The organism is Arthrobacter sp. HLT1-20, assembly GCF_054510895.1.
The window spans coordinates 1-53,701 of sequence record NZ_JBTNDR010000019.1; the positions used below are offsets into that span (position 1 = coordinate 1).

Annotated in this window: 68 protein-coding genes, 1 tRNA gene and 1 pseudogene (1 of these 70 cut by a window edge); 14 read left to right on the forward strand and 56 right to left on the reverse strand. The window is 61.6% G+C overall.

Features of this window, described 5'->3' with window-relative positions; genetic code table 11:
- The 10 genes and pseudogenes from ACX80Q_RS11330 to ACX80Q_RS11375 form a co-directional block, all read right to left on the reverse strand.
- A partial coding sequence (locus ACX80Q_RS11330; protein WP_459330637.1) for a M55 family metallopeptidase occupies window positions 1-606 on the reverse strand: 606 nt, incomplete at its 3' end.
- Between the two features lie 303 nt (window positions 607-909).
- Window positions 910-1,206, reverse strand: a complete 297-nt coding sequence (locus ACX80Q_RS11335; RefSeq protein WP_459330638.1) for a hypothetical protein — start codon at window positions 1,204-1,206, stop codon at window positions 910-912.
- Window positions 1,207-1,297: 91 nt separating this feature from the next.
- Window positions 1,298-1,860: pseudogene (locus ACX80Q_RS11340) on the reverse strand (2-isopropylmalate synthase); the annotation flags it as partial.
- Between the two features lie 123 nt (window positions 1,861-1,983).
- Window positions 1,984-3,195 carry a M20 metallopeptidase family protein gene (locus ACX80Q_RS11345; RefSeq protein WP_459330639.1) on the reverse strand — a complete coding sequence of 404 codons (1,212 nt, stop codon included), beginning with the start codon at window positions 3,193-3,195 and terminating at the stop codon, window positions 1,984-1,986.
- Window positions 3,195-4,352 carry an amidohydrolase family protein gene (locus ACX80Q_RS11350; protein ID WP_459330640.1) on the reverse strand — a complete coding sequence of 386 codons (1,158 nt, stop codon included), beginning with the start codon at window positions 4,350-4,352 and terminating at the stop codon, window positions 3,195-3,197. Before ACX80Q_RS11350 ends, ACX80Q_RS11345 begins: the two co-directional genes overlap by 1 nt.
- Window positions 4,342-5,640 (reverse strand): type I glutamate--ammonia ligase, encoded by a 1,299-nt coding sequence (locus ACX80Q_RS11355; protein ID WP_459330641.1) that lies wholly within the window; start codon window positions 5,638-5,640, stop codon window positions 4,342-4,344. Before ACX80Q_RS11355 ends, ACX80Q_RS11350 begins: the two co-directional genes overlap by 11 nt.
- Window positions 5,641-5,855: 215 nt before the next feature.
- Window positions 5,856-6,242 (reverse strand): hypothetical protein, encoded by a 387-nt coding sequence (locus tag ACX80Q_RS11360; RefSeq protein ID WP_459330642.1) that lies wholly within the window; start codon window positions 6,240-6,242, stop codon window positions 5,856-5,858.
- A 139-nt stretch (window positions 6,243-6,381) separates the two neighbouring features.
- Window positions 6,382-7,221, reverse strand: a complete 840-nt coding sequence (locus ACX80Q_RS11365; protein ID WP_459330643.1) for a MurR/RpiR family transcriptional regulator — start codon at window positions 7,219-7,221, stop codon at window positions 6,382-6,384.
- A 1,019-nt stretch (window positions 7,222-8,240) separates the two neighbouring features.
- Entirely contained in the window at window positions 8,241-8,621 is a 381-nt protein-coding gene (locus ACX80Q_RS11370) for an ArsR/SmtB family transcription factor (RefSeq protein ID WP_459330644.1), read from the reverse strand.
- 189 nt (window positions 8,622-8,810) lie between these two features.
- Window positions 8,811-9,245: a tyrosine-type recombinase/integrase gene (locus tag ACX80Q_RS11375; RefSeq protein ID WP_459330645.1), complete on the reverse strand. Its 435-nt coding sequence runs from the start codon at window positions 9,243-9,245 to the stop codon at window positions 8,811-8,813.
- Window positions 9,246-9,258: 13 nt separating this feature from the next.
- Here ACX80Q_RS11375 and ACX80Q_RS11380 point away from each other — a divergent pair, with 13 nt between their 5' ends.
- The gene (locus ACX80Q_RS11380; protein WP_459330646.1) at window positions 9,259-9,423 is read left to right on the forward strand and encodes a hypothetical protein; all 165 of its coding nucleotides are present in this window, start codon (window positions 9,259-9,261) and stop codon (window positions 9,421-9,423) included.
- A 448-nt stretch (window positions 9,424-9,871) separates the two neighbouring features.
- Here ACX80Q_RS11380 and ACX80Q_RS11385 read toward each other — a convergent pair whose 3' ends face one another.
- Window positions 9,872-10,114: a helix-turn-helix domain-containing protein gene (locus tag ACX80Q_RS11385; protein WP_459330715.1), complete on the reverse strand. Its 243-nt coding sequence runs from the start codon at window positions 10,112-10,114 to the stop codon at window positions 9,872-9,874.
- 48 nt (window positions 10,115-10,162) lie between these two features.
- Complete coding sequence (locus tag ACX80Q_RS11390) at window positions 10,163-10,588, reverse strand: hypothetical protein (RefSeq protein WP_459330647.1); 426 nt, start codon at window positions 10,586-10,588, stop codon at window positions 10,163-10,165.
- Between the two features lie 753 nt (window positions 10,589-11,341).
- Here ACX80Q_RS11390 and ACX80Q_RS11395 point away from each other — a divergent pair.
- The 3 genes from ACX80Q_RS11395 (at window position 11,342) to ACX80Q_RS11405 (ending at window position 13,500) form a co-directional block, all read left to right on the forward strand.
- Window positions 11,342-11,659 carry a hypothetical protein gene (locus tag ACX80Q_RS11395; RefSeq protein WP_459330648.1) on the forward strand — a complete coding sequence of 106 codons (318 nt, stop codon included), beginning with the start codon at window positions 11,342-11,344 and terminating at the stop codon, window positions 11,657-11,659.
- A complete protein-coding gene (locus ACX80Q_RS11400) occupies window positions 11,656-11,916 on the forward strand; it encodes a hypothetical protein (protein ID WP_459330649.1) in 261 nt (86 codons plus the stop codon). The genes ACX80Q_RS11395 and ACX80Q_RS11400 overlap by 4 nt, the downstream gene beginning before the upstream one ends.
- A 714-nt stretch (window positions 11,917-12,630) precedes the next feature.
- The gene (locus ACX80Q_RS11405; protein ID WP_459330650.1) at window positions 12,631-13,500 is read left to right on the forward strand and encodes a tyrosine-type recombinase/integrase; all 870 of its coding nucleotides are present in this window, start codon (window positions 12,631-12,633) and stop codon (window positions 13,498-13,500) included.
- A 57-nt stretch (window positions 13,501-13,557) separates the two neighbouring features.
- Here ACX80Q_RS11405 and ACX80Q_RS11410 read toward each other — a convergent pair.
- A tRNA-Arg gene (locus tag ACX80Q_RS11410) sits at window positions 13,558-13,630 on the reverse strand.
- 191 nt (window positions 13,631-13,821) lie between these two features.
- Between ACX80Q_RS11410 and ACX80Q_RS11415 the strand changes: the two genes are divergently transcribed.
- Window positions 13,822-14,073, forward strand: a complete 252-nt coding sequence (locus ACX80Q_RS11415) for a hypothetical protein (RefSeq protein WP_459330651.1) — start codon at window positions 13,822-13,824, stop codon at window positions 14,071-14,073.
- Between the two features lie 47 nt (window positions 14,074-14,120).
- Here the strand turns inward: ACX80Q_RS11415 and ACX80Q_RS11420 are convergent, their stop codons facing one another.
- The 36 genes from ACX80Q_RS11420 to ACX80Q_RS11595 all read right to left on the reverse strand — a co-directional run bounded on the left by ACX80Q_RS11420 (window position 14,121) and on the right by ACX80Q_RS11595 (window position 40,610).
- Entirely contained in the window at window positions 14,121-14,429 is a 309-nt protein-coding gene (locus ACX80Q_RS11420; protein WP_459330652.1) for a hypothetical protein, read from the reverse strand.
- On the reverse strand, window positions 14,429-15,244 hold the full coding sequence (locus ACX80Q_RS11425) for a hypothetical protein (protein WP_459330653.1): 816 nt from the start codon (window positions 15,242-15,244) through the stop codon (window positions 14,429-14,431). The genes ACX80Q_RS11420 and ACX80Q_RS11425 overlap by 1 nt, the downstream gene beginning before the upstream one ends.
- A 17-nt stretch (window positions 15,245-15,261) precedes the next feature.
- Window positions 15,262-15,597 carry a hypothetical protein gene (locus ACX80Q_RS11430; protein ID WP_459330654.1) on the reverse strand — a complete coding sequence of 112 codons (336 nt, stop codon included), beginning with the start codon at window positions 15,595-15,597 and terminating at the stop codon, window positions 15,262-15,264.
- A 4-nt stretch (window positions 15,598-15,601) separates the two neighbouring features.
- Window positions 15,602-16,021, reverse strand: coding sequence for a hypothetical protein (locus ACX80Q_RS11435; RefSeq protein WP_459330655.1), 420 nt, complete (start codon window positions 16,019-16,021; stop codon window positions 15,602-15,604).
- A 31-nt stretch (window positions 16,022-16,052) separates the two neighbouring features.
- On the reverse strand, window positions 16,053-17,153 hold the full coding sequence (locus tag ACX80Q_RS11440) for a hypothetical protein (protein ID WP_459330656.1): 1,101 nt from the start codon (window positions 17,151-17,153) through the stop codon (window positions 16,053-16,055).
- On the reverse strand, window positions 17,150-18,142 hold the full coding sequence (locus ACX80Q_RS11445) for a tail fiber domain-containing protein (RefSeq protein ID WP_459330657.1): 993 nt from the start codon (window positions 18,140-18,142) through the stop codon (window positions 17,150-17,152). Before ACX80Q_RS11445 ends, ACX80Q_RS11440 begins: the two co-directional genes overlap by 4 nt.
- A complete protein-coding gene (locus tag ACX80Q_RS11450; RefSeq protein WP_459330658.1) occupies window positions 18,143-19,291 on the reverse strand; it encodes a hypothetical protein in 1,149 nt (382 codons plus the stop codon).
- Window positions 19,282-20,154, reverse strand: a complete 873-nt coding sequence (locus tag ACX80Q_RS11455; protein WP_459330659.1) for a phage distal tail protein — start codon at window positions 20,152-20,154, stop codon at window positions 19,282-19,284. Before ACX80Q_RS11455 ends, ACX80Q_RS11450 begins: the two co-directional genes overlap by 10 nt.
- A complete protein-coding gene (locus tag ACX80Q_RS11460; RefSeq protein WP_459330660.1) occupies window positions 20,154-22,310 on the reverse strand; it encodes a phage tail tape measure protein in 2,157 nt (718 codons plus the stop codon). Before ACX80Q_RS11460 ends, ACX80Q_RS11455 begins: the two co-directional genes overlap by 1 nt.
- A 179-nt stretch (window positions 22,311-22,489) precedes the next feature.
- Entirely contained in the window at window positions 22,490-22,894 is a 405-nt protein-coding gene (locus tag ACX80Q_RS11465; protein WP_459330661.1) for a hypothetical protein, read from the reverse strand.
- Window positions 22,891-23,481, reverse strand: a complete 591-nt coding sequence (locus tag ACX80Q_RS11470) for a hypothetical protein (protein WP_459330662.1) — start codon at window positions 23,479-23,481, stop codon at window positions 22,891-22,893. The genes ACX80Q_RS11465 and ACX80Q_RS11470 overlap by 4 nt, the downstream gene beginning before the upstream one ends.
- Entirely contained in the window at window positions 23,481-24,509 is a 1,029-nt protein-coding gene (locus tag ACX80Q_RS11475) for a phage tail tube protein (protein ID WP_459330663.1), read from the reverse strand. The genes ACX80Q_RS11470 and ACX80Q_RS11475 overlap by 1 nt, the downstream gene beginning before the upstream one ends.
- On the reverse strand, window positions 24,493-24,696 hold the full coding sequence (locus tag ACX80Q_RS11480) for a hypothetical protein (protein ID WP_459330664.1): 204 nt from the start codon (window positions 24,694-24,696) through the stop codon (window positions 24,493-24,495). The genes ACX80Q_RS11475 and ACX80Q_RS11480 overlap by 17 nt, the downstream gene beginning before the upstream one ends.
- Before the next feature lie 9 nt (window positions 24,697-24,705).
- Window positions 24,706-25,182, reverse strand: a complete 477-nt coding sequence (locus ACX80Q_RS11485; RefSeq protein WP_459330665.1) for a hypothetical protein — start codon at window positions 25,180-25,182, stop codon at window positions 24,706-24,708.
- The gene (locus ACX80Q_RS11490; RefSeq protein WP_459330666.1) at window positions 25,182-25,970 is read right to left on the reverse strand and encodes a hypothetical protein; all 789 of its coding nucleotides are present in this window, start codon (window positions 25,968-25,970) and stop codon (window positions 25,182-25,184) included. The genes ACX80Q_RS11485 and ACX80Q_RS11490 overlap by 1 nt, the downstream gene beginning before the upstream one ends.
- Complete coding sequence (locus ACX80Q_RS11495; protein WP_459330667.1) at window positions 25,970-26,323, reverse strand: hypothetical protein; 354 nt, start codon at window positions 26,321-26,323, stop codon at window positions 25,970-25,972. Before ACX80Q_RS11495 ends, ACX80Q_RS11490 begins: the two co-directional genes overlap by 1 nt.
- Window positions 26,324-26,414: 91 nt before the next feature.
- Complete coding sequence (locus tag ACX80Q_RS11500; protein WP_459330668.1) at window positions 26,415-27,638, reverse strand: phage major capsid protein; 1,224 nt, start codon at window positions 27,636-27,638, stop codon at window positions 26,415-26,417.
- Between the two features lie 100 nt (window positions 27,639-27,738).
- Complete coding sequence (locus ACX80Q_RS11505; RefSeq protein WP_459330669.1) at window positions 27,739-28,425, reverse strand: HK97 family phage prohead protease; 687 nt, start codon at window positions 28,423-28,425, stop codon at window positions 27,739-27,741.
- Entirely contained in the window at window positions 28,418-29,761 is a 1,344-nt protein-coding gene (locus tag ACX80Q_RS11510; RefSeq protein WP_459330670.1) for a phage portal protein, read from the reverse strand. Before ACX80Q_RS11510 ends, ACX80Q_RS11505 begins: the two co-directional genes overlap by 8 nt.
- The gene (locus ACX80Q_RS11515; RefSeq protein WP_459330671.1) at window positions 29,758-29,898 is read right to left on the reverse strand and encodes a hypothetical protein; all 141 of its coding nucleotides are present in this window, start codon (window positions 29,896-29,898) and stop codon (window positions 29,758-29,760) included. The genes ACX80Q_RS11510 and ACX80Q_RS11515 overlap by 4 nt, the downstream gene beginning before the upstream one ends.
- Before the next feature lie 14 nt (window positions 29,899-29,912).
- Complete coding sequence (locus tag ACX80Q_RS11520; protein ID WP_459330672.1) at window positions 29,913-31,364, reverse strand: hypothetical protein; 1,452 nt, start codon at window positions 31,362-31,364, stop codon at window positions 29,913-29,915.
- Window positions 31,357-31,851 (reverse strand): hypothetical protein, encoded by a 495-nt coding sequence (locus ACX80Q_RS11525; protein ID WP_459330673.1) that lies wholly within the window; start codon window positions 31,849-31,851, stop codon window positions 31,357-31,359. Before ACX80Q_RS11525 ends, ACX80Q_RS11520 begins: the two co-directional genes overlap by 8 nt.
- Window positions 31,852-31,999: 148 nt before the next feature.
- Window positions 32,000-32,185 carry an HNH endonuclease gene (locus tag ACX80Q_RS11530; RefSeq protein WP_459330716.1) on the reverse strand — a complete coding sequence of 62 codons (186 nt, stop codon included), beginning with the start codon at window positions 32,183-32,185 and terminating at the stop codon, window positions 32,000-32,002.
- A gap of 259 nt (window positions 32,186-32,444) precedes the next feature.
- Window positions 32,445-33,257 (reverse strand): hypothetical protein, encoded by an 813-nt coding sequence (locus tag ACX80Q_RS11535; protein WP_459330674.1) that lies wholly within the window; start codon window positions 33,255-33,257, stop codon window positions 32,445-32,447.
- On the reverse strand, window positions 33,257-33,478 hold the full coding sequence (locus tag ACX80Q_RS11540) for a hypothetical protein (RefSeq protein ID WP_459330675.1): 222 nt from the start codon (window positions 33,476-33,478) through the stop codon (window positions 33,257-33,259). The genes ACX80Q_RS11535 and ACX80Q_RS11540 overlap by 1 nt, the downstream gene beginning before the upstream one ends.
- Window positions 33,471-34,664, reverse strand: coding sequence for an HNH endonuclease (locus ACX80Q_RS11545; protein WP_459330676.1), 1,194 nt, complete (start codon window positions 34,662-34,664; stop codon window positions 33,471-33,473). Before ACX80Q_RS11545 ends, ACX80Q_RS11540 begins: the two co-directional genes overlap by 8 nt.
- 22 nt (window positions 34,665-34,686) lie before the next feature.
- On the reverse strand, window positions 34,687-34,860 hold the full coding sequence (locus ACX80Q_RS11550; RefSeq protein ID WP_459330677.1) for a hypothetical protein: 174 nt from the start codon (window positions 34,858-34,860) through the stop codon (window positions 34,687-34,689).
- Window positions 34,861-35,018: 158 nt separating this feature from the next.
- Window positions 35,019-35,177, reverse strand: coding sequence for a hypothetical protein (locus ACX80Q_RS11555; protein WP_459330678.1), 159 nt, complete (start codon window positions 35,175-35,177; stop codon window positions 35,019-35,021).
- On the reverse strand, window positions 35,174-35,737 hold the full coding sequence (locus ACX80Q_RS11560) for an ASCH domain-containing protein (RefSeq protein WP_459330679.1): 564 nt from the start codon (window positions 35,735-35,737) through the stop codon (window positions 35,174-35,176). Before ACX80Q_RS11560 ends, ACX80Q_RS11555 begins: the two co-directional genes overlap by 4 nt.
- On the reverse strand, window positions 35,734-36,081 hold the full coding sequence (locus tag ACX80Q_RS11565) for a hypothetical protein (RefSeq protein WP_459330680.1): 348 nt from the start codon (window positions 36,079-36,081) through the stop codon (window positions 35,734-35,736). The genes ACX80Q_RS11560 and ACX80Q_RS11565 overlap by 4 nt, the downstream gene beginning before the upstream one ends.
- Entirely contained in the window at window positions 36,071-36,403 is a 333-nt protein-coding gene (locus ACX80Q_RS11570; protein WP_459330681.1) for a hypothetical protein, read from the reverse strand. Before ACX80Q_RS11570 ends, ACX80Q_RS11565 begins: the two co-directional genes overlap by 11 nt.
- A complete protein-coding gene (locus ACX80Q_RS11575; protein ID WP_459330682.1) occupies window positions 36,390-37,184 on the reverse strand; it encodes a hypothetical protein in 795 nt (264 codons plus the stop codon). Before ACX80Q_RS11575 ends, ACX80Q_RS11570 begins: the two co-directional genes overlap by 14 nt.
- Before the next feature lie 8 nt (window positions 37,185-37,192).
- Window positions 37,193-37,693, reverse strand: a complete 501-nt coding sequence (locus ACX80Q_RS11580) for a hypothetical protein (protein WP_459330683.1) — start codon at window positions 37,691-37,693, stop codon at window positions 37,193-37,195.
- Window positions 37,694-38,168: 475 nt separating this feature from the next.
- Complete coding sequence (locus ACX80Q_RS11585; protein ID WP_459330684.1) at window positions 38,169-39,578, reverse strand: ParB/RepB/Spo0J family partition protein; 1,410 nt, start codon at window positions 39,576-39,578, stop codon at window positions 38,169-38,171.
- Window positions 39,578-39,781, reverse strand: a complete 204-nt coding sequence (locus tag ACX80Q_RS11590) for a hypothetical protein (protein WP_459330685.1) — start codon at window positions 39,779-39,781, stop codon at window positions 39,578-39,580. Before ACX80Q_RS11590 ends, ACX80Q_RS11585 begins: the two co-directional genes overlap by 1 nt.
- A gap of 256 nt (window positions 39,782-40,037) precedes the next feature.
- On the reverse strand, window positions 40,038-40,610 hold the full coding sequence (locus ACX80Q_RS11595) for a hypothetical protein (RefSeq protein WP_459330686.1): 573 nt from the start codon (window positions 40,608-40,610) through the stop codon (window positions 40,038-40,040).
- A gap of 352 nt (window positions 40,611-40,962) precedes the next feature.
- Here ACX80Q_RS11595 and ACX80Q_RS11600 point away from each other — a divergent pair, with 352 nt between their 5' ends.
- On the forward strand, window positions 40,963-41,307 hold the full coding sequence (locus ACX80Q_RS11600) for a hypothetical protein (RefSeq protein WP_459330687.1): 345 nt from the start codon (window positions 40,963-40,965) through the stop codon (window positions 41,305-41,307).
- A 32-nt stretch (window positions 41,308-41,339) separates the two neighbouring features.
- Here ACX80Q_RS11600 and ACX80Q_RS11605 read toward each other — a convergent pair whose 3' ends face one another.
- Complete coding sequence (locus tag ACX80Q_RS11605; RefSeq protein WP_459330688.1) at window positions 41,340-41,573, reverse strand: helix-turn-helix domain-containing protein; 234 nt, start codon at window positions 41,571-41,573, stop codon at window positions 41,340-41,342.
- A gap of 131 nt (window positions 41,574-41,704) precedes the next feature.
- Here ACX80Q_RS11605 and ACX80Q_RS11610 point away from each other — a divergent pair, with 131 nt between their 5' ends.
- The 4 genes from ACX80Q_RS11610 to ettA all read left to right on the forward strand — a co-directional run bounded on the left by ACX80Q_RS11610 (window position 41,705) and on the right by ettA (window position 45,185).
- Entirely contained in the window at window positions 41,705-41,983 is a 279-nt protein-coding gene (locus ACX80Q_RS11610) for a helix-turn-helix domain-containing protein (protein WP_459330689.1), read from the forward strand.
- Window positions 41,984-42,201: 218 nt separating this feature from the next.
- Window positions 42,202-42,837 (forward strand): single-stranded DNA-binding protein, encoded by a 636-nt coding sequence (locus ACX80Q_RS11615; RefSeq protein ID WP_459330690.1) that lies wholly within the window; start codon window positions 42,202-42,204, stop codon window positions 42,835-42,837.
- A 43-nt stretch (window positions 42,838-42,880) separates the two neighbouring features.
- Window positions 42,881-43,408: a DUF6993 domain-containing protein gene (locus ACX80Q_RS11620; RefSeq protein ID WP_459330691.1), complete on the forward strand. Its 528-nt coding sequence runs from the start codon at window positions 42,881-42,883 to the stop codon at window positions 43,406-43,408.
- Between the two features lie 94 nt (window positions 43,409-43,502).
- The gene (gene ettA / locus ACX80Q_RS11625; RefSeq protein ID WP_459330692.1) at window positions 43,503-45,185 is read left to right on the forward strand and encodes an energy-dependent translational throttle protein EttA; all 1,683 of its coding nucleotides are present in this window, start codon (window positions 43,503-43,505) and stop codon (window positions 45,183-45,185) included.
- A gap of 247 nt (window positions 45,186-45,432) precedes the next feature.
- Here the strand turns inward: ettA and ACX80Q_RS11630 are convergent, their stop codons facing one another.
- Window positions 45,433-46,338, reverse strand: coding sequence for an acyl-CoA thioesterase (locus ACX80Q_RS11630; RefSeq protein ID WP_459330693.1), 906 nt, complete (start codon window positions 46,336-46,338; stop codon window positions 45,433-45,435).
- Window positions 46,339-46,474: 136 nt separating this feature from the next.
- Here ACX80Q_RS11630 and ACX80Q_RS11635 point away from each other — a divergent pair, with 136 nt between their 5' ends.
- The 4 genes from ACX80Q_RS11635 to ACX80Q_RS11650 all read left to right on the forward strand — a co-directional run bounded on the left by ACX80Q_RS11635 (window position 46,475) and on the right by ACX80Q_RS11650 (window position 49,725).
- Window positions 46,475-46,960, forward strand: coding sequence for an acyl-CoA thioesterase (locus ACX80Q_RS11635; protein WP_459330694.1), 486 nt, complete (start codon window positions 46,475-46,477; stop codon window positions 46,958-46,960).
- On the forward strand, window positions 46,960-47,628 hold the full coding sequence (locus ACX80Q_RS11640) for a hypothetical protein (protein ID WP_459330695.1): 669 nt from the start codon (window positions 46,960-46,962) through the stop codon (window positions 47,626-47,628). Before ACX80Q_RS11635 ends, ACX80Q_RS11640 begins: the two co-directional genes overlap by 1 nt.
- A 250-nt stretch (window positions 47,629-47,878) precedes the next feature.
- Window positions 47,879-48,799 (forward strand): hypothetical protein, encoded by a 921-nt coding sequence (locus ACX80Q_RS11645; protein ID WP_459330696.1) that lies wholly within the window; start codon window positions 47,879-47,881, stop codon window positions 48,797-48,799.
- 77 nt (window positions 48,800-48,876) lie between these two features.
- The gene (locus ACX80Q_RS11650) at window positions 48,877-49,725 is read left to right on the forward strand and encodes a hypothetical protein (protein WP_459330697.1); all 849 of its coding nucleotides are present in this window, start codon (window positions 48,877-48,879) and stop codon (window positions 49,723-49,725) included.
- A gap of 120 nt (window positions 49,726-49,845) precedes the next feature.
- On the opposite strand, the gene ACX80Q_RS11655 is transcribed toward ACX80Q_RS11650, so the two are convergent.
- The 5 genes from ACX80Q_RS11655 to pepN all read right to left on the reverse strand — a co-directional run.
- Window positions 49,846-50,271 (reverse strand): globin, encoded by a 426-nt coding sequence (locus tag ACX80Q_RS11655; RefSeq protein ID WP_459330717.1) that lies wholly within the window; start codon window positions 50,269-50,271, stop codon window positions 49,846-49,848.
- A gap of 40 nt (window positions 50,272-50,311) precedes the next feature.
- The gene (locus ACX80Q_RS11660) at window positions 50,312-51,046 is read right to left on the reverse strand and encodes a mechanosensitive ion channel family protein (RefSeq protein ID WP_459330698.1); all 735 of its coding nucleotides are present in this window, start codon (window positions 51,044-51,046) and stop codon (window positions 50,312-50,314) included.
- 68 nt (window positions 51,047-51,114) lie between these two features.
- Window positions 51,115-51,597, reverse strand: a complete 483-nt coding sequence (locus ACX80Q_RS11665) for an OsmC family protein (RefSeq protein ID WP_459330699.1) — start codon at window positions 51,595-51,597, stop codon at window positions 51,115-51,117.
- A 17-nt stretch (window positions 51,598-51,614) separates the two neighbouring features.
- The gene (locus ACX80Q_RS11670) at window positions 51,615-52,430 is read right to left on the reverse strand and encodes an SGNH/GDSL hydrolase family protein (protein WP_459330700.1); all 816 of its coding nucleotides are present in this window, start codon (window positions 52,428-52,430) and stop codon (window positions 51,615-51,617) included.
- A 156-nt stretch (window positions 52,431-52,586) separates the two neighbouring features.
- A protein-coding gene (gene pepN, locus ACX80Q_RS11675; protein ID WP_459330701.1) for an aminopeptidase N crosses the window boundary here: on the reverse strand, window positions 52,587-53,701 show its 3' end. 1,435 nt of this gene lie beyond the right edge of the window; the window shows 1,115 of its 2,550 coding nt (coding positions 1,436-2,550); its start codon lies off the right edge, out of view; the stop codon is at window positions 52,587-52,589.

A 53,701-nucleotide genomic window follows, 5' to 3' on the forward strand; every position in this document is an offset into this window, starting at 1 on the left:
GACAGTTTCAGCCGCGGCAGCATGGATCAGCTCCCGAGAGACGCTTGGTGCGATTGAATTGGTCGCGGACCAACCATGGGCGACCTTCACCTGAACTGTCCTGGTGCCGGGCATAACAGATTCCACGAGCTCGCAGATAATGTCATCACCGGTGACAAGTCCTACGGGAACGCCTAGCGAGGCGGCATACAACGCATTGACCTCTGCTTCCGAGACCGGACGCCCGCCGAGACGAACCTCCGTGAAGTGGCTCGAAAAAGTGTGGGCCAGAACGCCAGGGGCGCCGGCCGGCGCGTGGTAGCCCACGAAGAGTGCAACGTCGCAATCTGCTGTGAGCCCTTCAGCCATGCATTGGGCTTTGGGTGAGCCGAAGACCAAACGTGCGCGCGCGTCCAACTGCTCATGAATGAGGTTGTCCATGGTGCCGTGTGAGTCGTTGACGACGACGGTCGTGGCGCCGCCGTCAAACGCTCCCTCAATAGCGGCATTGGCCTCTGCGGTCATGAGTTCCTGGGCGCGCGGATAGCCGAAGCCGCCACGCACCACCTGATCCAACGTGGCGATCCCGGCGATGCCTTCCATGTCAACGGAGATATAGACTTTCATTTCTCATCAAACCTCTCTGATTGGCTCTCACGAAGGTAGTCGACCGCAACTCTGGCAACGACCCCAATATCAGGTGAGTTGGTCCTCGACCTGTGTGTTTCGGGCATTGAGTCAGGACTCTAGTCGTCCCACACTTGCGGATCACAATCCAACCGCGCTTTTCGTGGAATAGGCGGTAGGGAATCACTGACCTGGCCTCGATCGATCGTTTGAGGGACTACCAATCTTCGCTACGAACTTTCGAACTTCCAGTCTTTCAGCCCGTAGCAGGTGCCCCACCTCAGCCCACAACCAAATTTCTTGCTATGGAGACGTCAACTTGGCGCCGTTGGCGATTCCGACAATCATCAGGATCAAAGCGAGGACGCCGGCAATAAGGCCAAGAATAGCTAGGACTATGCCGATGAGGGCAAAAATGGTCCCCTTTGGCTCCTTCTGCTGGCCCTTCAAGCTTAAGACGAGTCCGGCAATGGAGAACACAAGTCCGAGCACGGGGACGAGTCCGGTCAGGAAGCCGAGTGCTCCACCGACGAGACCTAGGATGCTGAGGATCGGGCTCCTGGTAGGAACTTCGGGTTTGGTTGAAGCGGGGATAGTCAATTTGACAGGTCTCCTAGATAGTTTTGGGACGAATGATAGTTGCAGGGGGCAACCTACTGGGATCCGGGAAAGCGATGAGGACTAGGCCTTAGGGGGACCGCTCCGCGACGTGCAGCTGGTTGCAGTAATCCAAGGTGCGATGGACCTCGTCAACACCGGAGAGTTCGATCATGTGGTCGACGCTCTGGACGTAGTTGTTCAGCCCTAGGCTCAACAGGTCCACATTGCCTGTTCGTTCGCCGTTGCCGAACAGGAAGCCGTGGATCCTGCCCGTGCCGGCTAGGTAGCCCAGTTCCGCGGCCACATCACCAGTACTGCGGGCATAGTGCGGGTGGGGCGATAAGGTGGTGCTTTCCCGCGGGTGCAGGTGGGGTTGGTGGTCGTGAACACATCGGCGACGGAGTTTCAGACCCGGCCGGCGCCGTCCAGCTCCGTCTCGGTGAAGAATTCCCTGGAATACTCGTAGGTGATATGAGTGTCGATAAGGGTCTCCTCGTTCTTCTTGCACAGCCACACGCCCTGCAGGGTGATGTCGAAGGTGCCGTCCTCGTTCAAGTTGAAGACTGCCCGGCGGTGCAGTGCCGACGTCGAGTTGTACAGTTGGACGATCGCCTGCAGGGAGTCGACTGGGGACTCGTAGGTCCGCTCGATCACGAGTCGACAGGGGAAACCTGCAGGAGAATCCTATTCTTCTATACGGATATGGTTGGAGAGCCGAAAAACGGATGACATGACTCAGGCAGCCTGAAATGCGGAGCCGGAAGACAGCTGGATGATTCATCGGCTTTCCGAGATGCTTTCTTTATCTTTCAACAAAGCAAATTCGTCTCTATTGTGCAGTTCCGCGGCAGCCATGTATCCGCTCAAGAGAGCATAAGCAACATCCCGAACGTGCGTATTATCGGGCGCAAATGTTGTGGAATGCAACTGCTCAGATTCTCCTTTTGTTCCAACAAACATCATCAGCGATGGAACTTTTTCGCAGTAATAGGAAAAATCGTCTGATCCTGCCGAACGGAGTGTGGTGTTCGCTGTCAAGCCCAACGACTGCAAATGAGGAATGGTCGAGTTCGCTATACGACTATCGTTTTCCAAAACGGGTTCACCCTGCACCACAACAATCTGTCCGTTACAGCCGTGAGCCGCAGCGACCATTTCCACAACATGCACTAGGCTGCAAAGGACATTCTGGCGCACCGTTGTCGCCATGGCTCTCACGGTCCCACGAGCTGTTGCTGATCCCGGGATGACGTTGGGGGCCGAGCCGGCACTGATGGCTGCAATGCTTATCACTGCGGATTCCATCGGGTCTACAGTCCTGCTGATGATGCTTTGGACCGCAATTACTACGTGTGCCAATGCGACTACCGGGTCAACTGTCAGGTGGGGATAGGCTGCATGTCCCCCTCGTCCGTCAATCGTGATCGTAAACTCGTCAGATGAAGCGTTGACGGAACCAGACGTGCAAGCCACGGTTCCCTTTGGTAGAAGCGGTTGAATATGGGCTCCAATGGTAGCCGTGACTGCTTCTATGGCCATCCGATCTCCCCCGCAAATGTCTTTTCCGCCGGAGGGGTATGTTTCCTCCCTGGGCTGAAGCACCAGCAACAGCGGGAACGCACCAGGCGTGGCGTGCACGGCTCTCGAGAGTGCGACTGCTGCTGCCAAATGGATGTCATGTCCGCATGCGTGCATTACCCCCGGGTTTTGCGACGTCCACTCCAGTCCAGTCGCTTCTGTCGCAGGCAAGGCGTCCAGTTCAGCGCGTACGGCTACAGCCGACCCAGGACCACCAAGCCGGACCAGTGCTCCTGTTTCAGCGACTGGCACCACCGCCGTGGGGTCGGGCAATGCGTCGAGAACCATTTGAAGGGTCGGGCCCTCGAATCCTGACAGATCCGGAAAGCTGTGGAGTCTCCTGCGGAGGTTGTAGGCGCCTGGCAATTCCTGATCCAAACGCTTCTTGAGCTCGTCCAAATGTGTTTGCATCAGCGTGGCCCATGGAGTTTATAGACTCTGTTTGCGTTGTCGCTGGCAATCATGTGAACTACACGCACGGCGTCACTCTCCGACCAGTCCCCGGAGTCCACCCATCGCTGCAACACGCTAGTCATGCCCTGCCGCCATAGCGCAGCGCCGAGGAAATGAAGCTCTGCAGGCCCCCAGGCGTCCGATGAAAACAAGATCTTGGAGAAAGGCGCCAGCTCCAGTGATTCGGCAATAAGGGCCGTTGACTGCACGCCGGTGTAGTTTATTCCAAGACCGATATCGAAGTACACATGCGGAAAAACCTGGGCCAAATAGCCGGCTTGCCGGTGAAAGGGGTAACAATGCAGCAACATCACGTCAACATCATAGGGTTCAACTAGCTTAATCCAGGGGGTAAGTAGCAGCGGATCGCATCGGTCCAACCGAAGATCCGGATCCCCGTATCCGGTGTGAAGCTGGATCGGCAGGCCACGATCTACTCCTGCCCAGAGAACAAATCGCAGTAGGACCGGATCATTGACCTTCGGTGCGGCTCCATCAGCCACACTGTGCAGCCATGACTCTGTCGCCGCTACGACTTCGGCCGGGGAAGGACGGCTCGGGTCGAAATTGAATCCATGCCTGTAGGCGATGATGCTCTTCACACCTACAGCGTGCGCCGTCACGCGCGACAGCTCCTCGACGTAGGCGTCAGGAAATTCATGCGCGCTCACTCCGGAAGCAACCAGCGATTCAGCCACAGTTTCTAGACGGACCACTTCATTCACAGGTCGTGCGGAGGCCAAGCTCATTTTTTGTGGATCTAGGATCTCATCTCCGCGGTATCCGGTCTCGACTAAGAAATGCCCTATTCCTGAGCTAGTTAGAAGGCGTCGATTAACTTCCGCAGCACCCAACTCCAACCGAGCGCGCATGTAGTCCGCGGCGCTGGTATGTTCAGCAAGGCCCAAGATGGGCGCGCACCATCGTCGAATTGCGAAGCCCACCTGCGTATCAAACTGCGACATCCACACAGGGATGGGACGATCAGACTCAGTAATAAGCGTCTCGAACTCCGCTTGGGAGACGTCTGCTTCGAAGGCGCCGTGGACGTGATGATCTACCAACAAGGCTTCCCTGATGGCGCGCCCAAGCCTCGTTTCGGGCTTAGTAGACACTGGCAACTTTTTGCACCCTTTCGGCGTCTGTGAGCGAGGAGAGAAGCTCCATTTCGTGCCGTTTCACGGCGAGGTGAGTGGTCAATAGGTCCGGATCGAACCAGGACGAGACGACTTGGTCGGCCTCCATAGCTACAAGTGCGTCCTCCAAGGAACTCGGGAGCTCAGGAACGTCTCGTAGTTCGGCTTCTGTGCAGTCTTCGCTGAATACTTGCGGCAGGGGATAACCATCGCCTCCACTAATTCCTGCGAGGCCGGCGCGAACCAGCACAGCCAGAGTTAGCCATGGATTTGCTGTTGCGTCCGCGGCGCGATACTCGAGATTGAATTGATGCTCTGGTGAGGAACCGCCCATCGAACTGGTTGGACATATGCGAAGGAGTGCTTCCCTGTTGCGTTCGGCGAGAAAAATACCTCCGACGCTCCAGTTGTGGGGAGCCAGTCGAAGAAATGACGTGGGGCTCGGCGCGGTCCACGCCGTGAGAGCGCGTGCGTGGCGCAGAATCCCACTGCTGAACCGTGCGCCGATTTCGGCGAGTCTCCCAGGTTTGGATTCGTCGAAGAGCACTGGTCGTCCCTGCTCGTCGATGAGACTGATGTGAACATGGACACCCGTTCCGGTTCCGTCCGGCTCTTGCAGAGGGGCAAAGGAAGCCTCAAGCCCCCGACGAAGTGCTAGGTCACGTACTAGTTCACGAAGTAGAACCGCACGATCTGCAGCCACGAGAGCGTCGCTCGGCTCGACCGTGATTTCGAATTGATCCCGCCCGTATTCAGGAAGCCAGTTCTCAGGTGCTAGTCCGCAACTATTTAGGAGACGGATTAGGTCAGTGCCGAAGGGCTCAGCATCGCGGTGGCGGCGCATTGAGAACGATGCGGAATCGGGGAGTCCTCTGAGCACGAATTCGTGCTCAAAACTAGCCACAACACGTAGTCCCGTTGCTTCAGTGAAGTCAACCAGCGCCTTGCGCAGAAAGGTACGTGGACAACATACCCAGTCACTTCCGTCAGGGTTAGTCTGATCAGCAAGAAAGAGCGTCATGCCGGGCGTGTTGCCGTCAGGAAGAACGGTAACTTCGGTGAACTTGTCTGGTTTCAACCGCAGATCTCCGGTTGAACCGAAGGCGCTCTTCGGAGCGATTTCATTGAAAGCCGTCAGACCAAGGTTCGCGGGAACCCAACCTAAGCCGGATCTCAGGACAGTCTCATAGGATTCGGAGGGGGCACCCCTACCTCGCACCTGTCCCGACAGGTCACAGGTTGCAACAAATATCTCTGGGTGTGTCATGACAGCCTTCCGTCGTTGGAACTCAAGATTTCGACAGTTGATGAGTCAGGCATGATGCTCCAAGCCAGAACGGATACAACTAGTTCAAGTAAATTTCATTACAACCAATTAGTCAATGAGGAAATTGTAATATTTAATCCCAAGTTTCGTCTATGCGGGCATAGGGTTGCCAGTCGGACGACCGTCAAGTTGGCACGTTCTTACGAGAAACGCCTTCATCGCAACGGATTGAGAGAAACCCGGCTCTGACATTTCGCTTTTCTGCCCCGTCCGTGGCCATCCGCTTGCTCCTGTCCGGATTGTCCCCATTCCGAAATGCTCAAAAGCCGACCGAACGTTGGGCTGCACACCTCTCTGTTGTCAAAATAGTTTGGTGCGGCGTTGCTGCCGCCGATGAAGACGCCGATCCTGACCTTGCCTAGACCGAGGGAGGTCGTTGCGATCCAGTCCGGGCGCCATTGGCGGTTGCGGTCTTCATGGCGGTGAAGCGCGTGGGGACGGGTTGGCAATTCGTGCAGCAGTGCCTGCAGTTCCTCGGCCCCGCCGTCGACCTTCTCCTCGTTCATGCCAGAAAACTTGATCTTGGCACGGATCTGGCGCATGTACGTGGTGGTGTTGGATACGTCCAGGATAAGAATCAGTGCCGCCCGCTGGGGTCCGTGCTCAGGATGTTCTCGCTCCAGGTGTCGCGATGCAGTCAACGGCCCCAGAGGTAGAAGTTGGCAGCAGGCGCATTCGAAGCTACTCCGCGTTGTCTCCCGACTGCAGCGCTTCGATTTCGATGAGACGACTGCGTGCGCTAGATCCTATTTGGTCGGCCACAGCTGCGATTAACATTTCAACCACTGCCATTGCCGGTACGAACGAGTCGAAGGGGCTTGGTGCTTCAACTCTCGCAGGGATGACCACCTCGGCGACGTCGGCCGCCGGCGACATCCATGGGTCCGTGACCAGGACTACGTGCGATCCCTTTGCGTTTGCCCTATTTGCGAATTCAATGACTGAGCGATCGTAGCGTCGAAAGTCAAAGATCACCAGAACGTCTCGACGGCCGAGATCCAGAAGGGCAGACATTCTCTCGTGACCGCCATGAGGAACCAACTGGACATCCGGCCGCATTAACACTAAATGCGTACCCAAGTAGGAGGCCAGTACACGACTGAACCGCCCTCCCATGAGGTGGACGCGTAGCCGCTTGTCTGCGAGAAGACCCACTGCCCGCTCTAGTTCAGCTTCAGGAAGTGCGTCAAATGTATTGGCCAGTCCATCCAAGAATACAGATGCCGACTCCGACCGGGTGCGTCCGCCATCCGCCGTTGAATCGTTGTCACTAAGGCGCCGCAGGGGGGATCCCATTTCCTCATGAACCTCCCTAATCAAAGCTTTCTGGAAGGCCGCATAGCCCGCGAAGCCCAGGGCAGACGCGAAACGCAACACCGTCGGCGCACTGACGCCTGCTCGCAGGGCGAGCTCGGCCACCGTCTCCAGTCCGGCAGCGGGGTACGCGGCAAGGAGAGCCCTGGCGACCTTGGTTTCGCTCGGGCTGAATTTACCCAATTGGGAGCGAGTGCGCTCGGCCACGGTTGCGCTCAATGGACCCGATGTGGGCGCTGTGTAGACAGCATCCTCGCGGCTTGGTATCTTGTGCGTCAACTGATCCTCCACTCGTAGCCTGCATTGCCAATTCCCGTCGCACGGCGGCACTGGGCAGGTTGGCGTACACGGGATGTAATAGATTTTACATCTGGCTTTGATCTGACGAGGCAGTTCTTCGATATTGCAGGAGCGATCCTTAACCGAGTCGATGACGCAACGGCGCTCCAACGCGGCCTCAGCTCAACTCAATATCCGCTATCGGTAGTTTACTATCAGATATCTAGCCGCAGTCCATCAATCAGGGAAGCCAATGCCGGCCCCAGCCCAGAGGAAGCCAAGAACAAGGAACAGTAGTTGGAAACAAACAGCTGTGGGCGACCACTCCATGCGGACGCGGCCACTTGCGCATTACGTCAACACGGACCAAGTTATTTCGTGGTGTGGTGGTCAGATGACTAGCGGTGGCACCACTTTTTTGGGCTGGATGCATCCCGCTCCGAGGTGCAGGTAACCTTGTCCATCCGGAGTGATAGTGAGACAAGTGCCGCAGGGGAATGTTACATAGGGCTTATCCAGATGCTCCCTGCGCAGTGTAAAAGGCGTCTCAGCCCACTGCAGCCTGGCTCTGACTCGATGGCCTTGCGAAGGGTTGGCGATCGTACCGCTTTACAGTCTGCGACGGTCGCCGGGGGCCGGGAGCAAGGCGGCACTTCGTTGGCAAATAGCAAAATGAATCCGCAACTTCAGAAAACTTCAGATGCCGAAACCCACTCGCAGCCGGAGGCCAGCGTCTCTAACAGAAAAGTAGGCCAACCGCGATTCAAGTCGAAGAACCCTTATGAGCGATTTGGCCGGACACGTAAACATCGATCCCGCATATCTGCTGTTGCGGAGGACCACGACACCCCGAACTGTAGTTGGCAGCTCGAGGTTGTGAAGGTGTCGCGAGCGGCAAGGTGAAGCCATATACGGCACAACTGCGGGGAGGCTTTTAGCCCGAGACCCTATGAGTCATCAGCGGGGTCCTCGATCGCGATGGTGCGTTGAATCCGTGGAGGCGGCTCCCGAACGAGGAGATAGTCCCTAAGTGCCGCCATCAGTTCCGTGACGCGGTCAAAATCCACCGAATAGCGTGGTGCTCGGCCGTGCCGGCGGCCAGGTGGGACATCCACCACGATGACACCGGACTTTTCGAGCAAGATGAGATGCTGCGCAACGGTCGCCTCGCTGGGACTAACTGCTTCAACAATGTCCCCACGCCGCACGGGGCCATTTTCATATAGGTACCGAATGATTTCATTCCGTCCCCGATTGCCGATAATCCCCATTGCGGCTTCCAAATCGGCCGTCCAAGCCGGGCCTTCTGGGTGCACGATCTTTGGCATGGCTCTATTCTCCTTCCATTTTCCGAAAACCTACATAGGCTGGCTTTTCAGTAGAAATCGAGTGTTGGCTCGAATCGCCTATTTGGTTTGGGATCGCCCAAACGCCTGAAGCACCTCAGTATGGTCCGGTGCCTCGTGAGTCTTCTGGACGTAATGCTTGCTGGTGATCTTCTCGCTTGAATGGCCGAGCTATGCGGTTGTAGCGGCCATACCCTGGGTGTTGGCCAGGATTGTTCCGACGGACTTGCGGAACATATGCGGCGTCACCCATTCAAAACCGATCGCTGTCCGAGCCTCGCGCCATTGCTTCCGGAAGCCGTTGGGATCACGAATCGTGCCCACACTCGAAGCGAAGACAAGTCCCAGATCATTCGTTCGGGCCGTGTCGGTCCGCCGTCGGCGCAGCATCTCCACAGCAAAGACTGGCAGGAAGTACCGCTGTCTGGAATTGGCGCTCTTGGGGTGGTCTTGAATGATCGGCCCGTTCTTCCCGCGGAGATTGATGATGGTGCCGTTGATGGTCACCGTTGGCTTGGCGGCATCGAGGTCGACGTCTAACCAACGGATCGCCAGTGCTTCGCCTATGCGGACACCAGTTGGCCAGCATGATGTCCACAACGTCAAGGACGTCCTTTTCGTGGAGTCCGTTGGGGCGCCCGGTGGGCTGCTGCCAAGCGTAGACGTCTTTGCGGAGTTGGACGGCTTCATCCAGGGTCAGGGCTCGAACCTCCTTGGTGGCGACGGGGATCCGGGCCACTTCCCTGAGTGGATTCGCACTGAGGGCACCGTGGCGGGTGGCTAGGCTCAACATGCCGGACAGGATGGTCTTGCACATCTTGGCTGTCGAATTGCCGTTTTTGGTGCGAACGGTCTTGAGGAATCTGTCCAGCGAATTGACAGTGGCCTCCCTGATGGTGAGGTCACCCACGCCCGGCAGGATGTAGGTGTTGATGATTTCGCGGTACCTTCTGCTGGCATTGGCGGCGCGGTCTAGGCCTTCAAATTCCATCTACCAAATCTTGGAAAGCTCTCTCAATTGCATGTCAGGGCTGATTTCCTCCTCATTCACGGGCACGAGAAGGGTGAGCTTGTGGATGAGCGCGGCTTCTGCTTTCGGGCCGGAGACGCCTTGGGCTTCGTAGAGGCGCATTTTGCCGTCAAAGGAGCGGAACCTGGCACGTGCACGCCAGATTCTAGGTTGCAGCTGGGTCCGAGATATTTGTCCCCAGGTCCCCAACTGTGTCCGTTTTCTAGGCAAAGTGGCCCTCCGTGGAGGCGATCCAGTCATTGAAGTCTGTGCGGCTGATGCGCAGGTGCCTGCCGATCCGGTGGGCCTTCGGGCCGAGGTGCTTGACGCGCCACTGGTAGAATGTCTGTTCCGGAATCTGCAGTTCCCTGCAGAGTGGCTCCGCCGCAAGCTTTTGATGCTGGGTGTGCAGCCAGACTCCCAGAGTACGCTCGAATGCGGTCTCGTAGTTTCCGTATCGCGGCAGCTGGCCGGTGCTTGCAAAGTACTCTTGGAGCTGGCCGAACCGTGTGTACTAATGCCGATCGACGTTCACTTGAAGGGTAGTCGAATTCCAGTCAGTGAGGCCGCTGCGGAGGACTATTTTGGGTGTTGACATGTCTCCTCGGTTGAAGGCGAGTCGTTGCCCACTCATCCAGCTGTGGAGGGATTTCTCGGCCGGGTCTCCGTCGGGGGTTGGGAATCGGCAGTAAGCGGTGAAAAAATCTTCGGCTTCCTTGAGCCGCCTGCGCCATTCGCTGGTGGGATGATCGGGGTCCCTGGCGACAAGGGCTGCTTCATGATTGGCGCGCAGCCCAGGTTGGTGGTGTTCGCGGACCTGGAGGTGCCGGTGAACCGGGTTGCGTTTCCGCTGACACCGATCGGCTATTTCACGCACAGCCAGACCGGACTCGTACATCATGCCCGATTCAGGATGCCACGACACTTTCCAACCCGCCATGCCGGAAATACTAGCTGATCGACTACATGAAGCAACAGACATACCGAAAGCCTGTGGATAACGCGGTCGGACTAGTTGCCGCGCCAGTCCTGCGGCCCGACCAGCTCGATCTGAGCTGCAGGAACTACTCAACCAAGGCCCCTTGCGGCTCGTACCATTCAACGAGTGTGAACAAGCGCGTGTATCCGGCCGCACGGCGGTAAAGGTTGCCAAGCTTGAATAGTGGTGCCCTCCTAGCGGGCGAAGCTGCAAGGTCTGCCATTGCTGCAATCAGGACGACGGTCCTCGGCAGCGATGATCTCCTGCCGGCCAGGGACTTGCGATCTCGAAGCGGAGATGTAGTGGTTGTTCCGCTGACATGGCTACCCATGATTTAGTCGCTCGGCTCATACCAACCGCTGGGGCAGCGATCCGTTGCACCCGACAATTGCCGTGATTCAGGCCAGAACAGGGTCTAGGGCAGCCATAAGATGACCATGCCGCACTGAAAAAGATGACCGGAAACTCAAGAAAATTTTGCTGAAAAAGATGAGTAAAAGATGACTTGTGCATTTTTTGGCCATAATTGGCTCTGACCTGCGGAACATAACCGCAGGTCAGAGCCACTTTTTGGTGCCCCGGGCGGGAATTGAACCCACGACCAAGAGATTACATGGACGCAGATTCAGAGGGTGCGGGCAAAGTTGTCCCCCTCTGGGGCAAGCGCACGGATGAGCCGGCGTTTGAGGACCATGAATGGGCGGCGACAGCAGCATGAGCGAGATGCACGCGCTACGCATCACCGAGGCGAACCACATTGACGATGCCTTCTGGCACCTTGGCATCCGGGAACACCCGCGAATGCTCCGCATCCTTTTTGAGTTCAACTCAATCAAGAGCGTGACGCCAGCCGTGGACAGCGAGTGTGACTACATCCTCGACCGGCTCGAAGGTGACGAATGGGTTGACGAAAAGTTCATCAGCAAAGAAACCGCCGCTGAACTCCTCGTCCTAACCATCGACGAAGCTCGCGCCGAAGCCAAAGCAGAGAACGCGGCAATGATTGCCCGACTCACCAAAGGAGCAGTATGAGCCCCGCCTTCTCGATGACCTTGCCTGTCAATGAATTTTTGGGCTGGCGAACCGCCGTCAAGGAAGCGCCGGAGACAGCGCCTGCCCGGCGAGCGCGGCTCGTCAAACGGCGGGTGCAGCACATCAGCCACGTTCGTACCGATTATGTGGGGCCTACAGGTGTGATCAAATCCGTGAGTGCTGCGGGGTTCCGTGTGCGCTGGGATCATTCTGGGGCTACTGAGTTGTGCCATCCGGAAGATGTGGTGTTTATCTGACCCACCTGTTTTAACTCATAAACCCGGCCAGTGCTCTAACACTGTCCGGGTGAGGCAATCAGCCATGCGAAGCGCCTGATTGCGTGTCCAGTCTATCTGGCGACGCCATTCTTTGCCATACCCATGTCTGCTTGCCTCCTCGACATATGCTTCGAGGCGGTACGGCTACCCCGCCTGGTCCCTGTGACCACTCAACACGCTAAGCCTGCACTTGGGGCTGCTTACTGGGTCAGAGCCAGCTCTTCATCGAGCGTACGGGCAGGGGTGATAAAGCGTGCAGTAAAGACGTGAATGCGAAGAAGTGCCAAGTCCGACCGTCAACGCCTTTCTAAGGGGCTGAGACCAGATCCGTACGCATGCCGCCACTGCCGGAGAGTAATGACCCTGGTGCTGATACGACACGACCGATGACCGACGCGACCGACGCGGTGGACACCAGTTGTGACTTCAGTTCTGCTCCGCCCCGCTCCACAACACACCTGTGTTCTGGAGCGGGGCGGAGCAGGCTGAAGTCTCTCCTCCCAACTCCCTCTACTCCCTCTGCGGTGGCAGCAAAACAAGAACAAAAAAGAGCTTGAAAAACAGTGACCATCACGGACACTGAGCCCTCACCAAGAGAGGGCAAAAACTTTCAGATCATCATTAAACAAAGAGCTTGGTTTTTGGCTATTAATTTACCAACTAACCAGAGAAACACTAAGCATGGGGGCAACGATGGACACAGAACAGGTGCTGGCCTACTGGGCGGCATGCATGAAGGTAGAAGATCTTACAGAGCGCAGCATCCAGGAGCGCATGATCTTCTTCCGCCGGCTGGCCCGTGAGCTGGGAGACTTCAAGACCATCACCAGGGCCGAGCTCATCCACTGGATTGCAGGCAAGGACTGGGCCAACGCTACCCGTGTCAACTACAGGTCCACGCTGCACATCTTCTTCACCTGGTACCAAGACGAAAACTTCCGTCTGGACAACCCCGCAGCCCGGCTCCCCAAGGTCAAGCACCGCAAAGCCGATCCGAACCCCTTCACCGTGGACGAGATCAATGACCTACTAGCCTCAGGGATCTACGCCAAGACCCGGGCCATGGTCGCCCTGCACTACTACCTCGGCCTCCGCGTCGCAGAGATCTCCCGCGTCCACGGCCACGACATCGACTGGAAATACCGGACACTGACAACCATCGGCAAAGGAGTCAAGAAAGTCGTCATGCCAGTCCCCGAGGCAGCCTGGCCCATCTTCGACACCATGCCTAGGGCTGGCTACTGGTTTCCTAACCGAGCCACCAACAGGCTCTTCGAAGCGGGGGAGGGGCACGTCCTCAGCGGGTCCGTGTCCACGCTGCTCTGCGACGCCATCAAGAGGGCCGGCCTCAAGCACCGGGCCCACGACCTCCGGGCAGCAACGGCCACCGAACTCAACCGGGCCAACGTCTCCGCCTTCGCCATCCAAAAAGGAATGCGCCACACGCAAATGGACACCACCAATCGCTACCTCGTCGTTGACCTTGACCAGGTCAGGACAGGACTCAACCAGTTGCCGGCAGTGAGGATGCCAGAACGCAGCGGCCGCAAACGCGCCGCCTGACCAGGACACGCAAAAGGGCGGGGCCAGCGATATGCTGGCCCCGCCCTTTTTGTGTAGTGCCCCAGGAGGGATTCGAACCCCCGACTGTCGGATTAGAAGGCCGCTACTCTATCCCCTGAGTTACTGGGGCAAGCACCGCGAACAAGCTTAGCAGGACGCGAGCAGGTCCCAAGGTCCTGACCTGCCCATCCTGCTCCGATAGATAGACTTGCCATTCATTCAAGACACTGGAGAACGATGAAGAAAATACTTACCGGCGTTGCTCTGGCGCTTGTCCTAACCAGCTGTTCAGCGGGGAGCCCGAGCTCAGAGTCTGTCGGCATGGACGCTTGCGATGCATTTGCCCACTACGTGGCCAAGGCAGGTAGCGTGGAAACAATGGACCGCAAGACCACCGTCCAGCAAGTCAACCTTGAACTGGCCCAGCACGAAGGGGTGGCGGCGGACGATCTTCTGACGGAAGGTGCCAGCATTCTCGCAAGGTCCGTGGATGCTCCCGCATCTCAGTGGGTCCTAGCAGCAGATACCTTCGCTTCCCGGTGCACAGATGCAGGCTGGGCCGCCAAGAAATAAAGGACATCAACCCGTAAAGCCCCCACCCATGAGGGTGGGGGCTTTCTTTATGCTCGGTGGTCAGGGCCTTCGTCGTCCGGCTGTCCGCGCTGCTCCAGGATGGTTGCCCACCACCGCATGATCGTGGTGTAGGCGAGCTGTTGGGCGCCGTAGACCATCAGGATGGTGGTGATGACATCCGCGCCCCGGGTAATGCTGCCCGTTGCGAAGAGGTAGAGCAGGGCGAGGATGACGGAGACCAGGATCGGCGCCCCGACCTTGGCGATCTTCGACCACGTGTCGCTCTTTGCCCAGGCGATCGCGACCGGGGACACCACTGTCAGCAGTGCCAGGATGATCGTGTCGAGCTGCTCCACTATGCGCCACCGCCAAGCAGCTTGACCAGCTCGTCCCGCACCTCGGCAGCGATGCCGGCCGCGTCGATCTGGGCGGCGAGGTCAGCAGGCGCAGCGGACTTCAGTAGGATCTTCGCCTCGGCAGTGTTCCAGTAGGTCTTCCGCAGATTGCCCACCACCTCGTCGAGCTTTTCGTTCATGCCCTTGTCAAAGCCTGCCTCGACAGTCGCCAAAGCAACCAGCTTGCGTACATTTTCAAGGACTTCAACCTGGTCCTGATCGGGTAGTGCCATGAGGAAACCTTCTTCCGTGATTGGTGTGATGTCCGAGCCTTGCCCGGACACGATGGTGGCGATGCCCCAGGGGGCGGTGGAGTAGACGTCCGAGCTGGTCTCCCAGATCGGGTCTCCCCAGAAGTAGTCGTAGCTGAAGCTAATGTGGATGTGGTCGTAGTGCGGGCTGGCCCCGGTGTACTTGACCCACTGCCATCCGGTGTGGTCGCCCGCGATCTGGCCACGGTGAATGATGTACGCGAGGCGGCCGGCCCGGCCAGACTTCCACTCCTTGTAGCCGAGCTGGCGCAGATGCTCAGAAAGATCAATCCCAGCCTGGATCGGGATGCCGGTCCCGTCACCCTCAATATCCACACCAATGTCCAGCGCGTGGGCGTAGCCGTCAGCATCAGCGTTGTGGCTGGAAATGTTCCAAGTGGTCGGGCCACTGCCCGCCACGAAACCTTTGTTCTCGGCACAGTCTGGCCACGCCGCCTGCACCTCGCGCCACATTGTGGCCGCCGCCGGCACCGGGTTACGGTACGGCACAGCAAGATTGACCATGGTTCTCCTTAAAGTACTCAGCCACCCGGCGGGGTGGCTGATGGTTCGGTTTCAAGCTGTGGCCAGCCGGCAATATCGGCGGGCTCAACGCCACGCTCGATCAGATCGCGGCGGCGCCCGGATGCGTAGTCGGCCAACCGGTTTCGGTTACGCGCTTCACGATCGGCACGGTTCCTTTCCCGCTCGGCATCAGCCCATGCCTCGTTGCGCTGCGTGCGCATGTCCGCGTTACGGGCCCGCTCCCTGCCAGCCGTGCCCGTCCAATATTTGATGAGACCATTTACCAATGATGTGAGGATCGCGCCACCAGTGCCTGCCCCCAGGACGGTGATGATTATCTGTGCCGTGTCCACGCGGTCACCTTTCCGGATCGTAGGCGTAGCGCCTGATGCGGAGCCATCGGGTGATGAAATGCAAAGAGACAATGACGATCATGAAGAGCTGAACCAGGCGATTGCCCGGATCGCTCAGATGGAGCGCCAGAGTGTTGACCCCATAGATCAGTGAGGCGCCAAGACAGGCAAGCACGGCGGAGCGTTCCAGCCACCAGATACCTGGCAGCACCGCCACCGCACCAAGCACACCGCCCAGTAGCAACAGCCATGCCCAGTAGATTGTGAGCCCGGTTCCGGCCGTGGCTTCAATGGAATGTGGCGGGGACACCACCGCTGACAAGCCTCCAGCAGCTGCAGCCAAATACACGCCGAACTGAATGACAGTGATAATGCGTGGCTCTTGAATCCGGAGCCACACAGCAAGAGTCCAATGCAGCTTCATGGTCTGCACCCTCCCGGCCAGATGTCGCCCATCAGCCGACCTGCACTACGGAAAGGTTGGCCGTGGACCACGCGTTGCTGGCGAAGACCTGGGGGAACCCACTCTTCTGTAGCATCACGAGCTCGATAATGTCATTGGTGGCAAGGTCGATACTGAGCGCTACCTTCGCCCCATACTCCGAGGGCGTCCCGGAGTTGTTGACGATCGGGACTGATTGGCCACCGTACGGGATGTCAGTCCCATTCTTACGAGCCCAAGCGACGAGTCGACCGGTAGCCGAGCCCGTAGAGAAGGCCCCTCCTCCGGTAACGGCATATTTGCCCGGCGCGGTGACCTTGATCTGAGTAGCCTGAGCACCCAAATCGACCATACCGCCCGAGTCCATCTGAACCGATGCGAAGCGTACGACCGTGGTGGCATTGTCGGGGAAAGCCTGATTGGCATTGGCTGTCACGACGGCGCCCAAGCCGCCGGTCCAGGTATTGCCTGCCCGTCGCTGGATTGGGTTGCCTGGAAGGTCAAGACGAATCACTGGCTGGCCCTGGGGTGGGCTCGTGATCTCCGCGAGCTCTACCGTTGTCCGGACAGGGATGGGCGCGCCGCGGGCTGCCGTGATTCGGAAGAGCTGCGTGACCGTATTGGGTGCGGCGGTGGTTGATGTGGTGCCGGCAAAGATCTGCGCCTCAGCCAAGACAAGGGCGCCAGCAGGGACGCTAGCTGTGGGGCGCGTCGGGGACGCGGCCGCTGTACCAGAAGTCACACCAAGAATCGCGGCGTTGTCTGCGTCGCCCTTCTCCTGGTCGTTCTGCTTGATCCAGATCAGATCCCAGCGTGACCCTGTAGCCGGGGAGTTCCCTGTCGGCACGGTGCTGGTCCCCGTGGTCGTAGGTGTGTACACGCCCTCATCGACGGTCCGCCCGATCACAGCGGCCACCGGGGCCACTGAGTAGGTCATCGGTACGGTGGCCGCCGTCGGCGTGACCACGTTGGTGGCACCCTGTGTGAGTAACCCGGAGCGGGGTACACCAGGTGCGTTTTCGGCGTACTGGCCAGCTAGTGCCAGCCGGTGTTCCTTCGGGGTCGTGCCGACAAGGCCGATTTGCCGGACGCCCGGACCTCTGTTGACAGTCATAGTGTGCCTCCCAGTGCACGGACAGCGGACTCAAGAGCCGCCGTCCTGTCTTCGATGCGAGTGATTTGTTGTTGCTGGTCCTTGACTACATCCAGAAGGGCGAGCGCCAGGAGGTCGTAGCGGACGCCATCAATCTGCGGACCTTGGCCGTCGCCGGAGTCGTACATGAGTACAATCTCCGGTAGGTGTTCATGGACTTCCTCAGCGATCAGCCCGTATTCGTTGCGCGCCCCGGGTAGATGTTGCTCGGGCCCGATGGCGGGTTCGCCCTCTGCGGTTACGGCGGGTAAAACGGCCGGCTTCCGGTCGAAGATCACCGGACGCAGCTTCAGCACAGCGGCTGGGTCCACGCTGTACCCCCTGACGTTCCGCTTGTATTTGCGGGAGGACGTGTTCTTACCGAGCAGGTTGTTTGCGTCGTTGCCGACCCATACAGCGAAGAACGTAGTCCCGGCCACGGCATTGTTGAATGCCCGCGAAGACCCGTTGGCCATGGCCGCCGTCCCTGCATTGGTCGCGTTAACGGCGTTGGCGACGGCGGAGGTGATGTCGCCACCGCCGTGGGTGTGGGTGGATGGCGGGAAGGTTGCTGGCTTGCCGCTGATGCCTCCCCAAGCGACGCCGCCGCTAACGAGCAGCTGCACCCACACCGAATTGGTTGCATCCCAAATCTCGCCACCGTAGTTACCAGGGGCGGAGATGAGAGGGCCAAACCGCGCTACCGGCACACTGTCGGGGTCCAAGGTCACGAAGGCGCCGTCGCTGGTCTGGATGTAGGTGACCGTGTTACCCGAGGTCCCAACGGCTTGGATGCCGGTGCTGTCTACCCGGATGCCCTCACCATCGGGACCACTGATCGACATGGACCTTTGTGGTGCCATGCGCTCCAGCTTCTCGATGCGAAGGCCCAGATCCTTCAGTAGCTGCATGAACGCTGCTATCGGGTCGGGCTCGTGCCCGCCGCGGGGGATACCGTCAAGATCATCCATCTACGCTCTCCCTCCAATAGGTGCGACAGTGATTTTCACCGTCTCGGAATCGTCGCCATCGATGGCCATCATCCTGACCCGGACCGGGCCAGGATCGAGGATAGGGTGGTAATCAGGGATGATGAGCTGCGCCCAATGACCGGGCAGGTACGTGCCAAGCCGCGGTCGGGCATCGGCCCGGACCGAGACTGACCACTGCTCGATGGGGTATTTTGTTGACGCCATGCTGGCATTGGCGTAGTCCTGCAGCAGGCTCAGGTCCTCTATGTCCTTCGACGCCGAGTCTGTTTCTGTCCAGGGGTAGCCCGCCTGCGTGATCAGGGTAGTGTCGGTAGCCCATTTGAGCTTCATGTCCCGCTCTGATCCTGCGCCGGGCTGCCACGCCCGGGACGCCATCTTTGTGGCGTCCTCCACCACGCCGAATCCGACAACCCCGCTGCGCTCCACTGTGCCGTCCCAGACCCAGCCAGGGCCCGCCTGCGCCAGCAGTGGCGCTGAGTCCGTGCCAGTCTCCATGACCCACTCCACGTACCGGGCATCATCAGCTCTGAAGCGCGGACTGAAGCGGATGTCTGGGCCGCGCTGCACCTGGGTGAGCTTGCGCAACTGGTCACCCAGCCACGGCATCAAATAGCCTGGGTCGTGCCGCTCATTCGTTCCGGCAACAAGATCCGGCAACACGATCGGCAAGCCGGGGTTCAAGGGGTTGGTGTCGATACTGATTCGCACCATCTCCCGAGCAATACTGCCCAAGGTCTTGTTGACGATGTCCATGGTCACCGTCGTGGGCGACACCCCGTTGGCAAGCGCTACCCAGGGAAGTGCTTTGACTGAGTCCAGAAGTGACCAGATGCCGGCGGCGGAGACTTTAAGGGACTCTTTGTTCGGGTCGTAGGCGCGCTTCCAGATGGGGCCGGCCTCAAGGATCGTGTCGCCATAGCTGATGCCCATGAATTGCTTCAATGGGGCTGTGGCGGCTCGGATGCCCAGGCGTGCGACTTCCTTTGAGCGGACTTTTAGTGTGCCGTCCACAGATCCGGCGTCGTTGAGACGCATGCCCCATGATGTTGCGGAGACGGGCAGGTCTGCGGTGATGAGGCCTGTGACCATGTCACCGACGAAGAGTCGGTGTCCGGTGTTTACCACCATGCAGGTGTCACCTCCACCATCATCTGTGCGTTCGTGGAGTTGGGCGCCTCAAAGAGCCATGTGCCGGTCTGGCCTTTGCCAAGGCGTACCCATTCGCGGCGGACGAGTTGGGCCGAGCGGTCGCCGTCGTCATCCAGAGTGACGGTGCCGTCGGCGCTGTCGAGGCGGATTACTTGGCCGGGGATGACTGCGCCAGCGTAGACCAGACGGCGGCCCGTCCCTAGCTCCGTGACAGTAAATCCGTTAGGACAGCTCCCGGTAATTGTGTGGATCGGGGGCGTGTCAGCCGTCCCAGTATTCGTCAGGGCCACCGTGCCCGGGCTGCCAGCTGGTCCATAGTCCAGCACACCCGTGCTGCCTATTGAGTAGAGGTCGTAGCTGAGACCGCCACCGTCTACCGGTACACCGGTAGACGAAATCTGGGATTGACCATACTTGCGCGGATCAGCTGCAAGTAGTTGGATCTGAAAGCCCACCGTGACGTCATTGACCCACGACAGCTTGACGCTGGACGCCAGCCCTACGCTGGCCTGTTTGCTGGGGCGGTTGGTGTCCAACACTGTTATGGCTTGTATCAGCCCGTCCGCGAGCGTGGCCGCTAGGGTGTCTTCGGCAACGGCGGCCACATTCTCGTCTGGGCACTGCGCTTGGCCTTCGAGGGTGATCATGCGCCCGTCGGCCCAGCCGCGTTCCGTGAACTCGCCGTGGGCCCAGAGCCGCGCCGTGCGGTCGCGGCGCTGCTCCGGGGAACTGTCCCAGCCCTCGGCATTGTTGTCCAGCCACAGCGTGTACCCGTCCGGGTGTAGCGCACCCTCAGAGCTGAACGTAAGCCCATCAAGGATCACCGAGCGAACACCGGCCATTACTTGCCCCTCCACATCAGTTGCTCGGCAGCGCTGCGGCCGATCATTGTCTCTGACATGCCCGGCGCCGCGGCAACTTGGATTGGACGCTGAGTCTTGAGCAAGGTGAGCAGCTCGTCCATCTTGGATGCGCCACTGCCGAAGCCGGACCCTCCAGAGGCTCCGACGCCAAAGGCCATGTCGGTGCTGTCGGGCACGGTGACCAGGTTGGCCATGCGATCATCGATCCGTGTCTGCATACGCCCGACGCCGACCAGAACGCCCTCGCCGATGTTCTGGCCGAATCCGGCGAATACCTTGGACGGGGAGGCAATGCCGAGTGCGGCTTTGAAGGGGCCCACGATCCACCCGGGCAGAAGGTCGAGGAAGAAGTTCCCAACTGATCCGGCCATGGACTGTAGACCCGAGCCGAGCCCGTTGACGATGTCCTGACCGGCGGTGTAGAGCCAGGTACCTGCAGTACCGAAAAATCCCATGATGGTTGCGGGGAGGCCGGAGAAGAAGTCGCCGATGTTCCCGATGGTGTTTGAGACGCCGTCTACAATTCCGGACCACAGCCCGGAGAAGAAACCGGTCAGCCCACCCCAGATGCTCGTCGCGAAATCAACCGCTCCGGTGAAAGCGCCGTTCAGCCAGAGGATATGCCCGACGACGATTCCGGCAATGAGCGCGACGAGGCCGGCCCAGAGTGCACTCAGCCAGCCGGTGAACCCGGACCACAATCCGGATGTCCAGCCGAAGAACCCGGCCCAGACCCCGTTCCACCAACCGACGAAGCCGCCGAGGACGCCTTGCATCCAGCCTACGAATCCTCCCCAGACCTGGGTGATGAAAGCAACCACGGTGTCCCAGTTCATGACGAGCAGGACGATGGCTGCGATCAGGGCCACGATGCCAACGATGATCCAGGTGATCGGGCTGACGGCCATCACGGCGTTGACGACGCCGATAACCACAGCCAGGGCGCCGAGGGCGATCACGGCCGGGCCAATAATGGGCGCGAACTGGGACAGCCCCTCAAGGACCGGAGTCAGCATGGGAAGGACCTGAGCCCCGAGGTCAGATAGCGAAGATTCCACGAGACGCCGAAACTGATCCAGGGCCGCGGCCGGCCCAGTGTTCATGGAGTCGGCCATGGCAGCAGCGCTGCCCTCAACGTTGCCGAACCCCTCGGACCCAACATCGGACAAGGCCTGAATGAACTTCGGAATTTCGTTGACACTTAGGTCTTCCAGAGGTGTCCCGAAAAGTGCCAGGGCCGCTTGCGACTGAGCCGCAGGGTCCTTGATATCGGCCAGCCCCAGCTTGATCTTCGCGAATGCCACCTCGCCCTTCGCGCCGCCCTGCAAAAGGTCATTGGTCATCTCTGTTTGGTCAAGCCCAATCGCTGCGTAAGCTTCGCCAGTTGCCTTGGACATGTCCGTCGAGCGAATGGTGAATTCCTTCAGAGCGTCACCGAGCTTGTCGATGCCGAACATGCCCTTCTCGGATGCGTTGACGAGCAACTGCAGCGCCGATTCACCGCCAATACCCAGCTGTGAGAAGAAGGGCCCGTACTCGTCCATCGCGTCAAGGATGTCTTCGCGCACCGCTGTCGGTACTTTCTGCAGCGCCACGGTCAGCAGGTCCGCAGCCTCGATCCCGTCCTTGGCCAGCCCGGTGGTGATCATCTGCCCGGCGATTTGGGCGGCCCGGGCCGTGTCGATACCGAAGGTGTCGGCCAAGGCGATAACCTGCCCGGTCAGCGTTTCCACCTCGGCCTGCGAAGCGGAGGACATCCCGGAGATGGACGACATCACATCACCCACAGCGGCGGTCACCGACTCGAAGGATTCGCCGAATCCCTGGTTATACAGAGACCCAGCGGCCGCGCCTGCTGTCGCCGCCTGGGGGCCGGTGAGATCCAGCTGGTTCGTCAACGCATTCACGGCCGAGTCGCGCTCGATCGCCGTAGTCAGGCCTGTCATCAAGGCGGCCCCGGCGACACCGCCGGCAGCCGCGGCCGTGAGCGGGTTGAACAGCTTCTCGGTAGCCTGGGCCCCGATTGTACTGAGCCGCCCGGACATAGTCTCGGCCGATTCCGTTACCTCGTTGAAGGTGTCGTCCACGCCTCTGGCCGTGGCCAGGATGTCGAACATGAGTTGCTGGGTTGCCACGGGGCCGCCCTCCTATCACTTCTTGTTGGCCTCGGCCTGGGACTTCTCCCACTGCTGGGCGTTCATGACGAACTTGACCCACATCGTGTAGCCCAGGTCCCAGACGTTTAGCGGGGTGATGCCTGGCCACACGTGGGCGATGATGTGAATCCAGCGGAAGATGGATGCCTCGATGTCCTCTATGTGGTCAAAGGCGCTGGGACTTGAAGCTCGTCGCCCGGATCGGAATCCGTCCGGGCTGTCGTAGGGTCCTGCGCCACCGGAGCTTCCTGCTCCTGCTCAAAGCCGATCTGGGACAACGGCACGTCATTGGCTTCGGCTACCGAAACGAACTCACCAGCGTGGCGCTTGCACAGCCACACCATCGCCTGCAAGGCCAACAAGCTCTCCTCGGACTCCAGAACGTCCAAAGGGTCACCCACCTCGCCCGGCTTGGGCGCGGATTCCTGCATGTGCTGGAAGCTGTCCCTCAGCGACTTCATACCCAGCCCCGTCTGGACCTTCAATGCGTAGAGGTTCCGCAGAGTCGCGCCCTGGATAGCTTCCTGCAGCGGATACTTCACGCCGGCCACAATCAATTTCATGCTCTGCTCACTTCGTCTAGTGCTGCGCCGATGGCCCGCATCGCCCTTGCTTGGGCGTCGGCCTGCCCGGCCTTGATGGGTTCCCACCAATACGGCTGACCGAATTGGGAGGTGAATACACGCTTGCCGGACCCGTCATCAAAGACCGGGTGCCGGAATACTTTCTTGTTCCACGTCTTGGTCATCACGCCGCCGGCGTTCTTGTTGGCCTTAATGCGGATACCCGAGCGGCGAGCGCCGGTGACCACTGCGGTGGACAGGGAGGCCTTGACCTTTTCCCTCATGCCACGGCTCCGTACCCGGGACGCTGCCCGGGCCTCGTAGGTATTCACGGCGCGCAGATACTTCCTGCGCCCGTTCTTCCCGCCGACCATCTTCACTCGCTGCCCGGTCCGGACGGCGTTGCCTGGCAGCGGTCCAGAGAGGACGCTGCGCTGAGCGGCGATGATGCCTTCGCCGGATTGCCGAAGCTCGCGACGGAGTTTCGTCGCGAGCTTCGGCTGGAAGGCTTTGACTGCTGCCATGACCTCACGGACGTTCGAGGTCACGGTGATGTCTATGGCGCCGGGGCCCTCGCTCTCGGACACTAGAGCGCGGTGTCCGTCGTGACCAGGGCGACGTAAACGGGCGAGGGAGTGACCTCGCCGTCAAGCACCGTGAAGTCGATCGACTGGGTAACCACGGACCCGCCGTTGGCCTTGGGGATTTCACCCTCGAGCATGATCACCGGCAAATAGATCTGCAGGGCTGGGCGACGATCGGTGCCGATGACCTCAGAGGTCTCGAAGGTCAGCAGCAGGCCGAGTTCCTCCTGTGCCAGGTAGGCGTCTCGGAGCATCGTGTCGGTGTACTCCGCCGTCACCTTGCCCTTGCCCTCGGCCAGCCCGACGACGGGCTTGCGTCCACGCTTACCACCAGAGCCGAACGTGAATCCGCCGTCGTCAATCTTGTTGTCCCAGGAGAAAGAGAACTCCGTGATCGTGGCTACCTGTGTGCCGCCTGTGGCCAGTGCGCTTGCCGTGGGGGGCACCACCGTGCCACCGATGCAGATGTCACCGTGAACGAAGGTGAACAACTCGGGGGATGCGGCATAGACCGGCGGGGCGTAGGCAACATCGGTGGCGACCTCGCGGGCGTCCCAAGTGGTCTTGAGCTTCACGATCTCACCTTGGGATGCGGAGAACTCGCCGGAGGCGCACACGCCGCCGGCAAAGGTCATGGCCGTAACAGCGCCGCCGCCCACGGTCGGGATGCCTTTCTGCAGCGTGTAGGACGGGAGCGGGTCCGTGACGGTCGGGGTGAACAGTTGCTGGGCCACTCCTGTCTGGCCTGGAACCGTGGTGTGGGTGGCGGTGCCGAACAGGGCCTGTAGGAAGACGCCCATACCCTTGGTGCACATCTCAAGGTTGATGTCACCGCCGGACTGCTCCTTGGCGATCGACCGGCGAGAAGACCGGGCAAGGCGCTTGCCTACCCGCATGCCAGCGCCTTGGACGAACGTCGGGTTCCAGACGAGAGACTCGTCCAGGAACTCCGGGAACTTAGCCACGGTGACCTTGGTCCCGTAGGTGGTTTCCTTCGCCAGGCCAATGCTGCAATCAAGCTGCGTCGTCATCAGTGTTCTCCTCAGTTGGTGCGCCCGTGCCGGTGCGCTTCTTGGCGGGCTGCCAGTTGATGGCCTGAGCCAACAGTGTGTCGGCCTGGTCCTTGGTTACTTCGACTTCCTCGCCAGCGCGGACGATGCACCGCAGTAGCGGTACATCAAGATCCCCGATTGGCGAGACATTGTGAATGATGGGCATGGGGTTCTCCTAAGCTCTGACCCGGGCACGGGCCGTGAATGTTGCAGAGACATCGATGACGCGGCCGGCCGCCATCAACTCTTCGGGCGTCATGCCGTCGGAATCGTGGGAGGACAGGAAGCATTCACGGACGGTGCCACCGACGGTGGTGTCTGTCATGCGGACGTGGTGCTCGATCATGCGGAGCAACTCATAGCAGCGCTCGGAAGCTTCGAGCTCGGCTTCCTCAGCACCGCCGCGGAAACAGGAGATGATCACCGTCAAGGTGATGGTCTCCTCGCGGGACCGGTTCGTGGACAGCGTCGCCTTCTCCTGAGCGGACTCCAGCCGGTTGAAGGAGATGATGTCGTCAGGCTCGAAGGTGCCCGGCGCACCGAAGGCCACCAGCACATCCTCCGTGCCCGATGTGGTGGCCATCAGATCACGAGTGGCAAAGTAGAGCGCCTTCTTGAAAGCGAGCGCCAGGGTCGCTTGTGTGAGGTCCATCAGGCGAACCCTCCGACCTGCTGATGTGGGGCGCACAGCTCGATCACGCGGCGCGGCACCGCGAACCCCGACGGGGTGAAGGAGTCTGCTTGGTATTCCTGCCCTCTGACGGCGCCGCCTGTGGACTGCTTGCCGATCTGCCACCAGTGACGGACCAGCTCGCGAGTACCCAGACGGACGTTGGGTGGCACGGCAGCCATGCCGACCGTGTAGCTGACCACGAGCTGGCCCGCACCGAAGCGCGACTGCGCCCCGTGCAAGCCAGCCGTCACGATGCCAGCCTCTTCGAACCACTCGTCCGCAGCGAGCGGCACACCGTTCACCGCCACAGCGGTGATCGAACTGGGGATCTGCGGCAGGACGACCGACGCGGCCCCGCCGGAAGTGACGAACGTTTGTGGGCTTGTCAGCACCGGGCCAACGATGTCCTCGATGACCGGGGTCGCGGCCGCGATGTAGAGCCGCATGTCCTCGCGGTCCTCTGCCGGCATCCTGGCCTTAGCGTTGACCGCATTCAAGGCGTCATCCAGCGAGATCAGGAACCGCGGGTCCAACGGCCATACGTCCAGCAGATCCGTATAAGCGCCCGGTGTCGGCCCATCTGCGGACCAGCGCACCACATGACGGCCAGCGAGCGCCGGGGTGAAGGACGCCGTCGGGGGATATCCGGACGGCGTCAGGGTCAGCGTGAGGCCATCGGGCTGGATGATTTCCAGCGCCACGGTCGCGTCTTGCGGCGCGGCCTCCCACGACAGGGTGACGTTGGCGCCGAAATCAAGGGTGGCCATTACCTCTTGGTGGCCTTCGTCTCAGCTGCGGCGGCCTCTGCATTGGCTTTGGCTGCATCGGCTGCAGCCTGGTCAGCTGCTGCCTTGTCGGCGGCTTCGGCCGCGACTTTGTCAGCTTCGGCCTTGGCTGCTGCACGCAGTGACTGGTTGCCGGGGACAGTGGCGGTCTCGGTCCCGGCTGTGGATGCGGTGGCCGTCTCTGTGGCCTGGACGGAGATGGCCATGCCGTTGGCCAGCAGTTCCTTAGCCTCGGCTACCGGGACGGCGATGGTCTCACCCGGGGCGGGCCAGTCCTGCCCATTGCGGGTGCCCGATACTTTCGCGACCATGCGGACTGTGGTTGATGCGTTCATGATGAACCTGCTTTCGAATCAAGGTGGGTAGGGCAGGACGGTGGGCAGGCAGCCACTGGGGTGTGGCTGCCTGCCCACCTGGTGAGGAATGCTAGGAAGCAGCGCCGCCGGCGAAGTGCTTCACGGCGCCGGTCTGGTCAACCAGGACGCCGTCGCCGCGGATCAGGGCGCGGTAGGTGATCAGGTCCTTGTCGAAGGCGAAGTCGTCAGAGCGCTCGAAGCGGACCCCGTTGACGATGCGGGCGAAGTAGGCGGACATGTCACCGAAGGCAACCGACTTGGCCCCGACCCCGATGGCAGGCATCGACGGGTCGGTGAATACCGGCTTGCCTTCGATGAGGTCCGGCTGCCCGGCGATCACGGAGGGCTGCCAGATGTACTGGCCGTTGCCGTCTTTGATCTTGCGCAGGGTGCCGGCGGTGCCGTCCTTGACGAGCCAGCCCGCGCCGGGGCTGTTACGGTACGGGCCGATGACCGAGTAGAACAGGTCGATCAGGTCATCCCAGGTCGGCGCGCCTGCCACCGCTACTGCGCCGGTCTTGCCGAGAGTCGTGGACTGCAGCAGGCCGGAGGGCTCGTTGGTTCCCGTGCCGCTGACCAGCTTGGTCCCGAAGGCGTTGCCGATGGCCCGGCCCGCCTGGCGGGCGATGAAGCCTTCCAGGTCGAAGGCGGAGTCGTCGGCAAGTTCACGGCTGATCTGGTTCAGATCGCCGTACTTGTAGGCGAACAGGGACCGCTTGCCCAGCACGGGCTCGGACGCCGGGATGGCGGCGCCTTCGTTGACCTGTGCGCCGGTCGGCGCACTGATCGTCACCGGCACGCTGATCTCTTCACCGCTGGAGGTGTAGAGGATCGTGGCACCGGCCGAGAGGATGGCAGACGTTTCGATGGCGTGCTCCATGAGCTGGCCGTAGAAGGTCGTTGGTACGGTGTAGCCGCCGGCGGACGGGGTGCCCTTTACCATGGTGCGGACTTCTTGCCGTTCCTCGTGGGTGGGCTCGTAGTCCCATGAGCCGTTGCGGCCCTGCAGAACCTTGCGCAGCAGGACCTCGGCGCCGTCCCCCTGCGGAGCCAGGCCACGGCCGGGCACCTTGCCCAGGGATGCCTCGATGTCGCGCTGCTCCTGCTCGAAGGCGACGATGCGGTCCGACTGGGACCGCAGCGAATCCATCTCCGCAGTGATCTTGTCGAAGGAGACAATCTCCTCGGCGGAGAGGGCCCGGCCCTCGGCCTCGGCGAGATCCAGGATGACCTTGCCCTTTTCGTGGACAGCAGCACGCTGTTCCATCAGCTTGTTCGCAAGCACAGTGCTCATTGCATTCCCCTTCCGGAAATGACGAAACCCCCAGCGGTGTGCAGGGGGTTGAGTGGTTTGGTGAGGTGCGGGTGGATTTCGTCCTGCCCACGGGGTGGGACTAGACGCGGTGGGAAAGTTCCAGCCGTCGTCGGTAGAGACTCAAGTCGGGGTGGATTTCGTCCTGCCCCTTCTCAAGTCCTGCCCGCTCCTCATCGGTGCGGGAAGTTGTGGGGTGGAGGAGTAACTTCCGCAGCTCCTCCGTGGGTGTGCCAGCAATGTCAGCGACATCCATGTGCAGCTTGTCCGCCAGTGAGCGGAGGCCCGTGGTGGTGTCCCGGTAGGCCGGGTTGTTCACGGGCGCCACATCCACGAGCTGAACCGCCAGGAGGGTCCGCAGCGGGAAGCCCTCGGGGGTGAAGTCCCAGTCGTCGGCCACGGTGCGGAACGCGAAGGAGGAATACCGCAGGTCGCCACGTTTGGCCAGCTCCCGCACGTCTCGGCCGCTGCTGGTGTCCGGCAGGCCCACGTCGTAGCGCAGGCCTGTACCGTCCACCTCCAGCGTCAAGGTCTTGCCCTCCGTGGTTCCCAGCAGGTGGTTGTCGTCGTGGTTGTACCGGGCCAGTACAGGCACCTGGTCGGCCAGCGACTTGTTGAACGCGGCAGGGTCTACCCGCTCCACGAACCCACCCAAGTTCTGGGATAGGCGATTGAACACGGCAGCGTAGCCGCTGAGAGTGCCGGTTCCGTTGCCGGTGTCCCGGTACTCGACCGGCATGCTGATGTGCCTGAGTTCCATCTCACGCATTGGGGGTCCCTCCTTGGAGTAGTTCGGTGATGGTGGCATCCAGATTGCCGCCGGCCTGGTTGATGATCTCCCGGGCTTCCTGGACGGTCAGGACCTTTCCGACGCCGAGGTAGATCTTCTGGACTAGCTCGGCCAATGCGCGGGCCGTCTGGGCCTCTGTCTGCTCGCCGCCCTCGGCACCGCCGATCATGGACGCGATGGACTGCTTGCCGAACCAGGACTGCCACTGCTGGATCTCGTCTTCGCTGAGCATCTCGAAGTCCTCGAACTGACGGACCTGCTCCAGTGTGTAGGCGCCGATGCGGAGACCGACCTCGTAAGCGTCCATGCGGGACTTGAGATCGCCGCGTGCCATGGCGCTGAGGTTGAACTTCACGTACACGCCGTCATTGAGCAGGCGGTTGAATTGGCTCTCAAGCCGGACGGCCGTTGGCTGGATGGCGCGGCGAATGAACTTGAGCTGGTTCAGTTCCTCCGTCGTGTACTTCATGGAGTTGCCGGAGTCGCCGCCGATCTCTTCCGGGGGAACCTTGAAGATCGCGGCGATCTGATTGGCCGTGGCCTTGATGGACTCCAGGAACTGGACGTCGGCCATGGTCAGGCCGAGCTTGTTGTAGTCCCAGTCGTTGCCGGAGACGAACACATCACCGCTGGCCACAGAGGCCTTGAAGCGGCTCTTGACCACAGAGGCCTCCAGCGCGGAGAGCTTCTGGGCGCTGTTCTTTAGATGCCCGGAGGGGACGCCCGATCGACGATAGACGTTAGTGCCGAACTGCTGCGCACCATGAGCCATCTCCAGCTGGGCCTTGAATAGCTGGACTGGGGACAGTCCCACGACCGAACCCGGCAGAACGTAGTCAGCGATGTGGACAACCTCGGCCAGTGCCAGGGCCGCACCGTTGTGTCGGTACGTCGGCAACGGGCCGGACTCGTCCACCTCGACGCTGTCAGGGTGCAGCCACTGGACCTTCGAAGGCCCGAACTTGTCCCACTGGATGATGTGGCCATAGGCGTTCCCTCGCAGCTTGAGGGAGGTTACACATTGGTGGAGCCAGTCCACGATCGTCCCGACCGGGTTGGGATTGGGGTTCGTGACCAGTCCCGGCTGGACAGGTAGCCGCAGGCGCTGTCCGGATGGCGTGAGCTCGATGGCGGAAATGGGGGTGCAGGCCAGCGAGTCCGCGATCAGGGACGTCGCCGCGTAGACCGGGACGACCCGCAGCGCGGACTTCATGCCGCCAGAGCCGAGCCCGCCTCCGCTGGCGAACCCTCCAGCGGACATGCCGTCAAGCGACATCCCGCCAGAGCGTTCCTCGGTACGGAAGAAAAGACTCATCGACTACCCCTCCACGAGATCGCCAGGCACGCCACACCGGCTACAGCGAGGGCAGCTGGCACATACACCAGGGCGATGCCGGCCACGATGAGCACGGCACCGAGCACATCAAGGACCGTTGTCAGCCAAGCGCGCATTTTCTCAACTCCTTTTAGAGCACTGAATCCAGCGCGTTGTAATCGTTGTCGGCCTTTTCATTGAACAGCCAACGAGCGAATGTCACGGAGTACAGGCCACTGATGTCGCCCAGGGACCGGCCACGACTAAAGATCCAAGCGTTGCCACCGATGTTCTGCTTGACCGCGTGGCCCATGGATGTGTTCAGCAGCGGGTCGTTGGTGAACTGCAGCTTGCCGTCCAAGGCGTCGTCGTAGAACCCACCGCACGCCGAGACCCTGTTGGGGCCCGAGACCGTGATGACTTCGAAGCCTTCACGCTCCAGATCCTTCTTCAGGGACAGCGCAGCTCCCGAGGCGTCGATGGCCACCACGTTTCCACCGGCCCGCGAGCGCAGGCTCTTGAGTTCCTTGACCACTCCGGTGGTCCCCAGGAGGGTTTCGTAGAGCTCGACGTAGCAGCGTTTGCCGGGGGTGGTGGAGTGGGCGGCCATGCCGATCGAGGAGTACTCCCGGTCGGGGGAAACATCCAGGCTCCACCAGGGCGTGCCGTCCCAGGCGTTCGCGTCGTCGGCGACGTAGTTGGATTCCCATGCTTCAGTCGGGACGACCCTCGGCGGGGCCTTGGGCTTCGGCCACCAGCCGTAGTAGGCGCGCTCTTCGTCGGCCGGATCGGTCGAGGTCGTCACGGCGTCCATGACGTCCTGCAGGTTGATCGTGTGACCGATGGCCGGGTGGGCGTCGAGTGCCGTGTCCGGGTCGTGGGGATCCCGGGTGGGGTCCGCTGAGTACTCCCAGTACATGGTCCGGGACTCGCGCCCGGACTCAGCTAGGGCGCGGCCCGTCTCGACCTTGCCCCACAGGTAGGAAGAGTCAGTATCACCCGCGGCCGAGACTACCCACAGCTGGGAGCCTGGCACGGTGATCATGGTCGGGCCAATGCCCTGCTCGATCGCGGAGTCACGGTGGGCGTACGCCTCATCGATGTGCGCTTCCACCAGGGTGTCGCCGTGGCCGGTCTTGCGACCGATCGCGTCGATGCCCAGCTCCGCGCCGGACCGGAACCGCAGCGCCTCGGAGCCTGCCTGCCAGCGTGGGGGGCCGAGGAACTGCCGCAGCGGGGACGCCGCTAGCGGCTTGTAGAAGTTCTTGTCCAGCCGCTTGCGAGCCTTGTTCCTGTCTTGGGCCGTGTACAGCATCAACCCGTCAGGGGTGGTGAGGCCACGGTGGGCGATCTTCCCGCGCGATGTGGACGTCTTCCCGCCCTGACGGGGCAGGATCAACGTGACCCGCCTGTACCAGAACGTCCCTGTGTCCGGATCAATCTCACACGCGACGGCAAGGAAGTCCTGCTGCCACGGCATGGGAGGGTTCTTGAGAGCCGTCATGATCTTGCCGACGGCCGGGCCCAGGGTTTTCCTGGCGGGGTTCCGCTTCGTGGCGAAACGTGGGGGCGGGTTGCGGGGGAGCAGAGCCGGGCTAGTCATCCGACTTCAGGAGATCAGCGAGGAAAGCATCTGCCCCGTCAGCGCCGCCGACTGGGTTGTTGACATACCGTAGCCGGTCGAACACGTTGAACAGCCGGGACTGCATGCCACTGATCAAGTCGGGACGGTCGATTCTGGGGATTTGATCCAGTACCCGGGCGTTGTACCGGCCCAACACCATGAGCGTTTTCTTGAAGGGCGGGTCGCCCAGCATGGTCTCGAGCTCGCTGTTGAGGGTGGACTCGATCAGCCCGGGGGCTGCATTCCAGTCCAGAGCCACCGGTGCCGGCGCCGCGAGCGGCATCTGGTCGCCGTCCGGGGCAGGGGCGTGCCCGGCTGCCAGGAGTTTTTGCTTGGCCCGGTAGGCGCTGTTGTCGTCACGCTTGAGCTTCTTGCAGCCGGGGCAGCGGCAGCCCTTGCGGTACCCGCTGAGTCCGGGCCCGGCCGAGCCGTGCAGATGAGTCTCTGGGGGCTTCTCTTTCGTCATGCCCGACTACCTCCGTCCATGCAAAAACCGCGAGAACACGCGGAAAATAAAGGGCCCATCCCGGGGATATTGCGAGGGGAGAAAAAAAGGAACATGCGCGGGTCTCCCGCATCTCAATTTCCCAAAAAACCGGCGCAATTTGGGCCGGTCAACGGCCGGGACGGAGCCTTGAAGTCGGTCGCGGCCGCCGTTGGGATACCTCGGCGACGGCTTGCCGGCGTCGGGCATTCTCCTTCTTCACGTTGCATCCAAGATGCATGGGCTGCAGGTTCCACGGGGCGGTGGGGTGACCACCCTCGACTAGGGCAATGATGTGGTCAAGGGAAGGACCCATCGGGTGCCGAGGTCGAAGCCCGAAGATGATCTCGATGTTGCACCAGGCACACACCGAACCGGGCGGGCAGTACTGCTGGACCAGCCGGCGCCATGGCCGACCACTGCGGCCACGCTTCGGGTCCCACTCTGAGAGCGTGGTCACCGCAACCTCCGGGCATGCAGAAGGCCCCAACCGCAACGGTCAGGGCCTTGAATTCGTAGGTGGGTAGCAAGAACCACCACACCATGAATTTAGCACACGTCTGTCAAGTCGGCCATCACGCCAGCTTTTTGACCAAGTGAGCCTTGATCCGGGCCGACTGCTTGGCCTTGGTCCCGCGGACCATGAGCCACACATCGAACGGGATGGCGTGCTCGGGGTCGGCATCGCACAGAGCCACTGCCTTCCCACCACCGGCAGGCTGGACGGCAACGATCTGGCCATGGCAGTGTTCAAGTACTTGCTTGCCATTCACCTCGGCCATCCACCTCTTGCGGCACGGGGCCTGAGTGAATACCTCGGCCCCGGCATGATCGCTGGCTCCGGCCTTGCTGATGCGCTGGGACAACAGCCATGCCTCCCGCAGCACAGACCAGGCGTGGCCCGGGCGCGGGTGGGATGCAATGTAATCCGCCTTCCACCGTGCCAACTGATCAGCGAGCACGTCCGTGGTCGGGGCCGCCGGCACCTTCCAGTCCGGGCAGTCCTCGATCAAGCCCTGGACCACCGAGGCCACCGAGTCCCGGATGTCCCGGAGCAGGTCAGACACCTGGACGTTGATCGGCAGCGGCGGGTGGACAGACCCTCCGCCGACCCGCTCCCCATTGCCGAACTGCTGTGGCGGGTGCACCATGTCCAAGAGCAGCGGATACGCCGAGGCCATGGACGCCCACGAGGACCGGAGGAGATCCACACACTCGTAACAGAAGTTCGATCCCCGGGCGGCTGGCCGCTGGACCTGCACATCCACATGCCACTCGGACACACACCACTCCGGGTAGCTCGTGAACTTCTTGGCTTCCGAGTAGGGCATCAGATCGGGGTAGCCGGCAACGGAGTACTTCCGCTCGACATCAATACTGTGGACCACTATTTGACTCCTGGGAACTCGAGGGGCTGTACATCGACAGTGCACTGGACATAGGTGGCCAGCGGGAGTTGGAGCAGCTCAATCCAGAACGGGCCAGCCACTCCGAACCCCAGCCGGTGAATCATGAGCGTGGTCTCAGCCCGGGCCTCCTCGTGGAACTCAGTCAGCTTGAGCGACTCATCCACGATCGGGAACTGGGCAACGAACTTCAGATCAGGCATTGGAGTCCTCGCACTTCCGGCACGGCTGCTCGAGCTGATGGAGGTGACAGGTGGTCTCGGTGACATCCGACGGCGGGCCGGACCAACCATGCCAGGGAGAGCCGAACTGGGCAGGCGTCGGAACAGAGGGAGCATCACCAGCATCATGAGGATTCTTACCAACAGAGGTGGAAGGTTCAGCTGGGCGGGGGAGATTGGATGCGCCCGAGTTTGGTTTCTTCTTTCCTCGACGTCTGCGGGATCTGTTGGGAGCAGGGCTGGCAACACCACCACTACCCTCTTTAAACCCATCCCCACCCTGCCCTGCCCTGCCAGCGCCCGCGCGATCGCCCGCGCACACGGGGATACTTTTCCGCTGCGTTCCCGGCGCTGGTCGTTCGCTGGTCTCAGTGCTGGTCTGTGCACTGGTCGGCCGTTGCGGTGCCTCAGGAGCCTTCTGTGTCATTGGCTTCAACGCAGCGCTCACAGCGTCAACCACGGCGGTTCCAGGAGCTATCTCAGCGTCGGCCTTACCCGGCGAGACTGCTACAACTGGATCAACACTGCGTGAATGAGCGGGAGCTGGCTGCAGAACCATACCAGCGGCTTCCGGGGTCTTCCCAGCCTTCTTGCGATTACAGGACCCACAGGCCAAAACGACGTTACGCACGCCAGCGGCCTTGGTCGGATCGACATGATCCATCTCGGGGCCGTCGGCTCCGCGGGTGTCCTTCTTGTGAAGCTTCTTGGAGCAGTATCGGCAGGCACCGATATTTGGATTGGATGGATCTAAACAGTCACGAGCCCACACCGAGTTGATGAGGGAGCGATCCTTGAGTTCCTTGGCCTTGTCACGCTTGACACGGACATCAGCGCCTCGGTCATAGCCGAGGGCGAACCAGTCGTGGAACAGGAATGTATCAACCGCCACCGCGGGGCAGCGCGGGCATGTATGGCCCGGCGTATGCCACAGCCCAGCGGCGACCAAGCGGTCGGCGAGCTGCTGCGAAATGGTGGGATTCAACGTCTTCGCGACTATCTCCACGAACTCGACAACACCATCACTGAGCGCTGCCTGGCAATGCGAACCCATTAAGGTCCATATGCCAAGAGCGGCAACTCCCGTTATGTCGCCGGTCATGGTTGCCCGAGCCATGGATATGGCTTTCGGGTTGACCTGGAATTGGTCATCGACCTGGAAGAACATGTGTTCGGTGACCTGACTTTCTTTATTGAGACCTGTACTTGGTGTTGCGTTCCTTGCCGCGCCAGCCTGCGGACGACGGCGGACCCTTGCCTCTCGATGCCTTGGCGGCGAGCGCTGTATGGCGTTTGGTGAGGAGGATTGCGGGTGTTGCTGGTCGCAGGTTCGTGGAGCCGAGGACCTGTTGACCGAGGCCCATGGCCTCTTGTACTTCGATGCCTAGAAGATGCGCTAGGTGCTCGGCTTGAGCTTCGGTCAGACCGTGGCAGATACACGGGCATGGGGTGGCGGCATCTTCTGCTTCGTCCCACCCGTCACCCGAACAGGATCGGTGTTTGCCATCTCGGCAATCCGGGTTCATTGTTCCTCTTGTTCGATGGTGTCCAGCAGTGCCTCGGTGTTTGCCACCACATACGCGAGACGGTTGCGTATTTGCGATGGTGTCTGGCTGACAACGGCGCGGGATAGCGATGCTGCGTGGGCTTGGACACGGAGCCTCAACTGCAACGCACTCATGCGAACATGCTCCTGATGTGGTCTTCGTAGAGGGCTGGGTCGTCTTCAGTGCCGAAGGACTGGTAGCCGCAGCGGCAGAAGAATGAGAAGGGGACAGCGGAGAACTCCTGGGCGTGGATGACGGGCCCAGACTGGCCCGGGTTGTCCCATTCCCACAGGCCGAGTGCTCCCTTGGCCGGGACCGGTGTTGGCAGGGACCGTGGGTTGATCAGGGGCCAGTGCCACATGGCCTCTTGTGCCCAGAGTGAGCAGAGGGCGCCGTCGGACTGCCTACAGTGGTCGGCGTGGTGGGCCGGGTTGATGTCCACCACGCCGATGATGTTGCCGAGCTGCTCGAGGTCGGCCCGGGGGATCAGTTCCCCGGGGATGACCGGGGCGGTGTTGTGCTCGTCGATGGCTGCCTGGATCAGGTGCGAGTACATGGCTTCGGTGTCGACGGCCTTGGCGGTGTGGATGGCCACAGTCCCGATGTGGTGGGTGCGGACGGATCGGTTCTCGACGTCCTTGCCACCAAAGATGATGGCCCACGCCCACGGGTTACGAACAGTCAGCGCCTTCATAGGGTCACCGCGTCAGGGAAGAACAGTGATCCATCGGCTGTCAGCTCGACGACGTACGTCCCGTCATCGATGCCGCTGACACCGAGCCGGTGGAGGGTGCGGGTTATTGGACAATCGAGCAGGTTCGGACGGCACTCGGCCGGGTGCTGCAGCGTCCAGCTGAACTGTGCAATCTCCACACGATGCCCGGGCTGGCGCAGCGGATCCACGGTGTCAGCAGCGGCGAGCGCGGCGGTGGCTAGAGCTTCGAGGTATTCGCTGAGCGGCGTCCCGTTTTTGGTGGCATGGAGGTCCGCCTGGTCGAGGCCGGCTATTGCGGCTTCGATTCTGGGGTCAGTCGTCATCGTTGGCTTCTTCCTCATCTTCGGTGCCAGTCAGCATTTGGTACAGGTGGGCTAGGTAGCCTTCTTGGCCGAGCTTGTACAGGGCGCGGACGGCGTGGGCTGCGGTTGAGTATCCACTGACCTTGATCTCGACCTTGTCAAGGGTGCCGGTCTCGTTGTCCCTGATCTCCGTGTTGAGAGTGAAGGACTCGCCACTGGCAGGGAGTGCTTCCGGTTCGATGGACACGGGCTTGATGTGGTGCTCGTCGCAGGCCGGGCATTGGCCGGCGGCCTTGATGTCGCGGGTGACGTGGTTGTGGTGGACTGGTTCAGTCGTCGTCATGGTCATCTTCCTCTGTGCGGGATTCTAGTGGTGTGGATTGGCTGGTTGCGTAGGTGTAGACGCGGGCTGCTTGCCGTATGAAGGAATCGCTGGGGTCGGTGATGTCCGGGAGTCGGTTGAACCATCCGGCTTTCCATCCGAGGAGGTCGTTGGCGATCTCGGACCCTTCCTCGGCCTTGATGGGCATGAGGAGTCCAAGGAAGGATTCGCCGCAGGAGATCAGCATCCTGGACTTCAGCTCGGTGGGCTCGATCGCCAGTGGCTGGGCGTACGCTGCCGCAGCGTGAGCGAACAGCTGGAGGAGCTTGCCGTTGGTGACGATGCGGGCCGGCACGACGATGTCCGAGGCCAGCGCGTTGTAGAACAGGCTGGTCAGGTTCGGGTAGGTCGGTGAAACCTCGCCATTGGGGATACTGAACTCCTTACCAGGGAACAGACCGGAGACGTCCAGGAAGCGGAGCTCCTTGCCCGTGACGGTGATCCGCAGGGCGTCCCCTATGGAGTCATCCGGCTGGTTCTTCGACGCCTTGAAGATCGAAAGCAGTTCCTTGACCGTCGTCGGGGACAGCTCGAACACGTCCACGGTAGGGTCACCGGTCAGGTGGTCGTGCTCCCAGACGCTGGCGATGGCCATCGCGGCAGACACAGTGCTGGTCGCCTGGATAAACAGGTTCTCGTCTGTGACGGCCACGCGGATGTTGCAGAGGTTCCCGTAGGAATCGTCCTGAGCCACATGTGGGAGGACGGCTTGCAGCGCCTGGCGCAGGTCTTTGGTGTTCACGTCAAGGATCATGGGCGCACCGGACTCGGGTTGTGGCCAGCGAGGCGGATCTCTTTGGCTCCATCGGCAGCAACGGCACGGCTGGCACGGGATGCCATGTACCCGCCGGTCACGTCACCGCTCGTCGGGATGTTCAGGTCACTGTCGTCTTTCGGTGCCTGCTCTTTGACCTTGGCCGGGACGCCGTCGATCGTAGTGACGGGTTTGGTCTTGCTGGCCGTCGTCGGCTCGGCCGCCGAGGCGGGTCCGGGGGTCGAGAGTCCGACGGCGGGGCGTGTGCCGGGCGTCGAGGATGCGGGCCAGCGGGCGTAGATGTCGTACTTCTTCGGGTTCGACTCGGCCGGATGGGATTCTGCTTCGAAACCTTCCTTGCGCCAGGCGCTGCGTGAGGTGGGGGATGCCATGTCGATCTTGACCCTGGCCCACCGGCCCGGGTGATGCTTCAAGAGATCCTTGAGGCGTTCCTCGGTGCTCAGCGGCGGTTCACGCCAGTCAACTTCTAAAGCCACGATGGGTTCCTTTCTAGTCGCTGCAGCGGCACTCGGCCGTGAGTACGTTGATGGGGGATAGGCAAGACGGGCACTTGACGGGTGCGGTTGGACGTTCACGCTTCAGCATGGAGATGTCGGGGTTGTCGGTGCTCATGCGTTGACCGCTCTTGCTACGCCACGGAGGTGGATCTGCCCTGACGGGTGGTCCCGGTCCCGGGCCGCGTGGACCTCGTGCTGGCCAGAGATGAAAGCCGCCACCCTGGTAGAGAACGTCAAAGGGTTTTTGTCGATGCGGACAGTGTCGGGCGCGTACCAGAGCTGCAATAACCACGGTCCCTCCGGCAGCTGGCGGACACCGGCCCTGGGGTAACTCAGATCCCGGGCAATGACCGTGCGGGACCGGATCGAGAATGCAGAATATGCGTGCTGGGTAGGCTCAGGCTGCTGAGCGAGGAGCAGCTTGTGCCGGGCACCAGGAGAAAGCACAGCTGTGTCAGTCATTGGCTGCCTCGGCTTCTGGTGATTCACTCGCGGGTGTGCAACTTTCACAGGACTGATCAGTATCCAGAGCCTCGGCTTGTATACCGTCGCAGGAAGGACAGATGCGGCGGGTCTGCTCCGCACGTTTGCGCATGAACCCGCGCTCGAGGTCGTTCCACTCGTAGCCGTAGACGTCCTGTAGGCGGTCGCGCCAATCATCGCAGTAGTCGCCACCATTGGAGTTCGGGCCCCACGCGTCAATGTCACGCTTCAACCAGGACTCGGAGTAGCTGTTCTCACGAATATCAATGACGACGACGCACGCTTCCACGCCGAGCTTCGTCAAGGCCGCTTTGACGTCTTCCTTGGAAGCACCTTCTGGCAACCCAAGGAGGTTCTGTTGCTTGGCCCTGCAAACTTCATCTGCAGCTGCTTCAGCCATGATGCGCAGCGCCAGCCCCGGCTTTGGCGCCCGGACCCAGCCTTTGTACATCTCATGCCGGGTCTCCGCGGCAAGGGCAAGTTCCGCATCCAAGTCTTCCTGAGCCTTGCGGCGGGCAGCTGCTTCCTCGAGTTCCGCCTCAGTCATTTGAGGTTCACGCAGCGCCTTATCTTCCTCCGCCGTTAGCGGGGCATACCAAGTCGCGGTACCGGTGCGGTCATGATCGATCACAGCTACGTGGCCAGCAGCCACATGGGCCTCCGGAGACAGGCCACTGTCGGTGTGGCGGTGAGGACCGATCTCGGAAGTGCTCTCCACTACCATGGCGCCCACAGCCGACAACTCACGCTGTGTCTTCGGAGCCTGCTTCTGCGCCTTCCGCAATCCACGCCACCGTGTAACCGTCACGTTCCAGTTGTAAGTACCCCACGCGTCCAGCAACGCCGCCTGCGCTTCAGGGTCACCATTGAACTCAGCCAGGATCAGACCATCATCGATGTTCATCTGGCCGCTATTGATCCGCGCATGAGCTTTAGCCGGCGCGGCCGCCAACTTCTTCGACGTCCTCACCTGGTCCTGAGAAACACCCATGCCCTTGGCCAGCTCGGCAATGGTGCGGCCACCCAGATCCAACTCATTCGCAACATACTGGGCCCGCTCCATCAAGCTGTTGCCCACACGGTGCTGGTTCTCCTGATACTGGATGAGCCCCTGCTCCTGCTCCGACAGGCCCGCGCGGAGATCCACCATGATCTTCTTCAGACCTGCCACCTGCGCCGCGTCCACCCGACGGTGACCGGTAACGAGCCGGAACTTCGTCTTCGCCGTCGGATGCGCCACCACGACAGGGGCATGAATGATGCCCACCGACTTGATACCCGCAACCAGATTGTCGAAAGCCGCGTCATGAACAATCTCCTTACGGATGTTATTCGGATGCGCTTCCAGCTTCGCCAACGAAACTTCAATCAATTCACTCATTACTTCTCCATCTCAAATGCGAAACCTGCGAGGCCAGCCAGCAACAGCACAAGGCTGGCCACGTCCAGGGAATTGAAAACAGTGATCATCGGGCCAGCTGCCACAGTGACCAGGGCACCAGCCACCAGCAGCGGTAGCCACAAGACCAGACGACGACGCCGGGCTGCGACTCGCGGGGATGGCTGCATGACCGGGGCGCTCATCGTCGTGCCCCCGCAGCGGTTGCTGGGCAATCGACGAGCTCATACCGGACCGCGTCAGTACCATCCACGGAGACCGTGCGTGAATGCACATCGATCTCGAGGCGCATGGGCGAGGGGAAGTGAGTGCGGCAAATCTTCACTAGCTGATCCTTCAGCTCGTGGTTGTTCTTGTAGGTCACCTTGAGAATCGGGCGCCAGGGCGCACCCCCACCCTTGGGATGGATCACTGCGTTCTGAATCTTTCGGTAGCCGGCCATTACCAACCACCCCTACCAGCAGGCCTTACCGATGAGCCGAGGGCAGCACTCCGCATGCCCAGGGCTTGCGACATCGTCGCCGGGTAATTGGTGGCGGACGGCTTAGGGGTGATCACCATGGACGCCGGCAGTGCCACGGCGTTGGCCATGGCGTCGGCGGATGATGCACCGGCCGCTGATGCTGGGGGAACATCCGCCGCCGGCAGTTCTGGGGTTACCTCAGTGACGGAGGGGACTTTGTGGAAGCGTGCCTTCGCAGCGTGGATGTCGAGGGACAACTGCTGAGCCTTCGCCGCGATGTCTTCACCCATTGACACCAAGAGATCCGCGGGGGCCTCAGCCACACCATACTGATCAGCGTCGATCACGGCCTGGATGGTGCGCTGGAACTTAGCGACCAGGTGACGCAGCTCTGAGACCTGCTCCTGGCGGGCCCGGACAATTTCCACACGGGCGGGTGTCGGGGGAGTCACCGAGCGGTCCTGCTTGAACTTGAAGTCCAAGCCCCGGAAGAAGATGTTTACCGGGGTGAAACCACCAGCGGGAACGGATTTTGAGACAGGAGTATCCACGGCTTGTTATCCTTTGATCGTGACGGAACCAGCCCCGCACTTGCGGGACCTGGGGAAGTTGTTCGGGAGCGGTCCAGTGATTTTCTTGGCGGAAGGGAACTGGACCGCTCTTTTTTGTGCCCTAAAGGGGCGGGGATGACGCGGCTCGCTTGGGGGAAGAAACCGCATCACCCCCAGATGAAGGGGCATGAGACGGGGCGGCAGCGATTGGGGGAACTGCCGCCCCGCCCTGCAATCCACCGACACGATGCGGGAAGGATTCCGCAAAAGTGTCAGTGGTATCTCCTACAGTTGGCCTAGGCGCGTCAGGACCAGGCCCGGTCCGGACGGCACCAAACGAAGGAGAATTCTGATGGCCATCATGAGAGTCGGCGAGTTCCAAGTTGCAAGCGATGACTTGACTATCCGCCGCTACCAACGAGTCATTCTTAAGCAGCTGCAGCAGGGAAAGAATCTCTTCTTTCAGGGCGCGGGAACTCGAGGGGAGGATGACTCTGAGGAAACCGCATTTGTGGTGAACATCGGCCCGTCGAGTGATCTTGGGTTCCACTACGACAGTCTGCACGTGCCGCTGCTCAATGTCGACGACCCGCTGGCTAACTACTTCACGGGCCAGGTCGAAGCGGTGGGCATGCTGCTCTCGGGCGGTATTGATATGGACGACGATCTGCTCAAGAAAGCTCCTGCCGAGGACTGACGGACCACTTGCGACATTGACGCACTCGGCGCTCATGCTGTGGCCTTGCCTTGCATGGCGTCGCTGTCGGCGAGCGCGGCATCTACTTTGATGGCCTCTATGTCTGTGTGGCGGAACCTGCGGTGACCGGTGGGGGTACGGAAGTATGGCACCTTGTTGGCGTTCGCCCAGCGGCGCAATGTGTCGGCGTGTACGCCGAGTTCACTGGCTGCCTGGGCGACAGTAAGGATGCTGTCATCCTTCTTGTGGGTATACATACTTTGCATGGGGTAATAGTAGGCATACATAGTTTGTGTCTGTCAACTGACTAAGAGGATGTGAATTACAACTAATTCAGTGTTGCGTAGCTTTGCGTACATATGCCATACTCTGGAACATGACGACGCAACCAGCTCACATGCATGGACTAGTCCCCGAGTGGACGTTTGCTGACCGCCTGCGCAAGGCGCGCCTGACGTCCCACCTGACTCAGGAAGAATTTGCTGACCGCCTAGGGGCGAAGCCCGGGGCGTATTCGCACTGGGAGGCCGGGCGGAATACTCCTCGCCAGGTCGTTTCTATTGCTCAACGGATTGAGATGCTGACGGGGATCCCCGCCGCGTGGATGCTTGGGTTGGCCGATCCTTCGCCGCAGCCGGGCCCCGGCACGACGGCGAACCCGCGGACTAAAGATTAGAAGGCTCCTGCTCTATCCGCTGAGCTACCGAGGCGCGGCCATAAATACTGGCCGGATCTAAATTATCAGGTTTATTGACTTATCTCTTCCTCCACAGGCCCAGCCAGCTCCCAAGCAGTCCACAAATCCCGTTTTCCCACTGGTTCCGGCCGGAGCAAAGGCGTTTGCTGGATCCAAGGGATCACCGCCGCAGCTGCGGCCTAGAGAGAGGCAATGCCATGGCCAACACAATCACCATCAGGGGATTCGCAACCACGGGAATCGAGCTGCGCACCACGCCCGCGGGCCTGGTTGTGGGCGATTTCCGCATGGGTTCCAACGAACGCCGCCCCGATCCCATCACCAATGTGTGGGCAGATGGGCCCACCAACTGGTTCCGTGTCAGCGTTTTCCGCGCACTGGCCCAGAATGCGGCGGCAAGTATCCACAAGGGAGACCGGATCATTGTGGTGGGCAAGCTCAAGATCTACACATTCCTGCGCAAGGATGGAACGACGGGCACCAATGTAGAGATCGTGGCTGAAACGATTGGGTCAGACCTTCAATTTGGCACTGCTCACTACACTCGTGTCGCCAGTGCCCATCCTGCTGGCCGGGATTATTCCGGGAACGACGCCGATCCCACCACCGCGGGCGGGCTCACATCCGTTGGTGTTGGCGGGTCGTCCCACTTCCACGACGATGATCCTGACCCAGACGCTGCGGATGATGCGGTCCAAGACGGCGACCGCCGAGGAGAGGACTCAGAGGACACAGAAGCTGCAGCACTGCAGGAGGGGCAGGAAGCAACGGAAGACGGAGCGGTGGTCAATACGTCCACGGGCGAGCTCCTCAAAGAAGGCGTGCCGTTCTAGGGGAAATGGTCAAGTGCGGAGCCGGTCATGGCAGAATGGCGTGGTGACTTTGGAAAAGATGACATCCCGCCACCTGCCAGCCGTCCACCATTCCAGTGGGCGCACTGTTGGCGTGTCAGTCCTGCTGGCCGTCTCCATGGCTTTGGGTGGATGTTCCATGATGCCGTCGGGCGGCCAAGGTGACCAGGGCACCGGAGCCACGCAGGCAGCAAGCTCCGCAGCTCCTGCCAAGCAAGACGCCGCAAAGCCGGCGGAGAAGCCCGCCGAACCACCTACCGCGGCGCAGGAGCTCTCCGGCAAAGTGAAGACCTCACTCACCAAGTTGGCCAAAGTCACCAAGGCACCCAACAGAGAACAGATGATGGCCGCCATGCTGGAAGCCGGCGCGGTCAAGGAAAAAGTTGAACTCTCCGTTGACATCACGCCCACTGGCTTGGCTGTTGATGCCATTGAGTCCGCTACACGCGTCGCCGAGGAATGCGTCATTGGCCAGGTGCGCGACGGCAATGTAGCTGTGACGCTCCTGCCCGTGTTGGCATCCGGGCGCTGCTTCGTCGGCGATGTTCACTAATCCCCACACAGATGGCAGCGGCGCCGATGACGCCTTCCTCACTAAAGGCGTAGCGAATGTGAGTTAAGCGCCCGCACCCACTAGCCTTAGGGGTATGGCGGAATTTATTTACACGATGTCCAACACCCGCAAGGCTGTTGGCGACAAACTCATTCTTGACAACGTAAGCATGTCCTTCCTCCCGGGTGCCAAGATTGGCGTCGTGGGGCCCAATGGTGCGGGCAAGTCCACCATTTTGAAGATCATGGCTGGCTTGGACACCCCCTCCAACGGCGAGGCTCGCCTGAGCCCTGGCTACACTGTGGGCATTTTGCTCCAGGAGCCGCCGCTGAACGAGGAAAAGACCGTCCTGGGCAACGTCCAGGAAGGCGTTGGTGAGATCTACGCAAAGATCACCCGTTACAACGAGATCTCCGACGAAATGTCCAGCCCCGACGCTGACTTCGACACCCTTCTCGAGGAAATGGGCAAGCTGCAGGAAGCCATTGACGCTGCCGACGCTTGGGATATTGACTCCCAGCTGGAGCAGGCCATGGACGCACTCCAGTGCCCGCCGGGAGACTCCGACGTCACCGTGCTCTCCGGTGGTGAGCGCCGCCGCGTTGCCTTGTGCAAGCTCCTGCTGCAGAAGCCTGATCTGCTGCTCCTAGATGAGCCCACCAACCACCTGGACGCCGAGAGCGTGCAGTGGCTCGAACTTCACCTGAAGAACTACGCTGGCGCCGTCCTCGCGGTGACTCACGACAGGTACTTCCTCGACCACGTCGCGGAATGGATCGCCGAGGTTGACCGCGGCAAGCTGTACCCCTACGAGGGCAACTACTCCACGTACCTGGAGAAGAAGCGCGCCCGTTTGGAAGTCCAGGGCAAGAAGGACGCCAAGCAGGCAAAGCGCCTCACCGAGGAACTCGAGTGGGTCCGCTCCAACGCCAAGGGCCGCCAGACCAAGTCCAAGGCACGTCTTGCACGCTACGAGGAAATGGCTGCCGAGGCCGACCGCACGCGCAAGCTCGACTTCGAAGAAATCCAGATTCCGCCGGGCCCGCGCCTGGGCGGCATCGTCCTGGAAGCCGAAAACCTCAAGAAGGGCTACGGGGACCGTGTCCTGATCGACGGGCTCTCCTTCACGCTGCCGCGCAATGGCATCGTAGGTGTCATCGGCCCGAACGGTGTTGGTAAGTCAACCCTCTTCAAGACCATTGTTGGCCTTGAAGAGCTCGACGGCGGCAACCTCAAGGTGGGCGATTCGGTGAAGATCTCCTACGCCGACCAGAGCCGTGGCGGCATCGACCCGGACAAGACGCTGTGGGAAGTTGTTTCCGACGGTCTTGACTTCATTCAGGTGGGCAACGTTGAAATGCCTTCGCGCGCCTACGTTGCAGCGTTTGGTTTCAAGGGACCGGACCAGCAGAAGAAGGCAGGTGTGCTCTCCGGTGGTGAGCGCAACCGCTTGAACCTGGCGCTGACCCTCAAGCAGGGTGGAAACCTGTTGCTTCTGGATGAGCCCACTAACGACCTTGACGTGGAAACCCTCAGCAGCCTGGAAAACGCGCTGCTGGAATTCCCCGGCTGTGCCGTGGTGGTATCGCACGATCGCTGGTTCCTGGACCGAGTGGCCACCCACATCCTCGCCTACGAAGGCACCGATGAGAACCCGGCCAACTGGCATTGGTTCGAGGGCAACTTCGATTCCTACGAGGAAAACAAGATTGAGCGCATGGGCGCCGATGCGGCCCGTCCGCATCGCGTCACACATCGCCGCCTAACTCGCGACTAGTTCCCACATATCAGTCCCCAGCTGCTCCCTGACCCTCGTACCTCAGGTCAGGGTCCCTCGCAGCTGTGGGCCCACCCACGCCCTCCCGGAGCGCAGCCGCTGGCGCGTCTGCACTCCGGGGACCGCGGGTGCGTGGGCCCACACAAGAATGGCCGGTCCCCACAAGGGGGCCGGCCATTCTTGGTATCTGTCCAGCTCCAGCGGTTGGCGGGTCAACGCGTCCCCACGCCGGACCTAGAAATGCAAGTCAGTCGGTCAGTGTGCCCTCGGGGACGCGCATCATGCCCTCTTGGGCCACGGTGGCGACCAATACGCCGTCGCGGTTGAAGAAACGGCCAAGGTTCAACCCGCGGGCCTCGGAGGCGCTGGGGGACTCGGCAACATAGAGCAGCCAGTCGTCCACCTGGAGCGGGCGGTGCCACCACATGGCGTGGTCAAGGCTGGCCACGCTGATGCCGGGCATGGCCCAGCTGATGCCGTGCCGGCGCAGCGACGGTTCCAGCAACGTGTAGTCGCTGGCGTAGGCAAGGGCAGCCCGGTGCAGGTTCTGGTCTGTGGGCATGGGGCCCAAGGTCTTGAGCCAGACGGCCTGGTGCGCCACCTTTTCGCCCTTGACGTCAAAGTAGATATTGGCGCCAACGTGGCGGATGTCGAAGGGGCGCTCATACGCCCACGCCTGGGCCACGGGGTGGTCAATAGCACCCAGCAGCTGGGCCGACGTCGGCAGTGTTTCAGGGGCGGGAATGCCCTCAGGCATGGTGTCCTGATGCTCAATGCCGTGGTCGGGGCGCTGGAATGAGGCGATCATTGACAAAATGGGGGCACCTCCCTGGTATGCGTGCGCCCGGCGGGCCGAGAAGGACCGGCCGTCGCGAAGGCGCTCAACACCGAAGGTGATGGGGGAGGCGGCGTCGCCCGGGCGCAGGAAATATCCGTGCATGGAGTGCATGAGGTGTTCGCTGCCCACCGTGCGTGAGGCTGCAACCAGCGACTGCGCCAGAACCTGTCCGCCAAAAAGGCGCGGGCGCGGTGCATTGGCATCGCCCAGGCCCACAAAAATATCTTCATCCGTCTGGGCCCCGCCGGCGTCGGAAAGCTCCAAGATACGCAGGAGGGTTTCCATGGGGTCAGCAGTTGGTGGCATCGCATTCATAAACGTGACTCTATGTGTCTGCGGGCTGTGGCGACAAATGGTCTTTCGGGCATGAATCAGCCCGCTCAGGGCGGCTTTGCTGTGACCTTGCCAACTTCGATTGGTGGCGCCCCTGCGGCTTTGACATGATGAAAGCATGGCATCAGGCATCCAGATCTCCCAGCAAATACGTTTCGGCGACATTGACTCGTACGACCACGTCAACAATGTTGTCTTCCTGCAGTATTTGGAGGATGCCCGCGTACAGCTGACTTACGCTGAATTGCCCGGCGGCGGCACCTTCCAGGACCTGGTGGGCCAAGACCTGTTCACCTTGGTGGGCCGCAATGAAATCGAGTACCTGGCACCGATCAGCTTCCGCCCCACACCGATCTTCGTCAACATTTGGATCACCAACATCGGCGGCTCCAGCTTTGACTTCGGCTACACGGTCACTGAAGCTGACACCTCAGTCATCTACGCCCAGGCCGCCACCTCCATGGTGCTGGTCTCCCGGAGCACCGGCCGTCCGGTCCGGCTCACCGAGCCCCAGCGCAGCGCCCTCGAGGCGTGGCGCGGAGACCCCGTGCCGTTCAAACGCAGCCCCAACCGCCCCGTCGCCACCGCTGAGGGGACCCGCTGATGTCCACCGCCACCCACACAGATGAACTGGTTCTGGCCGACGCCGGAACCCTCGCCGATTTGCGCACCTTTGTGACCCGCGCCCGTGCCGCGGACGACGGCGCCATCCGGCTTCAGGGGGCCGGTCACGTCCTCGCCGCCTATGTGTGCGTCATGCGTGCCAAGCTTCTGGGCGAAGGCACCCCCACCATTCTTGGCCTGCGCACCATGGGGTTGGCGTCGCCGTCGAGCATTGATGTGACGGTCTCGCTGGCCTCGGTGGCCGACCGGCTGGCCCGCATGGACTACGACGACGTTCGGCTGCCAGTGCCGCCCATGACCGTGAACGAATCGTGGGCTGCCGTGAGTGCGCCCCGCAGTGCGTGGGAGGAGGTGGCTACTGTCTCCGCCGACACCCTGATTGCTGTTGCCAAGGCCGGCGTGCAGGAAATTGGCCAGATCATCCCGGTCAATCCGGGCGCGCTGTTGGTGAACAACGTTCGAGCCTCTGTGTGGGGCCGGCCCATGGATGCTGTGCCCGGCGATGTGCCCGGTGGTGCGGCGTTCGCGGCCTACGCACTGGGCTTTGTGGCACCCGGCGAAACCGGGACTATTTTTCGTTCTCACAAATGGTTGCGCATCAGCACCAACCGCGGCCACATCCTGGTCCGCCCCAAGTCAGTGCTGTAGCCCTTCCGCTCGAAGCCTCCCCGGCCTCGCGAACGTACAGTTGATGCCGATGTTGCGCTCCAACATCGGCATCAACTGTACGTTCGGCAGGTGGTTTTGGGGCGGGGATCCCCGGTGGGTAAAACCGGTCCTTGCCACGTGATGCGGACTGAGGATAATGGGTTTCAACGCTGTCTCATTGGCCTGCCGACTGTGGGGACGGAGTCGGCTGGCTGTTCAGTGGGGCCGGTATTGTTTGGAGGGGGTCGCCATGCTGTCGCGGGCGAAGGCCGGAAGAATCTCAGCTGCCGTGCTCCTCGCCGTCGTTATGGCCTTGGGCGGTTGTGGCGCAGGCCCCCAACAGGGCCCTTCATCCGGGGAATCGTCGACGCCGTCGCCCGGGTTGGAGACCAAGCCGGCATGGACTGCCGGGGCAACCTCGGAAACCTCCGGCCAGAACAACAGTGGCCCGCTCGCCTGGCTGCCGCCGGGCCCCGTGGATCCGGCCGATCCTCCCCAAAGCCAGTGGTACCTCCTGCTGGCAAACAAGGACTGCAACGGCCTAGCCGTAGCCGTGGACACCGGGAACGCCAGCACCGACGACGGACTTGCGCTCTGGGGCGCGGCCGCGGCCGTTTGCCGTGCCGTATATCAAGGACAATCCTCGGGGTGGACGGACGCCGCGGCCGGATTGGCTCCGCTACAGGAGCCGGAGCCCGAGCGCTGCCTTGACCGGGCGGCCTACCAGCTCGTGGCGGCCTTGCTTGCCGTGCACGCCCAGGACCCTGCCGCTGCCCCAGACCCGGTTGCCGGGACCGGAACTGCCTGTCCGCTGGGCTTGACGGGCCTAGACGCGTTGGATGGTGAGGGCCCAACAGCCACTCCCTCCAGCGGCCTAGCCGGCGGCCGTTTCCAGCTGGCCGGACGCTTCCAAGACGTCGTGGCGGTTGTGGTCGGCGGGCAGCGTGTGGCAGCCGAAGCGGACCCGGAGCAGCCGGGGCGCTGGAACGTGGCCATCCCGGCGGTGGATGCGGCCAGCACCGTCACGGTGACAGCCGAGGGAAGCGCGGGACCCATCCCGGGCTCCCTCACCTTCACGTACCTGGACGCCACCGGAGCATCCCCCTCAGAGGACAACCCGACTTCCGATCCTCCCCGCGATCTGCCGGCCACCCTTGAAAGCGGCGGGTGATGGGCAGCGGAGACAGTGCGTCAGGGCAGCCGACGGAAAACTCAAACGCGGGATTTGCGGACGCCAACGTCCAGTCGATGCTGGCCAAATTCCTGGCGGTGGTTTCCTCGATTGGCCCACCCGTCACGGTTGCCACAGCACTGTTGGTCTACTTTGGCTGGGCCCGCTCCGACGCGCAGGCCCGGGCCATGGGTCTGGATGTCAGCTTGTTCGGCTATTCGGTGCAGGACTACGCCCTGCGGAGCATCAGGTCCTTGTTCTTTCCGCTGGTCTGCATCTTGCTTATTGGCCTGCTGTGGCTGGCCGCGGATAGCTGGCTCCGCGGCCAGCTAACTTCCGGAAAGCGGGGTGCATGGGTGGCCCGGATGGCCAGGGTGGCGATGGTGTCCGGTCTAGTCATCGCCGGCGCGTGCTGGCTGCTCGCCATAGTGCGCCCGGCAGGTGTGTTCCTGGTGGTGCCGTTTCTCATGGCGGGAGCCGTCCTTGTGGCGTGGTGGGGTGTGCGCCTGCGCCGCCTTGCCCTGGCGGGGCAGCGGCCCCAGGCTACGGGCCGCGCCGTTCTCCAACACAGGGCCCTGGAGGCCACCTTTGCGTTCACCTTGGTGACGGCGCTGTTGTTCTGGGGGACCTCGGATTTTGCCCAGGTGGTGGGGCGCGGGCAGGCGGCCGCCGTCGAGGCGCAAGTGACCTCGCTGCCGCGCGCGGACGTCTACAGCCACGCTGCTCTGTCTATTGGCGCCCCCGGGGTAAAACAGGAGGTGCTGGGTACGGCCGACGCCCCCCTCCACAAATACACCGGCCTGCGCCTGTTGGTGGCCAGCGGCGGCCGCTTCTTCCTGCTGCCAGATAGCTGGACGCTTGGCCGGGGAACGGTGGTGGTGCTGCCGGATAACGACTCCGTCAGGCTGGAGTTCGGCAAGCGCTAGGGCTGCCGGGCACAAGTCGCACCCAGGACGGCCCGCCGAACGTACAGTTGATGCCGATGTAGCGCGGCAACATCGGCATCAACTGTACGTTCGCGGGCCGGGGCGGGGCCGGGGCGGGGCTTAGGCGGAGTTGACCAGCGAGTGGGCTGCGCGCTCCAGATAGTCCCACAGCGTGGCCTCGTGCAGGGGGGACAGCTCGGCGGCATCCACGCCCTTGCGCATGGCGGCCAGCCAGTGGTCGCGCGCCTCCGGAGTCACAGCAAACGGGACGTGGCGCATGCGCAGGCGCGGGTGGCCGCGTTCCTCCAGGTAGGTGCGCGGGCCTCCCCAGTACTGCTCGATGAACATCAGCATGCGGTGTTCGGCCGGGCCCAGATCCTCCTCGGGGTACAGGGCGCGCAGCAGCGGGTCCGCCGCCACGCCCTGGTAAAACACGTGGATGATCTTGGCGAACGTCTCGTGGCCGCCAACCTGCCCGTAGAACGTGTCCGAGTAGTCGGTGGGCGCCTCAGGGACATTGCCGGCCGCGGCGCTGAGGGGGATCATGGTGGGCTTTTGCTCGGAACTCATGGCGTTCATGGGCTTTCTAGTCTGAGGATTCTGATGGTTCGTTGGTCAGGGGCGTGGACGACGCCGGGACTGGCCCGGGTGCCGGGGCGGGACCGGTGCCCGGGGTGCTGGGGGAGACGGTCGGTTCCGGTGCCGGTTCCTGATAGCTGCCCTTGGACCGGTTGCCCAGGCGCAGAATTTCACCGTTACGCAGGTACCACAAGGTGCCGTCCTCGGCCATGACGCGGGTGATGCGCAGGCCCAAGTATTCCACCGTGCCAATGACCTCACTGGTTTGGATGACATCGCCGATCCCGTACTGGTCCTCAATGGTGATGAAGACACCGGCCAGGAAATCACGGATCAGTTGCTGGGCACCAAAACCAATGGCGATGCCCATGACGCCCACGCTGGCCAGCAGGGGCGCAATGTTCACCCCAAAGGAAAGCAGCACATAGAAGCCTGTCACCACGGCAACAACGGCTGTCAGGATTGAATTTAGCAAGGTGCCAATGGTGTGGGCCCGCTGCACCCGGCGTTCATGATCCAGGGCACGAATCATGGGGTCCATGCCGCGCAGCATGGGTGCGGCCCAGCGCATGGAGGTCTGGCCCAGCCGGCCACGCTCGGACTTGGCAGGTTTGAGCAGGAGGCGGATGAGATAGTGCAGAACCAGCCAAACGACCAGCCCCACGACTATCGCAATGCCAGCCTCAAGGAGGTTGTCCAGGAGGGAGTCGCCGGGGTTGTTAATGCTTTCCAAACCTTGCACGCTGTGTTTACCTTGCATCTGTGGGGGGACAGGGAACCCTTCCACCCTAACGCGGACCTGCTGCGGAATCAGTCCTGTGTGGGCGCAAGCACTCCTGGCACGTGGTGCACGGGGAAGTTCACGCTGCGGGCGATGAAACATTTGGCCGCTGCCTCGGCATGCAGTGTCAGTGCCAGGGCCTCGGTGGCGGGATCGGCCACGGCGATCCGCGGATGCAGGGTGACGGATTCAAACTGGCCGCTACCGTCCGGGTTCAGCTTCAGCGTGCCTGTGGCCGTGTCCTCATATTTGGTGACGACCACCCCGTGCATGACGGCCACGTGAAGGTAGGAGAGCATGTGGCATTGCGAGAGGGCTGTGACCAGTAGCTGCTCCGGGTTCCAGCGCTCCCGGTCGCCATGGAAGGTCCTGTCCGCGGAACCCAACAGGGTGGGCAGGCCAACGGCCGTGACACTGTGGTCACGGCCGTAGGCCCTGTAAGCGGAGGTTCCGGCGCCCCGGTTGCCCGTCCAAAAAACATTTACCTCGTAGTGGTGAAGGTTCAAAGCCATAGGCTAAGCGTAGCGCCCTACAGGAACACCTTCAGGGCCGCCGTGTACCCGTACAGGTAGCCGCCGGCGGTTGGGTGGAACACAAACGGGTTTGCTTCCCCTGGTCCCACAATCCATGGTGATGCCGAGGGAATGCCATGCCCGGCAAAGGCCCACGCCACAGGCACAAAACGGGCACCGTTGCTCAGTGCCGAGATGGCGAGGGTGGTGTTGAGCAGATCGGCGGCGCCGTTCATCAACTTGGCTGCCTTAACCAGGTCGGCGGGATACCCAAGCGCGGCCATGTTGCCCGGCTCAAACAGCCGGGGGTAGCCCACGAAAGCGATCTTCGCCGTCGGGACCTTGGCCTTGATGGCCCTAACCAGCGACTTGATCTTGGCGGGCAGCTGCGTCAGCTTTTGGAGCGAAGCGCTCAAGGCCGCCGTGCAGCTGGGGCTCTGCGGAGCAGCCAGGCAGGCCGCGGAAACTGCGCCGGTGCCAATGTCATTGCCACCCACAGTCAGGGTGACCAGTTTGGTGGTGGCAGGCAACAGCGGCACCTGGTAGCTCTGGACGTCACTCGTGGTGGCGCCATAGCAGGCAAGGTTGAGCATGACTTTGCCGGTTGCGGCCGCATAGTCATTGCCGTAGCCGTTGGGGCTTTGCAGGCACGGCAGGGCCTCGTTGCCGCCGCCCGTTCCTGCAGAGTAGGAATCGCCCATCACCGTGTAGTTGACAGGCGGTGCCGATTGGGCCGTGGCCGGTACGCCGGCCACTCCCGCGATGAGCCCCAGACTCAGCAAAGCCGCTGCGCCTGTGCGCGCGGCCAACTTCCTCAATGTTAGCGAGTACATGCCCTGAAGCTACCCCTGAAACTGCTGCGGCGGTAGACTCTGGGGCACGATTGTTTTCACCGCTTCCGCGGCCGTGGAGGCGTGAAAAAACACCGTCAAAAAGCCTCCCGCAACTGGCAAAGAGTACCGGCCGCGGGAGGCTTTTTAGGTGAAAAGCTAGTGGTCGGCGGCCTGCGCCTTCAGCGCCCGCACCACGCCGTCCCGGCTCTCCACCAGCAAACGCCGCAGTGCCGGGGTTGCGTCGCCCAACGCAGCCAGGAACGCATCCGTGGCTTCCACTGTGGCCTCCGAGATGAGCTGGGAGGGGTAGAGCCCGGTGATGATGGTGGAGCTGATCTCGTAGGACTTCTCCGCCCAGACCCGCTCGATCGCGGCAAAGTACGCGCCCACATACGGTTCCAGCAGGCTTGTGTCCCAAACCTTGGTGAAGCCCGCGATGGCTGCGCGCTGGATCGAGTTTGCTGCATCACCTTGTACGACGACGGACTCCCAGGTCCCAGCCTTAGCCCCGGCCGTGGGGGTGGCCGCGTGTGCGGTTGCTGCCGCGAGCTGTCCGGTCTGGGTGTTGTCCAACGCCAGGGCGGCGTCAATGACGGCACCGTTTGCCCGGCTGCCGGCCGCCAGGGAGGTCAGGAATTCCCAGCGCATGTCAGTGTCCAGTGTCAGTGAGTCCAGTTCCTGGTCCCCGTCCAGCAGGGCCTGGACCAGATCCAGCTGCGCACCGGACTGCGCGTGCGCGGCGAAGGCCTTGACGAACTGCAACTGCGCGTCGGAGCCGGCCACTGCCGATTGCGCCAGCGCCCAGAGGGAGTCGGCGGCAGCCACTGCGGTGGCTTTCTGGTGCTCCGGGGCAACGTAGTACCCCAGTGCGGTGGCCAGCTGGCGCAGCAGCACCATGATGACGGTGGAATCGGATTCCTGGCCAATCGTGGCCAGCACAAACTCGACGTATTCGCGGGCCGGGGTTTCGCCGTCGCGCGTGGCATCCCAGGCCGATGCCGAGACAAGGGTCCGCGGCAGCGATTCCTTGAAGTCCTGCAGGTGTGCCTTGGCCGTGGCCAAGGAGACGGCATCGAGGCGGATCTTGGCGTAGGCCAGGTCGTCGTCATTGAGCAGGATCAGGGCCGGGCGCTGCATGCCAACCAACTCCGGAACGGATGTGGATGCGCCGTCCACGTCGAGCTCAACCCGGTGGGTCCGGACCAGCTTGCCGGCATCCTCGCCGTCGGCGGCCAGGTTGTAGAAGCCGATGGCTGCACGGTGCGGGCGCA

Bases quoted from the DNA above. Each gene is read 5' to 3' on its own strand.
- ACX80Q_RS11345 (WP_459330639.1), bottom strand. From the start codon at position 3,195: ATGCAAACACATTTGGACGAGCTCAAGAAGCGTTTGGATCAGGAATTG.
- ACX80Q_RS11355 (WP_459330641.1), bottom strand. From the start codon at position 5,640: ATGACACACCCAGAGATATTTGTTGCAACCTGTGACCTGTCGGGACAG.
- ACX80Q_RS11360 (WP_459330642.1), bottom strand. From the start codon at position 6,242: ATGCGCCAGATCCGTGCCAAGATCAAGTTTTCTGGCATGAACGAGGAG.
- ACX80Q_RS11370 (WP_459330644.1), bottom strand. From the start codon at position 8,621: ATGCCAAAGATCGTGCACCCAGAAGGCCCGGCTTGGACGGCCGATTTG.
- ACX80Q_RS11390 (WP_459330647.1), bottom strand. From the start codon at position 10,588: ATGGCGGGTTGGAAAGTGTCGTGGCATCCTGAATCGGGCATGATGTAC.
- ACX80Q_RS11395 (WP_459330648.1), top strand. From the start codon at position 11,342: ATGAGCGAGATGCACGCGCTACGCATCACCGAGGCGAACCACATTGAC.
- ACX80Q_RS11400 (WP_459330649.1), top strand. From the start codon at position 11,656: ATGAGCCCCGCCTTCTCGATGACCTTGCCTGTCAATGAATTTTTGGGC.
- ACX80Q_RS11405 (WP_459330650.1), top strand. From the start codon at position 12,631: ATGGACACAGAACAGGTGCTGGCCTACTGGGCGGCATGCATGAAGGTA.
- ACX80Q_RS11415 (WP_459330651.1), top strand. From the start codon at position 13,822: ATGGACGCTTGCGATGCATTTGCCCACTACGTGGCCAAGGCAGGTAGC.
- ACX80Q_RS11425 (WP_459330653.1), bottom strand. From the start codon at position 15,244: ATGGTCAATCTTGCTGTGCCGTACCGTAACCCGGTGCCGGCGGCGGCC.
- ACX80Q_RS11435 (WP_459330655.1), bottom strand. From the start codon at position 16,021: ATGAAGCTGCATTGGACTCTTGCTGTGTGGCTCCGGATTCAAGAGCCA.
- ACX80Q_RS11440 (WP_459330656.1), bottom strand. From the start codon at position 17,153: ATGACTGTCAACAGAGGTCCGGGCGTCCGGCAAATCGGCCTTGTCGGC.
- ACX80Q_RS11445 (WP_459330657.1), bottom strand. From the start codon at position 18,142: ATGGATGATCTTGACGGTATCCCCCGCGGCGGGCACGAGCCCGACCCG.
- ACX80Q_RS11450 (WP_459330658.1), bottom strand. From the start codon at position 19,291: ATGGTGGTAAACACCGGACACCGACTCTTCGTCGGTGACATGGTCACA.
- ACX80Q_RS11455 (WP_459330659.1), bottom strand. From the start codon at position 20,154: ATGGCCGGTGTTCGCTCGGTGATCCTTGATGGGCTTACGTTCAGCTCT.
- ACX80Q_RS11465 (WP_459330661.1), bottom strand. From the start codon at position 22,894: ATGAAATTGATTGTGGCCGGCGTGAAGTATCCGCTGCAGGAAGCTATC.
- ACX80Q_RS11475 (WP_459330663.1), bottom strand. From the start codon at position 24,509: ATGACGACGCAGCTTGATTGCAGCATTGGCCTGGCGAAGGAAACCACC.
- ACX80Q_RS11480 (WP_459330664.1), bottom strand. From the start codon at position 24,696: ATGCCCATCATTCACAATGTCTCGCCAATCGGGGATCTTGATGTACCG.
- ACX80Q_RS11485 (WP_459330665.1), bottom strand. From the start codon at position 25,182: ATGGACCTCACACAAGCGACCCTGGCGCTCGCTTTCAAGAAGGCGCTC.
- ACX80Q_RS11490 (WP_459330666.1), bottom strand. From the start codon at position 25,970: ATGGCCACCCTTGATTTCGGCGCCAACGTCACCCTGTCGTGGGAGGCC.
- ACX80Q_RS11495 (WP_459330667.1), bottom strand. From the start codon at position 26,323: ATGAACGCATCAACCACAGTCCGCATGGTCGCGAAAGTATCGGGCACC.
- ACX80Q_RS11500 (WP_459330668.1), bottom strand. From the start codon at position 27,638: ATGAGCACTGTGCTTGCGAACAAGCTGATGGAACAGCGTGCTGCTGTC.
- ACX80Q_RS11505 (WP_459330669.1), bottom strand. From the start codon at position 28,425: ATGCGTGAGATGGAACTCAGGCACATCAGCATGCCGGTCGAGTACCGG.
- ACX80Q_RS11510 (WP_459330670.1), bottom strand. From the start codon at position 29,761: ATGAGTCTTTTCTTCCGTACCGAGGAACGCTCTGGCGGGATGTCGCTT.
- ACX80Q_RS11515 (WP_459330671.1), bottom strand. From the start codon at position 29,898: ATGCGCGCTTGGCTGACAACGGTCCTTGATGTGCTCGGTGCCGTGCTC.
- ACX80Q_RS11520 (WP_459330672.1), bottom strand. From the start codon at position 31,364: ATGACTAGCCCGGCTCTGCTCCCCCGCAACCCGCCCCCACGTTTCGCC.
- ACX80Q_RS11525 (WP_459330673.1), bottom strand. From the start codon at position 31,851: ATGACGAAAGAGAAGCCCCCAGAGACTCATCTGCACGGCTCGGCCGGG.
- ACX80Q_RS11530 (WP_459330716.1), bottom strand. From the start codon at position 32,185: ATGGGTCCTTCCCTTGACCACATCATTGCCCTAGTCGAGGGTGGTCAC.
- ACX80Q_RS11540 (WP_459330675.1), bottom strand. From the start codon at position 33,478: ATGCCTGATCTGAAGTTCGTTGCCCAGTTCCCGATCGTGGATGAGTCG.
- ACX80Q_RS11545 (WP_459330676.1), bottom strand. From the start codon at position 34,664: ATGTTCTTCCAGGTCGATGACCAATTCCAGGTCAACCCGAAAGCCATA.
- ACX80Q_RS11550 (WP_459330677.1), bottom strand. From the start codon at position 34,860: ATGGGCCTCGGTCAACAGGTCCTCGGCTCCACGAACCTGCGACCAGCA.
- ACX80Q_RS11555 (WP_459330678.1), bottom strand. From the start codon at position 35,177: ATGAGTGCGTTGCAGTTGAGGCTCCGTGTCCAAGCCCACGCAGCATCG.
- ACX80Q_RS11560 (WP_459330679.1), bottom strand. From the start codon at position 35,737: ATGAAGGCGCTGACTGTTCGTAACCCGTGGGCGTGGGCCATCATCTTT.
- ACX80Q_RS11565 (WP_459330680.1), bottom strand. From the start codon at position 36,081: ATGACGACTGACCCCAGAATCGAAGCCGCAATAGCCGGCCTCGACCAG.
- ACX80Q_RS11570 (WP_459330681.1), bottom strand. From the start codon at position 36,403: ATGACGACGACTGAACCAGTCCACCACAACCACGTCACCCGCGACATC.
- ACX80Q_RS11585 (WP_459330684.1), bottom strand. From the start codon at position 39,578: ATGAGTGAATTGATTGAAGTTTCGTTGGCGAAGCTGGAAGCGCATCCG.
- ACX80Q_RS11590 (WP_459330685.1), bottom strand. From the start codon at position 39,781: ATGAGCGCCCCGGTCATGCAGCCATCCCCGCGAGTCGCAGCCCGGCGT.
- ACX80Q_RS11600 (WP_459330687.1), top strand. From the start codon at position 40,963: ATGGCCATCATGAGAGTCGGCGAGTTCCAAGTTGCAAGCGATGACTTG.
- ACX80Q_RS11605 (WP_459330688.1), bottom strand. From the start codon at position 41,573: ATGCAAAGTATGTATACCCACAAGAAGGATGACAGCATCCTTACTGTC.
- ACX80Q_RS11610 (WP_459330689.1), top strand. From the start codon at position 41,705: ATGCATGGACTAGTCCCCGAGTGGACGTTTGCTGACCGCCTGCGCAAG.
- ACX80Q_RS11615 (WP_459330690.1), top strand. From the start codon at position 42,202: ATGGCCAACACAATCACCATCAGGGGATTCGCAACCACGGGAATCGAG.
- ettA (WP_459330692.1), top strand. From the start codon at position 43,503: ATGGCGGAATTTATTTACACGATGTCCAACACCCGCAAGGCTGTTGGC.
- ACX80Q_RS11630 (WP_459330693.1), bottom strand. From the start codon at position 46,338: ATGAATGCGATGCCACCAACTGCTGACCCCATGGAAACCCTCCTGCGT.
- ACX80Q_RS11635 (WP_459330694.1), top strand. From the start codon at position 46,475: ATGGCATCAGGCATCCAGATCTCCCAGCAAATACGTTTCGGCGACATT.
- ACX80Q_RS11640 (WP_459330695.1), top strand. From the start codon at position 46,960: ATGTCCACCGCCACCCACACAGATGAACTGGTTCTGGCCGACGCCGGA.
- ACX80Q_RS11645 (WP_459330696.1), top strand. From the start codon at position 47,879: ATGCTGTCGCGGGCGAAGGCCGGAAGAATCTCAGCTGCCGTGCTCCTC.
- ACX80Q_RS11650 (WP_459330697.1), top strand. From the start codon at position 48,877: ATGCTGGCCAAATTCCTGGCGGTGGTTTCCTCGATTGGCCCACCCGTC.
- ACX80Q_RS11655 (WP_459330717.1), bottom strand. From the start codon at position 50,271: ATGATCCCCCTCAGCGCCGCGGCCGGCAATGTCCCTGAGGCGCCCACC.
- ACX80Q_RS11665 (WP_459330699.1), bottom strand. From the start codon at position 51,597: ATGGCTTTGAACCTTCACCACTACGAGGTAAATGTTTTTTGGACGGGC.
- ACX80Q_RS11670 (WP_459330700.1), bottom strand. From the start codon at position 52,430: ATGTACTCGCTAACATTGAGGAAGTTGGCCGCGCGCACAGGCGCAGCG.